This window comes from Blastococcus sp. URHD0036, assembly GCF_000701365.1.
Taxonomy (GTDB): domain Bacteria; phylum Actinomycetota; class Actinomycetes; order Mycobacteriales; family Geodermatophilaceae; genus Trujillonella.
The window spans coordinates 1-54864 of record NZ_JNIK01000017.1; the positions used below are offsets into that span (position 1 = coordinate 1).

At 75.0% G+C, this 54864-nt stretch carries 61 protein-coding genes and 2 riboswitches (1 of these 63 only partly in view); of the genes, 27 read left to right on the forward strand and 34 right to left on the reverse strand.

Annotation, left to right across the window (positions count from 1 at the left end):
* Positions 1–423: hypothetical protein (locus tag N555_RS0118420; RefSeq protein WP_029432969.1), on the reverse strand; the 423-nt coding region annotated here is incomplete at its 3' end.
* A gap of 139 nt (positions 424–562) precedes the next feature.
* Here N555_RS0118420 and N555_RS0118425 point away from each other — a divergent pair.
* Positions 563–1141, forward strand: a complete 579-nt coding sequence (locus tag N555_RS0118425) for a TetR/AcrR family transcriptional regulator (protein WP_029432970.1) — start codon at positions 563–565, stop codon at positions 1139–1141.
* A 16-nt stretch (positions 1142–1157) separates the two neighbouring features.
* Positions 1158–1316, forward strand: coding sequence for a hypothetical protein (locus N555_RS28425; RefSeq protein WP_197029105.1), 159 nt, complete (start codon positions 1158–1160; stop codon positions 1314–1316).
* Positions 1317–1337: 21 nt separating this feature from the next.
* Here N555_RS28425 and N555_RS0118435 read toward each other — a convergent pair whose 3' ends face one another.
* The gene (locus N555_RS0118435; RefSeq protein ID WP_231503006.1) at positions 1338–1784 is read right to left on the reverse strand and encodes a winged helix-turn-helix transcriptional regulator; all 447 of its coding nucleotides are present in this window, start codon (positions 1782–1784) and stop codon (positions 1338–1340) included.
* Positions 1785–1868: 84 nt separating this feature from the next.
* On the opposite strand from N555_RS0118435, the gene N555_RS26195 reads away from it, so the two are divergent.
* Entirely contained in the window at positions 1869–2378 is a 510-nt protein-coding gene (locus N555_RS26195) for a GNAT family N-acetyltransferase (protein WP_051684227.1), read from the forward strand.
* A 15-nt stretch (positions 2379–2393) separates the two neighbouring features.
* Positions 2394–2537, forward strand: coding sequence for a hypothetical protein (locus tag N555_RS27990; protein WP_156036422.1), 144 nt, complete (start codon positions 2394–2396; stop codon positions 2535–2537).
* 18 nt (positions 2538–2555) lie between these two features.
* On the opposite strand, the gene N555_RS0118450 is transcribed toward N555_RS27990, so the two are convergent.
* Positions 2556–3392: an ABC transporter permease gene (locus tag N555_RS0118450; RefSeq protein WP_029432973.1), complete on the reverse strand. Its 837-nt coding sequence runs from the start codon at positions 3390–3392 to the stop codon at positions 2556–2558.
* Positions 3389–4366, reverse strand: coding sequence for a daunorubicin resistance protein DrrA family ABC transporter ATP-binding protein (locus N555_RS0118455; RefSeq protein WP_029432974.1), 978 nt, complete (start codon positions 4364–4366; stop codon positions 3389–3391). Before N555_RS0118455 ends, N555_RS0118450 begins: the two co-directional genes overlap by 4 nt.
* A gap of 307 nt (positions 4367–4673) precedes the next feature.
* Between N555_RS0118455 and N555_RS0118460 the strand changes: the two genes are divergently transcribed.
* Positions 4674–6407 (forward strand): helicase-related protein, encoded by a 1734-nt coding sequence (locus N555_RS0118460; protein ID WP_231503007.1) that lies wholly within the window; start codon positions 4674–4676, stop codon positions 6405–6407.
* Here the strand turns inward: N555_RS0118460 and atzF are convergent, their stop codons facing one another.
* Genes atzF through N555_RS0118485 form a run of 5 tightly spaced genes read right to left on the reverse strand, consistent with a single transcriptional unit; the run spans position 6408 to position 12922 of the window.
* Positions 6408–8051, reverse strand: a complete 1644-nt coding sequence (gene atzF, locus N555_RS0118465) for an allophanate hydrolase (RefSeq protein WP_197029076.1) — start codon at positions 8049–8051, stop codon at positions 6408–6410.
* A complete protein-coding gene (locus N555_RS0118470) occupies positions 8048–10075 on the reverse strand; it encodes a 5-oxoprolinase/urea amidolyase family protein (protein ID WP_051684284.1) in 2028 nt (675 codons plus the stop codon). The genes atzF and N555_RS0118470 overlap by 4 nt, the downstream gene beginning before the upstream one ends.
* Positions 10072–10725: an urea amidolyase associated protein UAAP2 gene (locus N555_RS0118475; protein WP_034511463.1), complete on the reverse strand. Its 654-nt coding sequence runs from the start codon at positions 10723–10725 to the stop codon at positions 10072–10074. Before N555_RS0118475 ends, N555_RS0118470 begins: the two co-directional genes overlap by 4 nt.
* A complete protein-coding gene (locus tag N555_RS0118480) occupies positions 10722–11420 on the reverse strand; it encodes an urea amidolyase associated protein UAAP1 (RefSeq protein WP_029432979.1) in 699 nt (232 codons plus the stop codon). The genes N555_RS0118475 and N555_RS0118480 overlap by 4 nt, the downstream gene beginning before the upstream one ends.
* Positions 11417–12922 (reverse strand): amino acid permease, encoded by a 1506-nt coding sequence (locus N555_RS0118485; RefSeq protein ID WP_034511466.1) that lies wholly within the window; start codon positions 12920–12922, stop codon positions 11417–11419. The genes N555_RS0118480 and N555_RS0118485 overlap by 4 nt, the downstream gene beginning before the upstream one ends.
* Before the next feature lie 51 nt (positions 12923–12973).
* Positions 12974–13079: riboswitch (guanidine-I (ykkC/yxkD leader) on the reverse strand.
* A 289-nt stretch (positions 13080–13368) separates the two neighbouring features.
* Here N555_RS0118485 and N555_RS0118490 point away from each other — a divergent pair.
* The gene (locus N555_RS0118490) at positions 13369–14412 is read left to right on the forward strand and encodes a porin PorA family protein (RefSeq protein ID WP_029432981.1); all 1044 of its coding nucleotides are present in this window, start codon (positions 13369–13371) and stop codon (positions 14410–14412) included.
* A 48-nt stretch (positions 14413–14460) separates the two neighbouring features.
* Here N555_RS0118490 and N555_RS0118495 read toward each other — a convergent pair whose 3' ends face one another.
* Positions 14461–14679: a hypothetical protein gene (locus N555_RS0118495; RefSeq protein WP_029432982.1), complete on the reverse strand. Its 219-nt coding sequence runs from the start codon at positions 14677–14679 to the stop codon at positions 14461–14463.
* A 215-nt stretch (positions 14680–14894) separates the two neighbouring features.
* Between N555_RS0118495 and N555_RS0118500 the strand changes: the two genes are divergently transcribed.
* Positions 14895–15635 (forward strand): hypothetical protein, encoded by a 741-nt coding sequence (locus N555_RS0118500; protein ID WP_029432983.1) that lies wholly within the window; start codon positions 14895–14897, stop codon positions 15633–15635.
* A 308-nt stretch (positions 15636–15943) separates the two neighbouring features.
* Positions 15944–16210: a WhiB family transcriptional regulator gene (locus N555_RS26200; protein ID WP_051684285.1), complete on the forward strand. Its 267-nt coding sequence runs from the start codon at positions 15944–15946 to the stop codon at positions 16208–16210.
* A gap of 23 nt (positions 16211–16233) precedes the next feature.
* On the opposite strand, the gene N555_RS0118510 is transcribed toward N555_RS26200, so the two are convergent.
* The 5 genes from N555_RS0118510 to N555_RS0118530 all read right to left on the reverse strand — a co-directional run bounded on the left by N555_RS0118510 (position 16234) and on the right by N555_RS0118530 (position 20582).
* Positions 16234–17175, reverse strand: a complete 942-nt coding sequence (locus N555_RS0118510; protein ID WP_029432985.1) for an NAD(P)-dependent oxidoreductase — start codon at positions 17173–17175, stop codon at positions 16234–16236.
* A 13-nt stretch (positions 17176–17188) separates the two neighbouring features.
* Positions 17189–17974: a crotonase/enoyl-CoA hydratase family protein gene (locus N555_RS0118515; protein ID WP_029432986.1), complete on the reverse strand. Its 786-nt coding sequence runs from the start codon at positions 17972–17974 to the stop codon at positions 17189–17191.
* 45 nt (positions 17975–18019) lie between these two features.
* A complete protein-coding gene (locus tag N555_RS0118520) occupies positions 18020–19282 on the reverse strand; it encodes an RNA polymerase sigma factor (RefSeq protein WP_029432987.1) in 1263 nt (420 codons plus the stop codon).
* Between the two features lie 13 nt (positions 19283–19295).
* Positions 19296–19637, reverse strand: a complete 342-nt coding sequence (locus N555_RS0118525) for a YciI family protein (protein WP_029432988.1) — start codon at positions 19635–19637, stop codon at positions 19296–19298.
* 138 nt (positions 19638–19775) lie between these two features.
* Positions 19776–20582, reverse strand: coding sequence for a sulfite exporter TauE/SafE family protein (locus tag N555_RS0118530; protein ID WP_029432989.1), 807 nt, complete (start codon positions 20580–20582; stop codon positions 19776–19778).
* 176 nt (positions 20583–20758) lie between these two features.
* Here N555_RS0118530 and N555_RS26205 point away from each other — a divergent pair, with 176 nt between their 5' ends.
* Together N555_RS26205 and N555_RS29000 are read left to right on the forward strand one after the other, a co-directional pair.
* Complete coding sequence (locus N555_RS26205) at positions 20759–20971, forward strand: RGCVC family protein (RefSeq protein ID WP_034511470.1); 213 nt, start codon at positions 20759–20761, stop codon at positions 20969–20971.
* A gap of 91 nt (positions 20972–21062) precedes the next feature.
* Positions 21063–21197, forward strand: a complete 135-nt coding sequence (locus N555_RS29000; RefSeq protein ID WP_255347369.1) for a hypothetical protein — start codon at positions 21063–21065, stop codon at positions 21195–21197.
* A 42-nt stretch (positions 21198–21239) separates the two neighbouring features.
* Here N555_RS29000 and N555_RS29155 read toward each other — a convergent pair whose 3' ends face one another.
* Positions 21240–22214: a hypothetical protein gene (locus N555_RS29155; protein WP_304412924.1), complete on the reverse strand. Its 975-nt coding sequence runs from the start codon at positions 22212–22214 to the stop codon at positions 21240–21242.
* 11 nt (positions 22215–22225) lie between these two features.
* Positions 22226–22388, reverse strand: a riboswitch (cyclic di-AMP (ydaO/yuaA leader).
* A 406-nt stretch (positions 22389–22794) separates the two neighbouring features.
* Between N555_RS29155 and N555_RS0118555 the strand changes: the two genes are divergently transcribed.
* Positions 22795–24639, forward strand: coding sequence for a phosphoenolpyruvate carboxykinase (GTP) (locus tag N555_RS0118555; protein WP_034511473.1), 1845 nt, complete (start codon positions 22795–22797; stop codon positions 24637–24639).
* Between the two features lie 63 nt (positions 24640–24702).
* Here the strand turns inward: N555_RS0118555 and N555_RS0118560 are convergent, their stop codons facing one another.
* Positions 24703–26364, reverse strand: coding sequence for a bifunctional 3'-5' exonuclease/DNA polymerase (locus tag N555_RS0118560; protein WP_029432992.1), 1662 nt, complete (start codon positions 26362–26364; stop codon positions 24703–24705).
* Positions 26365–26479: 115 nt separating this feature from the next.
* On the opposite strand from N555_RS0118560, the gene N555_RS0118565 reads away from it, so the two are divergent.
* Both N555_RS0118565 and N555_RS0118570 read left to right on the forward strand, forming a co-directional pair.
* A complete protein-coding gene (locus N555_RS0118565; protein WP_029432993.1) occupies positions 26480–26716 on the forward strand; it encodes a hypothetical protein in 237 nt (78 codons plus the stop codon).
* A 219-nt stretch (positions 26717–26935) separates the two neighbouring features.
* Positions 26936–27139 (forward strand): cold-shock protein, encoded by a 204-nt coding sequence (locus tag N555_RS0118570; RefSeq protein ID WP_029432994.1) that lies wholly within the window; start codon positions 26936–26938, stop codon positions 27137–27139.
* 66 nt (positions 27140–27205) lie between these two features.
* Here the strand turns inward: N555_RS0118570 and N555_RS0118575 are convergent, their stop codons facing one another.
* Positions 27206–27499, reverse strand: a complete 294-nt coding sequence (locus N555_RS0118575; RefSeq protein WP_029432995.1) for a hypothetical protein — start codon at positions 27497–27499, stop codon at positions 27206–27208.
* Positions 27500–27599: 100 nt separating this feature from the next.
* Between N555_RS0118575 and N555_RS0118580 the strand changes: the two genes are divergently transcribed.
* Positions 27600–27959: an ArsC/Spx/MgsR family protein gene (locus N555_RS0118580; protein WP_029432996.1), complete on the forward strand. Its 360-nt coding sequence runs from the start codon at positions 27600–27602 to the stop codon at positions 27957–27959.
* Between the two features lie 45 nt (positions 27960–28004).
* On the opposite strand, the gene N555_RS0118585 is transcribed toward N555_RS0118580, so the two are convergent.
* Both N555_RS0118585 and N555_RS0118590 read right to left on the reverse strand, forming a co-directional pair.
* Complete coding sequence (locus N555_RS0118585; protein WP_197029077.1) at positions 28005–30764, reverse strand: MGH1-like glycoside hydrolase domain-containing protein; 2760 nt, start codon at positions 30762–30764, stop codon at positions 28005–28007.
* Positions 30765–30821: 57 nt separating this feature from the next.
* On the reverse strand, positions 30822–31943 hold the full coding sequence (locus N555_RS0118590; RefSeq protein ID WP_081866346.1) for an AraC family transcriptional regulator: 1122 nt from the start codon (positions 31941–31943) through the stop codon (positions 30822–30824).
* 195 nt (positions 31944–32138) lie between these two features.
* Between N555_RS0118590 and N555_RS0118595 the strand changes: the two genes are divergently transcribed.
* Positions 32139–32390, forward strand: coding sequence for a DUF4242 domain-containing protein (locus tag N555_RS0118595; protein ID WP_029432999.1), 252 nt, complete (start codon positions 32139–32141; stop codon positions 32388–32390).
* Positions 32391–32425: 35 nt separating this feature from the next.
* On the opposite strand, the gene N555_RS0118600 is transcribed toward N555_RS0118595, so the two are convergent.
* Positions 32426–33013: a hypothetical protein gene (locus N555_RS0118600; RefSeq protein WP_029433000.1), complete on the reverse strand. Its 588-nt coding sequence runs from the start codon at positions 33011–33013 to the stop codon at positions 32426–32428.
* A 132-nt stretch (positions 33014–33145) separates the two neighbouring features.
* On the opposite strand from N555_RS0118600, the gene N555_RS27010 reads away from it, so the two are divergent.
* Both N555_RS27010 and N555_RS0118610 read left to right on the forward strand, forming a co-directional pair.
* Entirely contained in the window at positions 33146–35203 is a 2058-nt protein-coding gene (locus N555_RS27010; protein ID WP_051684229.1) for a sensor histidine kinase, read from the forward strand.
* Positions 35200–35859 (forward strand): response regulator transcription factor, encoded by a 660-nt coding sequence (locus N555_RS0118610; RefSeq protein ID WP_156036423.1) that lies wholly within the window; start codon positions 35200–35202, stop codon positions 35857–35859. Before N555_RS27010 ends, N555_RS0118610 begins: the two co-directional genes overlap by 4 nt.
* Positions 35860–35863: 4 nt before the next feature.
* Here the strand turns inward: N555_RS0118610 and N555_RS0118615 are convergent, their stop codons facing one another.
* The gene (locus N555_RS0118615) at positions 35864–36640 is read right to left on the reverse strand and encodes a creatininase family protein (protein ID WP_029433003.1); all 777 of its coding nucleotides are present in this window, start codon (positions 36638–36640) and stop codon (positions 35864–35866) included.
* 94 nt (positions 36641–36734) lie between these two features.
* On the opposite strand from N555_RS0118615, the gene N555_RS0118620 reads away from it, so the two are divergent.
* Both N555_RS0118620 and N555_RS0118625 read left to right on the forward strand, forming a co-directional pair.
* Positions 36735–38057 (forward strand): amidohydrolase family protein, encoded by a 1323-nt coding sequence (locus tag N555_RS0118620; protein ID WP_051684230.1) that lies wholly within the window; start codon positions 36735–36737, stop codon positions 38055–38057.
* 19 nt (positions 38058–38076) lie between these two features.
* Positions 38077–39435, forward strand: a complete 1359-nt coding sequence (locus N555_RS0118625) for an amidohydrolase family protein (protein WP_156036424.1) — start codon at positions 38077–38079, stop codon at positions 39433–39435.
* A gap of 12 nt (positions 39436–39447) precedes the next feature.
* Here N555_RS0118625 and N555_RS0118630 read toward each other — a convergent pair whose 3' ends face one another.
* Positions 39448–40086 (reverse strand): PilZ domain-containing protein, encoded by a 639-nt coding sequence (locus N555_RS0118630; protein WP_029433006.1) that lies wholly within the window; start codon positions 40084–40086, stop codon positions 39448–39450.
* A 200-nt stretch (positions 40087–40286) separates the two neighbouring features.
* Between N555_RS0118630 and N555_RS0118635 the strand changes: the two genes are divergently transcribed.
* Together N555_RS0118635 and N555_RS28430 are read left to right on the forward strand one after the other, a co-directional pair.
* On the forward strand, positions 40287–40670 hold the full coding sequence (locus N555_RS0118635) for a VOC family protein (protein WP_231503040.1): 384 nt from the start codon (positions 40287–40289) through the stop codon (positions 40668–40670).
* A gap of 338 nt (positions 40671–41008) precedes the next feature.
* Positions 41009–41161 (forward strand): hypothetical protein, encoded by a 153-nt coding sequence (locus tag N555_RS28430; RefSeq protein WP_197029078.1) that lies wholly within the window; start codon positions 41009–41011, stop codon positions 41159–41161.
* A 24-nt stretch (positions 41162–41185) separates the two neighbouring features.
* On the opposite strand, the gene N555_RS0118645 is transcribed toward N555_RS28430, so the two are convergent.
* The 6 genes from N555_RS0118645 to N555_RS0118670 form a co-directional block, all read right to left on the reverse strand.
* On the reverse strand, positions 41186–41389 hold the full coding sequence (locus N555_RS0118645; protein ID WP_029433008.1) for a hypothetical protein: 204 nt from the start codon (positions 41387–41389) through the stop codon (positions 41186–41188).
* 174 nt (positions 41390–41563) lie between these two features.
* Positions 41564–42742 carry a hypothetical protein gene (locus N555_RS0118650; protein ID WP_029433009.1) on the reverse strand — a complete coding sequence of 393 codons (1179 nt, stop codon included), beginning with the start codon at positions 42740–42742 and terminating at the stop codon, positions 41564–41566.
* Positions 42743–42814: 72 nt separating this feature from the next.
* The gene (locus N555_RS0118655) at positions 42815–43714 is read right to left on the reverse strand and encodes an ABC transporter permease (protein WP_029433010.1); all 900 of its coding nucleotides are present in this window, start codon (positions 43712–43714) and stop codon (positions 42815–42817) included.
* Between the two features lie 53 nt (positions 43715–43767).
* Complete coding sequence (locus N555_RS0118660; RefSeq protein WP_029433011.1) at positions 43768–44541, reverse strand: ABC transporter ATP-binding protein; 774 nt, start codon at positions 44539–44541, stop codon at positions 43768–43770.
* A 115-nt stretch (positions 44542–44656) separates the two neighbouring features.
* Positions 44657–45904, reverse strand: a complete 1248-nt coding sequence (locus N555_RS0118665) for an amidohydrolase family protein (protein WP_034511477.1) — start codon at positions 45902–45904, stop codon at positions 44657–44659.
* Entirely contained in the window at positions 45901–46866 is a 966-nt protein-coding gene (locus tag N555_RS0118670) for a PDR/VanB family oxidoreductase (protein WP_029433013.1), read from the reverse strand. Before N555_RS0118670 ends, N555_RS0118665 begins: the two co-directional genes overlap by 4 nt.
* 83 nt (positions 46867–46949) lie before the next feature.
* On the opposite strand from N555_RS0118670, the gene N555_RS0118675 reads away from it, so the two are divergent.
* Positions 46950–48287 (forward strand): FAD-binding oxidoreductase, encoded by a 1338-nt coding sequence (locus N555_RS0118675; protein WP_029433014.1) that lies wholly within the window; start codon positions 46950–46952, stop codon positions 48285–48287.
* Entirely contained in the window at positions 48284–48877 is a 594-nt protein-coding gene (locus tag N555_RS0118680; RefSeq protein WP_029433015.1) for a pyridoxine/pyridoxamine 5'-phosphate oxidase, read from the forward strand. The genes N555_RS0118675 and N555_RS0118680 overlap by 4 nt, the downstream gene beginning before the upstream one ends.
* A 20-nt stretch (positions 48878–48897) precedes the next feature.
* Here the strand turns inward: N555_RS0118680 and N555_RS0118685 are convergent, their stop codons facing one another.
* A complete protein-coding gene (locus N555_RS0118685) occupies positions 48898–49872 on the reverse strand; it encodes an isopenicillin N synthase family dioxygenase (protein ID WP_029433016.1) in 975 nt (324 codons plus the stop codon).
* Between the two features lie 141 nt (positions 49873–50013).
* Between N555_RS0118685 and N555_RS0118690 the strand changes: the two genes are divergently transcribed.
* Positions 50014–50685 (forward strand): GntR family transcriptional regulator, encoded by a 672-nt coding sequence (locus N555_RS0118690; protein ID WP_034511480.1) that lies wholly within the window; start codon positions 50014–50016, stop codon positions 50683–50685.
* Between the two features lie 22 nt (positions 50686–50707).
* Here N555_RS0118690 and N555_RS0118695 read toward each other — a convergent pair whose 3' ends face one another.
* Complete coding sequence (locus N555_RS0118695) at positions 50708–51586, reverse strand: SGNH/GDSL hydrolase family protein (RefSeq protein ID WP_029433018.1); 879 nt, start codon at positions 51584–51586, stop codon at positions 50708–50710.
* A gap of 100 nt (positions 51587–51686) precedes the next feature.
* Positions 51687–52193 carry a DUF4234 domain-containing protein gene (locus tag N555_RS0118700; RefSeq protein WP_231503009.1) on the reverse strand — a complete coding sequence of 169 codons (507 nt, stop codon included), beginning with the start codon at positions 52191–52193 and terminating at the stop codon, positions 51687–51689.
* Between the two features lie 113 nt (positions 52194–52306).
* Between N555_RS0118700 and N555_RS0118705 the strand changes: the two genes are divergently transcribed.
* Positions 52307–52501 (forward strand): hypothetical protein, encoded by a 195-nt coding sequence (locus N555_RS0118705; protein WP_029433020.1) that lies wholly within the window; start codon positions 52307–52309, stop codon positions 52499–52501.
* Between the two features lies 1 nt (position 52502).
* On the opposite strand, the gene N555_RS0118710 is transcribed toward N555_RS0118705, so the two are convergent.
* Complete coding sequence (locus N555_RS0118710; protein WP_029433021.1) at positions 52503–52835, reverse strand: PspC domain-containing protein; 333 nt, start codon at positions 52833–52835, stop codon at positions 52503–52505.
* Positions 52836–52947: 112 nt separating this feature from the next.
* On the opposite strand from N555_RS0118710, the gene N555_RS0118715 reads away from it, so the two are divergent.
* Positions 52948–53322: a YchJ family protein gene (locus N555_RS0118715; protein ID WP_029433022.1), complete on the forward strand. Its 375-nt coding sequence runs from the start codon at positions 52948–52950 to the stop codon at positions 53320–53322.
* Here N555_RS0118715 and N555_RS0118720 read toward each other — a convergent pair.
* Positions 53295–54581, reverse strand: a complete 1287-nt coding sequence (locus N555_RS0118720) for an FAD-binding oxidoreductase (RefSeq protein ID WP_051684231.1) — start codon at positions 54579–54581, stop codon at positions 53295–53297. The two genes, N555_RS0118715 and N555_RS0118720, sit on opposite strands and share 28 nt — an antisense overlap.
* Positions 54582–54706: 125 nt before the next feature.
* Here N555_RS0118720 and N555_RS0118725 point away from each other — a divergent pair, with 125 nt between their 5' ends.
* Positions 54707–54864: the 5' portion of an AfsR/SARP family transcriptional regulator gene (locus N555_RS0118725; RefSeq protein ID WP_051684232.1), read on the forward strand. It continues 2698 nt past the right edge of the window; only the first 158 of its 2856 coding nucleotides appear in the window; its start codon is at positions 54707–54709; the stop codon falls past the right edge of the window.

Genomic DNA, 54864 nt, shown 5'->3' on the forward strand with positions numbered 1-54864 from the left:
GCACCACTCGTCGATGTGCCAGTCGTTGTAGGCCTTCAGCATGATCAGGGCGAGGTCCTTGTCCTTCGCCTCCTGGAAGTACCGCGCGCTGAAGCCGGCGAAGGACGGGAAGCACATCGAGGCGAGGATGCCGTTGCGGTTCATGTCCTCGATGCGCGAGTGGATGTCGTAGGCGCCCGGGCGCATCTCGGCGAACGTCGCGGGGTTCAGGCCCCACTCCTCGTTCGGCCAGCCGACGACGGCGTTGAGCCCGATGGTCCCCATCGAGTTGCCCTGGAACCACCACTTCTCGTAGCCGTTCTCGTCGGTGATCGACTTCGGCGCCTGGTCCCGCCAGCGGTCGGGGACGTGGTTGGCGAACATGTCCGGCGGCTCGACGACGTGGTCGTCGATGCTGATCATGATCATGTCCTCGACGTCCATGACGTCCCCTCTCCAGCGATGTAGTCACCCGACGACTTAGACGGTAGAGCCGAGCGCGGCGACAAGTCAACAGGTGACTACAAACCGGCACGGCGCAGTAGTGTCAGCGCGCCACAGCACGACGACGGGCGGAGGTCCGGTGACCGAGGACGACCAGGCAGGCCCCCGCCGCCGCGATGCGGCCGCCACGCGGGAGTCCCTGCTGACCGCGGCGCGCTCCCTCATCGCCCGGGACGGCGTCGCCGCGGTGAGCACCCGCGACGTCGCCACGGCCGCGGGCGCCAACCAGGCGCTCGTCTACCGGTACTTCGGTTCCAAGGAGGCCCTCCTCGTCGAGGCCCTCTCGCCGACCGAGCCGGACAGCACCATCGCCGACACCCCTCTCGACGCGCTCCCGCACACCCTGCTGCGCCGCGCACTGGACCCCGACGCCCCCGCCGAGATCCGGGCCAGCAGCATGTCCACGCTCGTCGCCGGCGCCGGCACGGAGCTCGTCCGCACCATCGCCCGCGAGCGGATCCACGCCGGCTTCACCACCCAGCTGGCCGGGCGCCTCGACGGACCCGACGCCGAACTGCGGGCGGAGCTGGTGGCGGCACTGCTCGCCGGCATCGCGTCACTGCGCGACCAGATCGGCACCCGCGCGATGGCGGGCGCCGACCTCGACGTGCTGGCCGGCTACGTCGACCGCATGGTGGCGCCACTGCTGGTTGACTGACCGCATGGTCGAGCCCGTGCCAGAGCCGGAACCGCTGATCGACCCGACCCAGCCGATCCCCGACGACCCCGGCGAGCTGCTCCCCGACGCGCCGGAGCCGCTCCCACCGCCGCCGATCGAGGCCACCCCGGACGACCCGGGCGGCGATCCCGGCGGGGTCCCCGAGCCCGCCTGATCCAGGCGGCCGGGGAGCAGGTCAGCCGCGACGGACCGAGGTCACGTCCCAGGCCCCGTCGACCGGGTGCCCGGCCTCGCAGCTGAGCGCCAGGTGCACCGGCGCCCCGCAGTCGCGGTGGTCCAGCTCCAGCGGACCGTCGCCGTCGGCGAGGTACCGGTCCCCCCACTCCATGAGGGCCACGAGCGTCGGGAACAGGTCGACCCCCTTGCGGGTCAGCCGGTACTCGGCCCGCTGCCGCTCGCCCTCGGCCTGGTAGGGCACCCGCCGGAGGATCCCCTGCTCGACCAGGCCGGCCAGCCGGTCGGTCAGCACGGCCTTGGGCGCGCCGAGGATCCGCTGGAAGTCGGCGAACCGGCGCACGCCGAGGAATGCCTCGCGCAGCACCAGCAGCGTCCACTTCTCCCCGACGACGGCCAGCGTCCCGGCGACCGAGCACCGGGTCCGGTCCAGCAGCAGCTCGCTCACGTCGATCAGCATAGACACGCTGGGTTCACTTGACGAACCGACCGCGGAGGAGCAAGGTTCAGGCAACGAACCCAGGAGGCTCCGATGCACCTGCCGGTGGCGACCCGCCCGATCGAGGACGACGACCTGGCGCGCCTGTTCCGCCTGTGGCCGCGGCTGTCGCCGGAGACCCGGTACCGCCGCTTCCACGCGCCGGTGCACTCCCTCCCCCTGCTCGCCGTCCGCCGGCTGGTGCACGTCGACCACGCCCTCCGCGAGGCCGTCGTCGCGGTGATCGGGGACGAGGTCGTCGGCGTCGCCCGCTACGACCGCTCCCCCGCCGACCCGGACTCGGCCGAGTTCGCCGTCGTCGTCGAGGACGACTGGCAGGGGCTCGGCCTCGGGCGCCAGCTGCTGGGCGAGGTCCTGGAGCTCGCCGTCGTCCGCGGCGTGCGCCGGGTGACCGCGACCGTCCAGGAGGACAACGTGCGGGCTCTGGGCCTGGTCCGCCGGCTGCTGCCGGCGGCGACCGTCGAGTCCGACGCCGACGGCTGCACCGTGTGCAGCCCGGTCGGCACCGCCCCATCCCCCGTGCCGGCCACCCTGGCCGGCTGACCGAGAGGAACTCCCATGACCGGCATCCGGATGAGCCTGCGCCGCGCCCGCGTCACCCGCGCCCACCTCCGCCAGGAGCGGGCACTGCTCCGCGCCCTCGCCGACGCACCCACCGTCGAGACGGCGCACGAGATCGCCGCGATCTCCGCCCGCCGCTGACCGGGCGGCGGACGGCGGTCAGCGGCTGCGGTACAGCCGCGTCGTCAGCGGGAGGAACACCGCGGCCAGCGCCGCGGCCACCGCCAGGGAGACGACGATCGCGCCGCCGTCCGGCTCCCCCGCCATCAGCGAGCGCGACGCCGTCGCCAGGATCGAGACGGGGTTGACGTCGACGAACGCCTCCAGCGGACCGGGCAGCGTCTCCGGGTCGACGAAGACGTTGGAGAGGAACGTCAGCGGGAAGATCGCCATGAACCCGGCGTTCATCACCGCGTTCGGCGTGCGCAGCAGCAGCCCGAGCACCGAGAAGACCCACGACAGCCCGAACGAGAAGACGACGACGAGCGCCAGGGCGGCGACCGCCCCGACGGCCCCGCCGTCGGGGCGGAAGCCCAGGGCCACACCGACCACGATGATCACCGTGCCGGCGATGACGTACCGGACGCTGTCGCCGAGCAGGGAGCCGAGCAGCGGCGCCGGGCGCCAGATCGGCAGCGACCGGAAGCGGTCGACCACGCCCTTGGTGAGGTCGGTGTTCAGCGAGACGCCCGAGTAGACGGTCGTGAAGAGCACCGACATGACCAGCAGGCCCGGGAGCGTGTAGTCCAGGTAGGCGCTGGTGGAGCCAGCGATGGCGCCCCCGAAGAGGTACGTGAACATCAGCAGGAACATCACCGGCGTCACGGTGACGTCGAGCAGCTGCTCCGGCACGTGCCGGACCTTGAGCATGCCGCGCCAGCCGAAGGTCAGCGCCGCCGACAGCGGACCCGGCCGCGGTGGCCGCGGGGTGGAGGAGATCGCCCGGCGGACGGCGGCGGTGTCCGCGGTGTCCGGCGTGCCCGACGTCGTGGTCATGACAGCTCCTGCAGGGTCGGGGAGGTCTCGTCCTCGGCGGCGCGGCCGGTGAGGGCGAGGAACACCTCGTCCAGGCTCGGCTGCTCGAGGGCGAAGTGCGCCAGCGGGATGCCTGCCCGGGCCAGCTCGGCGACGCCGATCGCCGCCCGCTCGGCGTCCGCGGCGGCCGACAGAGCGGCCGGCTCGGCGTCCAGCGTCACCGGCCCGACGGCGCGCTCGAGCAGCCGGGCCGCCTCCGCGCGGTGCGCCCCGTCGACCAGCCGCACCCGCAGGGCCCCGGCGCCCACCGACGCCTTGAGGTGCCCGGGCGTGCCCTCGGCGATGACCCGGCCGCGGTCGATCACGGCGATCCCGTCGGCGAGCTGGTCGGCCTCCTCGAGGTACTGCGTGCAGAGCAGGATCGTCGTCCCCTCGGCGACGAGCGCCCGGGCGATCTCCCACACCTGGTTGCGCGAGCGCGGGTCGAGCCCGGTGGTCGGCTCGTCGAGGAACATCAGCCGCGGGGTGACCACGATGCTGGCCGCGATGTCCAGCCGCCGGCGCATGCCGCCCGAGAAGAACTTCACGAGCTTGCCGCCGGCGTCGGCGATGTCGAACGCCTCCAGCAGCTCGTCCGCCCGGCTGCGCGCGGCCGGCCGGGAGTAGCCGAGGAGCCGGCCGAGCAGGACGAGGTTCTCCCGGCCGGTCAGCTCCTCGTCGACCGAGGCCAGCTGGCCGGTGAGGCTCACGAGCTCGCGGACCGTGTCGGCCTCGGACACGATGTCGTGCCCGAGCACGCGGGCGCTGCCGGCGTCCGGCGCGATCAGCGTCGCGAGCATGCGGATGGTGGTGGTCTTGCCCGCGCCGTTGGGGCCCAGGACCCCGTACACGGCGCCGGTCGGCACGGCGAGGTCCACGCCGTCCACCGCGCGGGTGGTGCCGTAGGACTTCCGCAGTCCGCTCGCCTCGATGGCGAGTGGGGTGGACGTGGTCATCGTGGTCCTCACCTCGGCGGGTCGACGGTCTCTGCGAGGTACGACGCACTGTGCGCCGTAGACTCACCGGCGGCCAGCGACTTTCTCCCCGACCTGGCCGGTGCCGGGCCAGCGTCGACCCTGCAGTCCGCTCGAGGTCAACCGCCGCCGGGCATGGACTGCGCGACCGCGGTGTTGTGCTGTGCAACCGAATCTCCCCGCGTGCGCGCGGATGCCCTTTCCGCTGAACCGAGGACTCCCCCTGTCTGCCAGCCACCCCCAGTCCCCCACCTCCCGCCGCCGGGAGCGCTCCGCCGCCGACCGCCCCGTGTCGCCCTCCCGCGCGGCCGCGCGCGAGGAGCGGCTGGCCCAGGAGAGCTGGGTCGAGGGCGCGGCGCCGACGCTGCCCGTCCGCGAGGTCCGGCCCGAGCACGTCGTCTTCCACCTCGGGCCGACCAACTCCGGCAAGACCTACGAGTCGCTGCAGGCCCTCGCGGCCGCCGGGTCGGGCGTCTACGCCGCGCCGCTGCGCCAGCTGGCCCACGAGGCCTACGAGAAGCTGTCGGCCCTCCTCCCGCCCGGCAGCGTCGGCCTCTCCACCGGTGAGGAGGAGATCGAGCCGTTCGCACCGATCGTCTGCTGCACGGTCGAGAAGGCGCCGATGCGCGGGCGGCTGCTGGTCCTCGACGAGTCGCACTGGATCGCCGATCCCGAGCGCGGCCACCACTGGGCCCGCCTGGTCCTCACCGGCGAGTACCAGGAGATGCACCTCATCGCCGCCGCCGAGGCCTACCTGCTGCTCAAGCCGCTGGTCGCCGACGCCGAGCAAGTCACCGTCGTCAACCACAAGCGGCTGTCCCGGCTCGACGTCCTGCGCGCCCCGGTGAAGCCGGAGACGGTGCGGCCGCAGACGCTGGTCGTCGCCTTCTCCCGCAAGAACGTCTACGCCGTCGCGGCCGAGCTCGACCAGCACCGGCCGGGCAAGGTCGGCGTCCTCTACGGCGCGCTGCCGCCGATGACCCGCCGCGAGGTGATCGAGCGCTTCACCACCGGGGAGTTCGAGGTCCTGGTGACCACCGACGTCATCGGTCACGGCATCAACGTGCCGGCCACCACGGTGCTGTTCGCCGAGACCACCAAGTTCGACGGCGAGCAGGTGCGCCCGCTGCGCAGCTGGGAGGCCGCGCAGATCGCCGGCCGCGCCGGGCGCTACGGGCTGACCGGGCACGGCTCGGTCGGCGTCCTCACCGGCGTGCAGGGGCTCAGGCCGAGCGTCGCCGTGCTGGAGACCGGCGCCGCGGTCGCCCGCGGTGACGCGATGAGCGACCTGCCCAAGCGCTCCCCGCGGCTGCGCCCCGAGCTCGAGGACCTCGGCGCGTTCGAGGCCGTCGACCTGCCCGAGGCGCTGACCCGCTGGATGGCGTGGGCGCGGGCCGCCACCCGCGACGAGGCGATGACCGCCGACGACGTCACCACGCTCGTCACCCGGGTGCACGCCCTGCTGCCGCTGCTGCGCGGCCCGCTGGGTGCCGTCGGCGACCTGGCCACCGTGTGGCGGCTGGTCAACCTCGCCATCGACTACAACCCGCCGCGCCGGACCCGCTGGCTGGTGCTGGCCAAGGCCGCGCTGCAGCACGCCGCCGGCCTCGAGGTCGACCCCGAGACGATCCTCCCCGACGTCCCCCGCGGCGGGTCCGTCGAGGACTTCGAGCAGGCCGCCGCGGCCGCCCGCGACGCGCAGACCCTGCTCCGCCAGTTCGACGGCGTCGCGGGCCTCTCCAGCGACGACGCCGCGTGGGTCGAGGAGGAGTGCGCCGAGATGATCAGCGAGCTCCTCCCCGACGCCATCGCTCTGGGCCGCTCGGGGAAGTGCACCTCGTGCGGCAGCGCGATCGCCCCCTGGTTCACCACCTGCCGCCCGTGCAGCGCCCCCGCCGGGCGCGGCGGCGGCGAGCGGGACCGCCGCCCCGGCGGCAGCGGCCGGCGGGTCGCCGGTCGCGCCGCCGGACGGGCGCTGGGTGGGCGGCAGGGCGGCCCGCGGGGCCGCACCCGCCGCGGCTGATCAGCCTCCCGCCCGGTAAGCCCGCCAGCCGCCCCAGGCGGTGATGTCGGACGCCGGGTCGACGCCGCCCGGGTCGGTGAGGAAGCCCGGGACGACGCCGCCGTCGTCCAGCTCCACCGGTCCGAGTGTCAGCGGAGCCGCGACCGTGGGCAGCAGCTCGCCGAGGCCCGCCGCGGGCAGGTCCCACACCTCGACCTCGAGACCGCCGGCCGGACCGCCGGCGTCCCGGACCAGCCCGGGCCGGGGCAGCGGCCCGGGCACCCGGTACATCCGGTACCCGCCCGCCGTACGCGCCCGGGCGTGCAGCCGGCCGCCGAGCGCGACCAGCTGCGGGTTCAGCGGCTCCCCCGTCAGGTGCGCCCCGGCCACGGCGACCAGGCTGCGCACCGGCACCTCGGCGACCGGCTCCCCGCACCAGCGCGCGGCGACGTCGAGCAGCGGCCCGTCGGCGAAGGCCGGCGCGAGCAGCTGGACGCCGAAGGGCAGGCCGTCGTCCCGCATCCCGGCCGGCACCGCGACGGCGCACAGGTCGAGCAGGTTGACCATGTTCGTGTACGTCCCGAGCCGCGCGTTGGCCCCGACCGGGTCGGCCGCCACCTCCGCCAGCGTGGGATGCCCCGGGGTGACCGGCAGCAGCAGCGCGTCGGCACCCACGAAGGTGCGCATCGCCTCCTGCCGGAGCTCGGCGAGCCGCTGCTGGCCGCGGTAGACGTCGGCCCCGCCGATGCCCCGGGCACCGAGGACGATCCGGCGCACGGTCGGGTCCAGGTGCGGGCCGTCGGGCTCCAGCTGGTCGCCGAACGCGGCCAGCCGCTCGGCGAGGAACGGCCCCCCGTAGAGCAGTCGTGCCGCCTCCAGGAACGCGCCGACGTCGACCGGCACCAGCCGGGCCACGGTCGCCGCGTGCGCCAGCGCCGCCTCCCACGCCGCCGCGTGCGGCGGATCGAGGTCCAGCGGCCCGTCCGGTACGGCGACCACGCGCATGGTGGCGGCCACCCCGGGCGGCAGCACCGGCGGCGCGGGCCGGGACCACGGATCCCCCGGGTCGGGCCCGGCGAGCACCCCCAGCGCGGCGCGGGCCAGCGCCACGGTGCGGGTGAAGGTGGTGACGCAGTCCAGCGACGGCGCCGCCGGCAGCACCCCGGTGGTGGGCACCAGGCCGCGGGTCGCCTTCATCCCGACCAGGCCGTTGAACGCCGCCGGCACCCGGCCGCTGCCGGCCGTGTCGGTGCCCAGCGCCAGCGGGACGACGCCCGCCGCCACGGCCACCGCGCTGCCGGAGCTGCTGCCGCCGCTGACGTGCGCGGCGGAGAACACGCTGCTGCACGCGCCGTACGGCGAGCGGGCGCCGACCAGGCCGGTGGCGAACTGGTCCATGTTCGTCTTGCCCACCGGCAGCGCCCCGGCGTCGAGCAGCCGCCGGACCGCGACCGCCGACCGGGCCGCCGGCTCGGTCCGCGCCGGGCACGCCGCCGTGGTCGGGACGCCGGCCACGTCGATGTTGTCCTTGACGGCGAACGACAGCCCCGCCAGCGGACCGTCGGCGGCCGGTTCGAGGGCGGCCACCTCCTCGGGCGTGAGGACGTGGATGAACGCGGGCTGGTCGAGATCGGCAGCCGCCGGCAGCGGGCGGACGGCGGTCACCTGCTCCCCCAGCGGGCGCGCTCGGCGTCGAACGCGGCGCGGCGCCGGGCCCGGACGGTGCTGATCTCCTCGGTGTGCGCGGCCTCCAGGCTGCGCACCTCGGCCAGCGAGAAGGTGGCGGGGCGGACCTGCAGCCCCTCCTCCCCCGCCTCGATCGCGGCCCGCCGCTGGGCCAGCTCGTCGGCGGTCACCGGGACGAACCGCAGCCGGTCGAACTGCCGCAGCAGCCACGGCTTCTCCGCCGAGCCGCTCACGTGCCGCCAGACGGGCACCGTGCGGCCGACCAGCTGGTAGCCGCCGGGCCCCTCCATCCCGTAGACGCAGAGGTAGATGCCGCCGATGCCGACGGCGTTCTGCGGGGTCCAGGTCCGGGCCGGGTCGTACTTGGTGGTGACAAGGCGGTGCCGCGGGTCGATCGGCACCGCGACCGGGGCGCCCAGGTAGACGTCGCCCAGCCCGACCACCAGGTAGGTCGCCGCGGTGACGACGTCGAACACGTCGGCCCGGTCGCCGAGGTCGTTGACCCGGCGGATGAACTCCACGTTGTCCGGGCACCAGGGCGCGTCCGGCCGCACCGACCGGGCGTAGCGGGCCATCGCCTCGTGCGCGGCCGGGTGGTCCAGCGCCAGCGGCAGGGTCACCTCGCGCACGTCGAGCGTCACCGACTCCGGGTCGGGCACCTCGGCGGCCAGCTGCACGAGCAGCTCGGCCAGCACCGGCAGCGGCAGCGACCGCTCGTCGACCTGCACGAGCATGGAGCGCACGCCCTCGACCAGCTCCCGGACGGCGGGCAGCGCCAGCCCCCGCAGCCGCTGGGCCAGCAGGTGCACCCAGACCCGGACGTGCAGGTCCAGCTCCGCGGGGCCGGCCTCCACGAGCAGGTGGGAGTCGCCGGCCGCGCGCACGGTGATCCGCGGCCGGGGGCCGTCGGCCGCCAGCTCGGCCAGCAGCGGCCGGTGCACGGGCCCCGCGACCGGAGCGACCGGGGCGGGCCGGCGGTCGGCCAGGGCCGCCTCCAGCCGTGCCGCGACCGCCGCGGCCGGGGCGGCGAGCAGGGCGGCCCGCTCGGCGTTGGCCGCGTCGGCGTCCGCCGGCGTCACCGGCACCAGGCGCACCGTGTCACCCGGGCGCAGCTGGGCCAGCTGCCACCGGTCGGCGCGGATCACCACGCAGGGGACGACGAACCCGCCGAGGCTGGGCCCGTCCGGCCCGACGATCACCGGGGTGTCGCCGGACAGCATGATCCCGCCGACGGGATAGGCGCTGTCGTGGATGTTCGACGGGTGCAGGCCCGCTTCGCCGCCGTCCTGCCGGGCCCACCCCGGGGCGGGGCCGACCAGCCGGACGCCGGTGCGGTCGGCACGGTGGTCGACCGTCCAGGTCGCGGCGAACAACGCCGCGACGCCGTCCTCGGTGAGGTGCTCGGGCGCCCCGTGCGGGCCGGGCAGGACCCGCAGGGTCCAGTCGGTGCCCAGCTGCGGGAGCAGCGGGGCGACGTCGACCGGCGCCTCGAGGTTCTCGGTGCGGCCCAGCGGCAGCCGGTCGCCGGCGGCCAGGGCGCGGCCGTCGAGCCCGCCGAACCCGCCGAGCAGGAAGGTCGCCCGGCTGCCCAGTTCGCGGGGCACCGCGATGCCGCCGGCGACCGCGAGGTAGCCGCGCAGCCCGGGCGCTCCGCAGGGGCCGAGGTCGAGCACTCCCCCGGCCGGCACCACGGTGACCACGCCGGGGCGGACCGGCCGCCCGTCGAGGGTGGCCGAGCCGACCGCGCCGGCGAGGCAGACCAGCGTCCGTTCGCCGAAGCGCAGCCGCGGCCCGGTCATGACCGCCTCCAGCCCGGCCGCGGTCGGCGGGTTGCCCACCGCGCGGTTGGCCAGGGCGAAGGAGAGGTCGTCCCAGGCACCCGAGGGCGGCACGCCGACGTCCCACAGGCCGGTGCGCCCGGCGAGGTCCTGCACGCTGGTCTGCACGCCCGGGGCCAGCACCTCGACGGTGCCGGTCAGGACACGGGACCCGAGGGCGGTCACGCGGTCCACCCCAGCAGCCGGATCGGCGTCGGGTCCCAGCCGTTGCACGGGTTGTTCAGCTGCGGGCAGTTGCTGATCAGCACCAGCACGTCCCGCTCGGCGCGCACCTCGACGTAGCGCCCGGGTGCCGACAACCCGTCGGCGAAGCTCAAGCCGCCGTCCGGCGTGAGCGGCACGTTCATGAAGAAGTTGACGTTGTGCCCGAGCTCGCGGGCACCGATGCCGGCCGGCGCGCCGTACCGGAGGAACGTCTCCCGGCAGGCGTGCTGGTGGCGGGTGTGCATGCCGTACCGCACGACGTTGGACTCCTGCGCGCACGCCCCGCCGAGGGTGTCGTGCCGGCCGCAGGTGTCGGCGGTGATCGTGACCAGCGGGTCGCCGTCCTGGGACAGCAGCCGCGAGCCGGCGGTCAGGTACGCCGCCCGCTGCTCGCGGATCGTGTCCATGGCGCTGTAGCGGTTGGTCACGTCGTCGGCGTCGTAGAACAAGGTGTCGGCGGCCTGGTTGCCGTGCAGGTCGACGATGCGGAACGAGCCGCCGGCCGGTACCCGGCCGAGGAAGCCGTCGCCGGCCGCCACCGTCACGTCGAGGACGGCGTCCTCGGCGCGCAGCGCGCTCTCGACGGTGGGCAGGGTCAGGGTCGCGGTCATGCCAGCACCGCCTGGGCGTTGGCGAGGGCGCGGGCGCTCTCGGGGCGGAACGTGACGGACGGGTCGTCGGGGCCGTAGGGCGCCCCCGCCTCGACCTCGGCGCGGACGGCGCCGGGAGCCCACGCCGTGCTCATCGGGTGCGGCGCCGTGGAGAGCACGACCAGCAGGTCCTGCTCGGCCCGCAGCGACACCCAGTCGCCGGCCCGGGCGTGGTCGGGCACGTGCGCCAGGTCGCCGTCGGCCCCGATGGCGACCTTGGCGAAGAAGTTCACGCAGGCGTGCAGGTCGGCCGGGCCGCGGCCGTGCTTGCGCAGCTCCGACAGCAGCCCGGAGCGGGCCGAGCGGCGCCAGTCGTTGCGGTCGGTGCCGTAGGACGTCGGGCCGAACTCCGCGACGTGCCCGTCGAGGGAGTGCCCGGTGAGGCAGTCGTGCCAGTCCAGGGAGGAACCGGTCACCGACGCGAGCGCAGCGCCCCGGTCGCTCATCAGGACCATCGGCGGCCGGATCCGGGCGCTCATCTGCGCCTTCAGCGTGTCCGGCACGTTCAGCCGGTCCACCGGGTCACCCGCCGCGAACAGCAGCGTGGAGCACACCGCGCCGTCGTCCAGGGCGGTCAGCCGCAGCACCCGGCCGGCGCGCAGCAGCAGCGACCAGTGCGCCCCGCCGGGGACGTCGTGCTCGAGCAGGGCGGTCACGCGGCCACCTCCGACACCGGAGCGGGGTCCAGGTCGGCCGCCGCGCGCCGGACCTGGCGCTTCTGCACCCGGTAGGCGAGTGCCCCCACGAGGAGGGCGCCGGCGAGCATCAGCTCGGGCAGGAACCGCAGGTACCACTCCGTGCCGAACACCTCGGCGCGCGGCCAGGCCAGGTTGACCGCCATCGCGGTGCCCCAGACCACGGCCGCGACGTTGACCGCCACGCCCCAGCGCCCGAGGGAGAACAGGCCGTCACCGCGGGCCCAGCCGCCGCGCAGCCGGCGGCGCAGCAGCGGGATCGTCACCATCAGGTAGGCGATGTAGAGCAGCATGATGCAGACGCTGGTCAGGGCCAGGAAGAGCGCCCCGTTGTGCACGTTCAGCACCAGCAGCGCGACGGCGAGGACGCCGACGACCACCGCGGGCAGGATCGGCGCACCGGTGCGGCCGTTGACCTTCGCCAGGGCCCCGGAGAACGGCAGCACCCGGTCGCGGGCCATCGAGAAGATCATCCGGGTGGTGGCGGTCTGGATGGCCAGGGTGCAGACCAGCACGGCGATCGCCACGACCACCAGGAAGGCGCGGCCGAGGCCGTCACCGAGCCGGCTGAGCAGCACCGACGGGAGCCCCTGGGCGGGGTCGCCGAGCGAGCCGTCGGTGACGCTGGGGGCGGCCATCAGGGTGGCGAGCAGCATGAGCGCACCACCGATGCCCGACACGACGAGCGCGCGGATGATCGTGCGCGGGGCGGTGCGCCGCGGGTCCCGGGTCTCCTCCGAGAGCTCGCCGGCGCTGTCGAAGCCGACCATCACGTAGGCGGCCATCAGCCCGGAGACGACGAACGCCCAGAAGTAGCCCGAACCGCCGGCGATGCCGGTGTCGAGCACGATGCCCGGTCCGCGCTCGGCCTTGGAGAACAGCGCGACGCACAGCAGCACCACGCCGACGAGCTCGCAGGTGACGCCGATGCTGTTGATCACCGACATCGCGCGGATGCCGACGGCGTTGATGAGCGTGGTGATCGCGAGGACGCAGCTGCCCAGCAGGACGGCGTTCGCGGTGGGGCTCTCCAGCACCTCGAACCCGCTCCAGATGGCCGGCAGCACGATCTGCATGGCGATGGCCGCGGCCGCCACGGTGACGACCTGGCCGACGAGCATCAGCCAGCCCGCCGTCCAGCCCCACAGCGTGCCGCCGAAGCGGGTGGCCCACTGGTAGATGCAGCCGGAGATCGGGTAGCGGGCGGCCAGCTCGGAGAAGCAGAGCGCGACCATCAGCTGGCCGGCGAACACGATCGGCCAGGTCCAGAAGAAGGCGGGGCCGCCGAAGCTGAAGCCGAAGGCGAAGAGCTGGAAGACCGTGGTGAGGATGGAGACGAACGAGAAGCCGGCGGCGAAGGACCCGAAGCTGCCGATGCTGCGGTGCAGTTGTGGCCGGTAGCCGAAACCGGCCAGGTCGCTGTCGTCGGAGACGGTGGGGGGTGGATCTGCGAGCGCGGTCATGCCGGCCCCTCCCGAACGGGCCAGGGCACAGCACGGCCCGGGCCTGGTGTGGCCTCCCGGGCTTTTCTCCCGCCGTGGGACAGGGGTGGCGCCCCTGCCTGCATCTCTCGGACCAGACCCGCCGGTGACCGGCGGCGGAACCCTAGACGCGCCCCGCAGCAGGTCTGCGGGTCGACGGCGAGTCAAGCGGCGGGCGGTGTCCCCTCCGGGTCACGTCCGTGAAGTTCTCGTGACCCGCGGGACCGCTCTGTTTCCCGGGCGTGAACGTCCGCGCACCGGCGTCCCGGCGCTCCGCTGAGCACCGGCCTGTCGCCCCCGTCACAGCCTGCCTGTGGGGCACGCCACACCGTCTTGCACCCAGTGCACCCGGTGGTCCCCGTCACCGGTTCGGCGCGCAGACTCAGGGTGTTTCCACTCGTCCGACCCCGGAGTTCCGCGCAGTGAGATTGACCCGTTCCTCCATCGTCCTGGCCGTGATCGGCGTGCTGCTGATCGTCGCCGCCGCCGTCGTCCGCTTCGTCGTCGTCCCCTCGGTGACCAAGCTGCCCGAGGACCTCGACGTCACCCTCCGGTTCGAGGGCACCTACAACGGCATCAACCCGGCCGCCCTCACCGGCGGCGGGGGCGACCTCCTCCTCTCCGACGTGCCGATCGAGGCCAGCCGGCGCGTGCAGGCCGAGTCGGTCGACGGCGACACCGAGATCGTGTCCCGCACCGACACCCGCACCGTCGGCGACAGCGAGCCCGCGGTCACCGAGGTGCGGTTCAACGTCGACCGCGAGACCGCCGAGGCCCGCCCCGCGCCCGACGGCGCCGACGACGTGACCTCGGCCGAGGGCCTGGTCTTCACCCTCCCCGTCGACCCCTCCACCGAGGAGGGCACCTACGAGTACTGGGACCAGTACACGATGCAGTCCGCCCCGGTGACCTTCGAGGGCGAGGAGACGTTCGGCGGCCGCGACGTGAACCGCTACCAGTCCGTGGCCGACGGCGAGCTCGCCGACCCGGACGCGCTCGGCCTGCCGGCCGCGCTGCCGAAGTCGCTGGCCCCGCTGGCACCCGGTCTCGCCGAGTCGGTCGACCCCGCGCTGACCGCTGACCTGGACGCCGTGCTGGCGGCGCTGCCCGACGAGGTCCCGATCGAGTGGACGTCGGAGACGACCACCTTCGTCGACGCCGACCGCGAGCTCGGGGCCACCATCGCCGGCGGCAGCACGCAGGTGATCACCGGGACCATGGACTTCGGCGGCTACCCCGTCGCCGTCCGGTTCGCCACGATCGACATCTACTCCACCGACGACTCGATCGACGAGCGCGGCAGCGACGTGGGCGACGACTCGAGCCTGCTCAACCTGGTCGGGACGGTCCTGCCGATCGTGGCCGTCGTCCTGGGGCTGCTGCTCCTGGTCGTCGCCGCACTCCTGGCCGTGCGGGCGGCCCGCCGGACGGCCGGTCCCTCGGCCGGCGGCCCCGCGCACGCGGCGGCCTGACGGTCCCGGCGGTCCCGGACACTGCCCGGGACCGCCGGCCCCGGTCGCTCAGCCGGCCGGCTCGGCCGGGTCCTGACGCCGGTTCGACCGCGCCTGCAGCAGCGCCTCCCACTCCGACCGGTCGGCCCGGCCCGCCCGCGCGGCGGCGAGGAGGGCGACGCCCACGAGCACGACGAGCACGAGCAGCAGCACGCCCGCGACCGTCTCCCAGCCGAACCAGGGCGGAACGGTCAGGTCTCCGGGGGACGGGGGCGGGACGTCGGCCATGCCCCGAGGGTGCCCGAGCACGCGGCTCCCGCCGAACCTCCGGCGGCGTTCCTCACCCGGCGGAGCGACGTCACGCAGCGCGACCGCCGACGGCCGGCGCACCCGAACGGGTGCGCCGGCACAACCTCCCGGGTGCCCCCTCCTCCAGGAGCGCGACGACCCCTCCGGCCGGCCGTAGCGTCGCCGGTCCGGACGGACTGCGGAGGGAGGCCGGGATGACCATCGAGCTCGAGACCACCGAGCGGCACCGCCCGAACGTGACGGGGGACCTGCCCACCGTCCTCGACGGGATCCCCGTGTTCGGCCGCGCCGTGGCCGGCTACGACCGGTTCCAGGTCGACACCTACGTCCGCTGGGCCGAGGACGAGCTCGCCACCGCCGACCGGGAGCGGGAGCACCTCACGGCCCTGTACCTGCGCACGCGGTCGGCCCTCGACGACGCCGAGCAGCGGCTGTCGCACTCCGCGGGCGGCGACGAACTGCTCCAGCTCTCCCGGCGGATCGGGGCGATGCTCGCCGCGGCGGCCGACGAGGCCGAGGGCATCCGGGCAGAGGCCCGGGCCGAGCGCGCCGCCACCGCCGCCGAGGGACGGCGGCTGCTCGCCTCCGCCGAGCGGGTGCTCGGCGACGCCGAGGCGACCGCCGCCCGGCTGGTGGACGACGCCACCGTGGCCGCCGCCGCCGTGACCGCCGACGCCGACCGCGTCCTGGCCGACGCGGAGGCGATCCGGCAGGCCGCCCGGGACGAGGCCGAGACCGGCCGTGCGGAGCTCGCGGTGCTGCGGCAGCAGGCGGCGCGGGACGCCGACGCCGTCCGCCGGCGGGCCGGGGACGACGCGGCCGCCGCCGTGCTCCGGGCGCGCTCCGAGGTCGTCGGCATGCTCGCCACCGCCCGGGAGCTCCGCCGGCGTGCCGACGACGAGGCCGCCGCGCTGCGGGAGCGCCGCGTCCCCTGACGGACACGCCCGCCGTGTGCAGAAGCCGACAACCGGACGGGCCCGTTTCGTGGGTTCTCGGCGATGCCCTGATGGTCTCGGATCCGTAACGTCACGGACAGCAGCCAGGGCGTACCCCTCCGTCACACGCGGGGGCGGCGCCACGCCACCTCCCCGAGGAGCTCCCCGTGCCTTCCTTCTCCCGCAACCACCTGAGCCTGATCACCACCGGTCAGCCCTACGACGCCGCGCCCGAGGCCGCCTGGACCTACGCCCCGGCCTACGAGGAGTACGCCACCGAGGCCTACACCCCGCTCGCGGTCGAGGAGATGCCTGCCTCCACGTGGGTCGACTCCGACGCCGGCGAGGAGCCCTGGCGGCTGGACGCCCTGTGTGCCGAGACCGACCCGGAGGCGTTCTTCCCGGAGAAGGGCGGCTCGACGCGCGAGGCCAAGCGCGTCTGCACCGGCTGCACCGTCCGGGCCGAGTGCCTGGAGTTCGCGCTCACCAACGACGAGCGCTTCGGGATCTGGGGCGGCCTGTCCGAGCGCGAGCGCCGTCGCCTGCGCCTGCAGCGCCGCGAGCTCACCGCCTGACGCCGGCGGCTCGGCGCCCGGCCTCAGCGGTCCACGAGGTTGCGCAGCCGATCCCCCGCGAGCAGCGCCGCGACGTTGGCGGCGACCAGTTCGTCCGCGCCGACCGGCCGGCCTCCGGCCGCGTGCGGCGTGAGCACCAGACCCGGCGCGTCCCACAGGGGTGAGTCCGGGGGCAGCGGCTCGGTCTCCGTGACGTCGAGCGCCGCGCCGGCCAGCCGGCCGGCGCCTAGCGCCGCGGCCAGCGCCGCCTCGTCCACGGTGGACCCGCGCCCCACGTTGACCACGTGGGCGTGCGCCGGGAGCGCGGCCAGCCGCCCGGCGGCCAGGGCGTGCCGCGTCGACAGGGTCGCCGGCAGGATCATCACCAGCACGTCGGTGTCCCCCAGCTCGTCGTCCAGCCGGTCCTCGGCGACGACGTCGAACCCGCCCCGCCGTCCCGCGGTGCGGGCCACGCCCCGGACCGAGGCGCCCAGCGCGTGCAGGACGGGCGCCAGCGTCTGGCCGATCGCGCCGAAGCCCCAGACCAGCACCCGGGCTCCCAGCAGCGTGGTCACCGCGCCCTCGGGACGCAGCGGCTGCACGCCGCCCAGCTCGCGGGCCCACCGGTGCTCGGCCTGGGCCCGTGCGGCTGCCGGGAGCCGCCGGACGAGCGCCAGCACCAGGGCCAGGGCGTGCTCGGTCACCGTCGCGTCGTGCAAACCGGCGCCCGAGGTCACCACCACGTCCGGCGGGAAGCCCGCCGCGAGGACGGCGTCCGGGCCGGCGGCGAGCGACTGCACCCACCGCAGCCGCGGCATCCGGCCGGCGACCGCGGCGAGGTCGGGCACGGAGTTGCCCCACACCACCATCGCCTCGGCGTCGAGGTGCTCGTCGGGCACCGGCGCCGTCGCCGCGTAGGTCACCGCGGTCACGCCGTCGGGCAGCCGGGGCGCCAGCGGCACCGAGTCCGGCAGCAGCAGCTTCACCGCCCGGTTCCGCTCACCGGCCCCGCCACACCGGCGGCCGTTTCTCGGCGAACGCGGTCGAGCCCTCCCGGGCGTCCTCGCTGGTGAAGACGGCGTCGGTCAGCTCCGCCTGGCGGTCCCAGCCCTCGTCCCAGCGCCAGTCGGCGGTCCCGCGGGCGACCGCCTTGGTCGCCGCGACCGCCAGCGGCGCGTTGGCGCCCACGACCGCGGCCAGCTCCAGCGCCGCCGCCAGCGCACCGCCGGACGGCGTGACGCGGTTGACCAGGCCCATCTCCGCGGCGCGGGCCGCGGACACCGGCTGCCCGGTCAGCAGCAGCTCCATGGCCAGGGCGTGCGGGATCCGCCGGGGCAGCCCCAGCGCCGCCCCGCCGATGGCCACCAGGGAACGGGTCACCTCCGGGACACCCATGCGGGCGTCCTCGGCCGCGACGACGAGGTCGCAGGCCAGCACCAGCTCGAAGCCGCCGGCCAGGGCCCAGCCCTCGACCGCGCCGATCAGCGGCTTGCGCGGCGGCGTCTTCGTGATGCCGCACAGGCCGCGGCCCTCGATGGTGGGGCGCTCGCCGCGGAGGAAGGCCTTGAGGTCCATGCCGGCCGAGAAGGTGCCCCCGGCGCCGGTGAGCACCCCGACCCGCAGGTCGTCGGAGGCGTCGAGCTCGTCGGCGGCCGCGGCCACCGCGCGGGCCACCCGGGCGTCCAGGGCGTTCTTCACCTCGGGCCGGTTGAGCGTGATCACCAGGACGCCGTCCCGCCGCTCCACCAAGACCACGTCGTCCTGCGCCACGTCGTCGTCGCTCATGCGTGCTCCTCCCCCACCGCCGGGTCCGCCGCGGCCCATCCTGGCTCAGGACCCGCCCAGCGCGCGCAGCCGGCCGGTCAGGAAGTCGCGCTCGACCGCGTTCTCGGTGAGCAGCAGAGCCTCGGTGTAGGCCTCGCGCGCCCCCGGAGCCCGGCCCAGCCGGCGCAGGAAGTCCGCGCGGGCCGCCGGCAGGTACCCGTAGCCGGCCAGCTGGGGTTCGGCGCCGAGCGCGTCCAGCTCGGCCAGCCCGGCCGCCGGCCCGGAGGCGAAGCCGACGGCGACGGCGCGGTTGAGGGCGACCACCGGCGACGGCCACAGCTGGGCGAGCACCTCGTAGAGGGCGACGATCTCGTCCCAGTCGGTGTCCTCCCACCTCGGTGACCCCGCGTGGACGGCGGCGATGGCGGCCTGGAGCGCGTACCGGGACGGCGGCCGGGCCCGCAGCGCCTCGCGCACCAGGGCGGTGCCTTCCTCGACGGCCGCCCGGTCCCATCGCGAGCGGTCCTGCTCCTCGAGCAGCAGCAGCCGGCCGTCCGGTCCGGTCCGGGTCTCCCGCCGCGCGTCGGTCAGCAGCAGCAGCGCCAGCAGACCGGCCACGGCGGGATCGGCGGGCAGCAGCCGGCGGAGCATGCGGGCGAGCTCGACCGAGCGCTCGACGAGGTCGCGCCGCACGAGCTCCTCGCCCGCCGGGACGGTGTGGCCGGTGGTGAAGAGCAGGTGCACGACCACGAGCACGGCGTCCACCCGCTCGGGCAGCTCCGCGGCCGGCGGCACCCGGTAGGGGATGCGGGCCAGCGCGATCTTCTTCTTGGCGCGGGTGATCCGCGCGGCCATGGTCGGCTCGCTGACCAGGAACGAGCGGGCCACCTGCGCCGTCGACAGGCCGCACAGCAGGCGGAGGGTGAGCGCCACCTGGGCCGGGCGGTCCAGGGCGGGATGGCAGCAGGTGACGACCAGGCGCAGGCGGTCGTCCGGCAGCTCCGCACCGGCGGGGTCGACGACCAGGTCGTCGGGCCCGGGCGTCTCCTCGTCGGCCACGAGCAGCGGCAGGGAGCGCTGCTCGACGCCCCGGTGGCGCAGGACGTTGAGCGCCCGGCGCCTCGCCGTCGTCGTCAGCCAGGCGCCGGGGCGCGCCGGGACGCCGTGCGCCCGCCAGTCGGTGAGCGCGGCTGCGAAGGCGTCCTGCGCGCACTCCTCGGCGGCGTCGAGGTCGCGGGTGACGCGCACCGTCGCGGCGAGCACGAGGGCCCACTCGCGACGGTGCGCATCGGCGACCGCGGCCTCGACGGCGGCACCGGGGTCGGTCACGGGGAGCAGGTGCTCAGTCGAAGGACATGACCGGCCGGACCTCGACGCCGCCGAACCGCGCCGGGCACAGCTTGGCGACCGCCAGCGCGGTGTCCAGGTCGGGCGCCTCGACGAGGTAGTAGCCGCCGAGCGCCTCCTTGGTCTCGGCGAAGGGGCCGTCGGTCACCTCGCCGCCGCGCACGCTCGTCGCGGTCGTGGTGGGCTGCAGCGCCGCACCGCCCAGCAGCTTGCCGCCGTGCTGCGGAACGGCCGCGGCGAACTCGTCGTGCGCGGCCATCACCTCGCGATAGAGCTCCTCGCCGCCGGTCGCGTACGCGGTCTCGTCCTCGTGGATCAGGATCAGGTACTGGGCCATCAGGTCCTCCGGGTGTCCGGGCCCGCCGTTTCGGGCCTCCACCTCTTCGACACGCGACTCCGGCCGGGATCGACAGCTGCCGCGGATCTCTTCCGCCCGTGCGGCGGGGAACCTACCGGCGCCGGGGCCTCCGCGAGCTCAGTCGAGCAGCGGCCGGACGTTCTCCGTCCACACGTCCGCGCCGACCCGGACCACCAGCACGGAGACCACGACGAGGAACGCGACGCGGATGAAGCGGCTCCCCCGGGCCGTCGCCGTCCGGGAACCCAGGTAGCCACCCAGCACGTTGGTCGCGCCCATCAGCAGGCCCAGCCCCCAGAAGACCGCCCCCTGCGGCGCGAAGACCAGCAGCGCCCCGACGTTGGTCGCGACGTTGACGATCTTGGCCTTCGCGCTGGCGTTCAGGAAGTCGTAGCCGAGCAGCGAGACCATGGCGAACACCAGGAAGGAGCCGGTCCCCGGGCCGAGGATGCCGTCGTAGAAGCCGATGCCGGCAGCGATCGCCAGCGCCGTCCCGTGGTGGCGCCGGCCGGTGTGCCGCAGCGCCGTCACCTCGCCCAGTTGCGGCCGCAGCAGCGTGAAGACGCCGATGCCGACCAGGGCCACCACGATCACCGGCTTGAACACCGCGGCCGGCAGCAGCGACGCCACCGAGGCGCCCGCCGCGCTGCTGACCAGCGCCACCCCCGCCATGGGCAGCGCGGTGCGCAGGTCCGGGTGCACCCGGCGGGCGTAGGTGACCGCGCTGGTCGTGGTCCCGAAGACCGACGACAGCTTGTTGGTGCCCAGCGCCTGCACCGGGCTCATGCCGGGGACCAGCAGCAGCGCCGGCAGCTGGAGCAGACCGCCCCCGCCGACCACGGCGTCGATCCAGCCCGCCGCGAACGCGGCGGCCAGCAGCAGCGCCAGGGTCGTCCCGGTCAGCCCCTCCGGGAGCGCCTCCATCACCGGTCCCCCGCCGGGGCGGTGCGGGTGCGGCAGCGGCGGGTCATCGAACTCCTCGGGACGGCACGGGGCGCGTAGCGTGGCCGGTGTCGATCCTCCTCGAGCGCAGCCTCCGCCGCGGCGCCGGATCCGACGATCGACCAGCCCGCCGCACCCGGCGGAGTCAGGGCGTCCCCATGGCCCACAGCACCTTCCCCACTTCCTACGTCAGCGACGGCGCGGCCTCCCCCACCCCCGAGGTGCGGACCGACCCGCAGGACGGCGGCGCCTGCCCGGCCTGCCCGCACGCCCTCGACGACCACGACCCGATCAGCCTGCGGTTCTGCCGGGCCGCCGCAACCGCGACCGCCGCCGGCGGGGCCGCCCGGGGCTGCATCTGCCGCTCCTGATCAGCGCCCGGCGCGGAGGGCTCTCGAGGCCTCCCGCCGCGCGTACGGTTCGCCCACGGAGCCGTCCAGGTTCCCGATCAGGGAGCTCCCCATGGCCGACAAGTCCCCTCGTCACTCGATGACGAAGAAGTCCGGCAAGTCGATCAAGGAGAAGCGGGTCGACCGCAAGGCCAAGGCCGACACCACCTCGCAGATGGAGCGGTTGGCCGGCGACAAGAAGCACTGACCGCCGGCGTCCGCGCCCGCGGCTCGCAGGCGCGGACACCGCTCAGCGGTAGTTCACGTGCACGTGGTCCATGTGGTTGGCCGTGGCGCTGCCCCGGTCGGCCATGGTCGACCACGAGCCGCCGGGCGACTGCAGGATCCGCTGCCGGTAGATGAGGTAGTCCACGCCCAGCTCGTCCCAGTGCGCCACGTGGTAGGCCACGATCGCGTTCCCCAGCGACTGGTCGGACAGGACCATGTAGTCCAGCGCGTTGCCCGACGGGTGCCCGGCGGGGTCGGCGGCGCTGGGGCGGGTGCCGCCGAGGGTGATCGAGCCGGCGCCGGGCACGTTGCTGACGACGGCGTTCGCCGCGGCCTGCACCCGTCCGGACACGGGACCGGAGCTGTTGCTGATCCGGGCGACGGCCCTGGCCGTGGTGCCGGCCGCCGCGGCGGCGCCACCGGCCTGCGGGGCGGATCCGGCGCTCGGGGCCGGGGCGGCGGCCCTGGGTGCGGGCGCCTGTGCCGCGGCGGCCTGCGCCGCGGCGGCCTCGGCGGCGGCCTGCGCGGCGGCGGCCTGCGCGGCGGCAGCGGCGGCCGCCTCGGCCTCGGCGCGCTGCCGGTCGAGCGTGGCCTGGTCGGCGGCGGCCTGGGCCTGCTGGGCCGAGACCTCCGCGGCCTCGCGGCTGCCGCGGCTGGCGGCGAGCCCCGACAGCGGCTCGAGGTCCGGCTCCGCCTGCTCGGGGCCGCCCTGCGCGGAGAGCCCGAGCGCCGCGGCGACGCTCACCGACTCGGTGACGCCGTCCTCGGCCTGGGCCGGCGGCTCGACACCCACCAGGACGTTGACCAGGACGGCGCCGGCGGCGGCCACCCCGAGGTACAGACCGGGCCGGCGGCGCAGGGCCGCCGGGGAACGACGGGCGGCGGACGGCGCAGGGGTCTCGAGGGAGGCGGTCTCGGGCGCGACGGGGAACGGAGCGGTCTCCGGGGCCGGGGCCCGGTGGGCAGGACGGTGCTGGGCGTCGGTGCGGTGGTGCATGAGGTGGGGTGGCTTCTTCCGTCGGCCGCCTACCGAGTTAGCTGACGGGTTCGGGCGGGAAGCAGCCCTACCGGCTCCGGAACAGGCGTCCGGAGCGGGATTCACCCCAGTACTGCGGTGGGTCCCCGGCTCGCCCACGAGGGATCTCGTGGAGCGACTCGGCGGCGTCCGCCGGGCTCCCCGGTTGGAGAGGTGAGGACCGGCCGGACGAGGCGACGGTAGACGCGTCATCGTTTCGTGACAACGCGTTGGGCCCGTTTCGGCAGGAGGTGCCCGGCGCGGCTCGCGGCCCACGGGCGGCTGACCGTGTAGGACGCCGGCGGCCTGTTGCGTCGACGTGGGGCCGGACGTGGCGGATCCCACACCGGAGGAGGCGACAGGGGCTCCCACCAGGGCTTGCAGACGTCCCAGACGACCGCTGGGCCCCGGAGAGGGCCGGAGAACGGTGCTGGAACGGGTGACTCCGGCCCCACTGCCGTCAGCAGCGGGGGTGGGGATCGGTAAGTTGCCGACCCAGCGGGCCGCAGCGCGCACGTCGGGTGGCGCGATGGAGAGGTGTCCGCGAGGGAGAGGTGCAGTCGTGGCAGCCATTGACGCCGTGCTCGACGAAGCAGGAGTGACGAACAGTCGCGTCCGCGACTTCGTCCGCCAGTGGGCCGAGCACACCGGTGCAGCCCGGGTGGAGGTCGTCAACGCCTCCGACGACGCCCGGCTGGTCCAGGAGGCGCTGGAGGCCGGCGAGCTGCTGCCTGCCGGGGAGGGCCGCTACTACTCCCGCAGTCACCCGAAGGACACCGCGCGCTCCGAGGAGCGCACCGTCGTCGCGACGAACAACGAGGGCGACAAGGGCGTCTACAACAACTGGAAGCCGGCCTCGGAGATGCGCCCGCTGCTGACCGAGCGCATGAAGGGCGCCTCGGCCGGCAAGACGATGTACGTCGTCCCCTACGTGATGGCGCCGCCCGGGTCGCCGCTGGAGTCCTTCGCGACCGGCGTCGAGCTGACCGACACGCGCACCGTCGTGCTGCACATGAACCGCATGGCCCGCGTCGGCGTCCAGTACGTCAACGACCTCGAGGACCAGGACAGCTTCGTCCGCGGCGTGCACGTCACCGGCGACCTGGACGACCTGGGCCACGGCACCCCGGACGACCAGCGCTACTTCGTCACCCTCGCCGACGAGCGGACGATCCTGCACTACGGCTCGTCCTACGGCGGCAACGCGCTGCTCGGCAAGATCGCCCACGGCCTGCGCCAGGCGACCTACGACGGCTGGGCCTCGGGCCGGTTCCTCGCCGAGCAGTTCCTGCTCCTCGGCATCACGGACAAGCAGACCGGCCGCACGTACCACATCTGCGGTGGCATGCCGAGCGCGTCGGGCAAGACGAACCTGGCCATGATCCTGGCGCCGGACGCCCTCGGCGACCGCTACCAGGTGCACTTCTACGGCGACGACATCGCCTGGCTCTGGGTGGACGACGAGGACGGCCGCGTCTACGCGATCAACCCCGAGTACGGGGCGTTCGGTGTCGCCAAGGACACCAACGAGGCCACCAACCCCACCGCCGTCGAGGCGATCGGCCCGGGCACCGGGACGATCTTCACCAACGTCGCCTACAACGAGCAGACGCAGGACGTCTGGTGGGAGGGCAAGAGCAAGACGCCGCCGGCCGACGTCACCGGGTGGCGCGACTGGCAGGGCAAGCTCATCAGCGAGCGGTCCGAGGCGGAGCAGGGCGCCCCTTGGGCCCACCCGAACAGCCGCTTCACCACCACGCTGGCCAACATCCCGAACATCGCGCCGGACTACGAGAACCCCAAGGGCGTGCCGGTCGACGCGATCATCTTCGGCGGGCGCACCCGGGACCGCGAGCCGCTGATCCGGGCGATCACCGACCTGCCCGAGGGCGTCTACGACGGCCTCACCCTGGGCGCGGAGGCGACCTTCGCCGCCGAGGGCACCGAGGGCGTCCTGCGCTACGACCCGATGTCGATGCGCCCGTTCATGGCCTACTCCGAGGGCGCCTACGCCGCGCACTGGCTGAAGATCATCGGCGCCGCGAAGGACCAGCCGATCTTCGCCCACGTGAACTGGTTCCAGCGGGGCGAGGACGGCCACTTCCTGTGGCCGGGGTACCGGGACAACCTCCGTCCGCTGCTGTGGCTCATGCAGCTGCGCAACGGCGAGGTCACCGGCCGGCAGACCCCGGTCGGCGTCGTGCCCCTCCAGGAGGAGCTCCAGCTCGACGGCATGGAGGTGGACCAGGCCGACCTGGACAAGCTCCTCACCATCGACACCGAGCGCTGGTGCCAGGAGATGGGCCACCGCGAGGAGCACCTGAAGCTCTTCCCGGGCATGCCCGAGGAGATCTGGGAGGCCCACCGCCGCGTCGCCGCCGCGCTGGAGGCCGAGCGGGGCAAGTAGCCCGCACGCACCGAGCACACCCCGGGACCCCCGCAGCCGCCCGGCTGCGGGGGTCCCGTGCGTCTACCCGGCGTCCGCCCAGGAGCGGACGACGGCGACGTCGAGCGGGAAGTCCACGCCGAAGGACCCGAAGAGCAGCCGGCCGGCCTCCGCCGCCGACGCGTGCACCGCCGTCACCACGGCCGGCGCCAGCTCCTCGGGGGTGTGCACCAGCACCTCGTCGTGCAGGAAGAAGACCAGGTGCGGCCGGTGCTCCAGCCGGCCCTCCCCCAGCTCCCAGAGCCGGTTCCGCAGGTCGGCCAGCCAGCACAGGGCCCACTCCGCGCCCGTCCCCTGGACGACGAAGTTGCGGGTGAACCGACCCCACGCGCGGCGGTCGCGGTCCCGGTCGGCCCGCGGAGCCGACTCCTCCGGCGCCTCCCCCAGGTCGACCGGCCGCTGCGCCCACGCGCCCGTCGGCGGGGGCGAGCCGCGGCCGAGCAGGGTGGTCACCACCTCCCCGCGCTCCCCCGCCCGCGCCGCCTCCTCGACCAGCCCGATGGCCCGCGGATAGCGCCGCGCCAGCCGGGGCAGCATCCGCCCGCTCTCGCCGCGGGTGCCGCCGTACATCGCGCCGAGGATGCCGAGCTTGGCCTCGGTGCGGGTGGCCACCGCCCCGCCGGCGACCATCCCCTCGTAGAGGTCGGCGGCCCGCGCGGCCTCGGCCATCGCGGTGTCCCCGCTCATGCCGGCGAGCACGCGGGGCTCGAGCTGGGCGACGTCGGCGACCACGAGCCGCCAGCCGTCGTCGGCGACCGCCGCCGGGCGGACGACGGTGGGCACCGACAGGGCGCCGCCACCGGAGGACGCCCACCGGCCGGTGACGACGCCCCCGGGCAGGAACGTGGGCCGGAACCGGCCGTCGCGGGCCCACGTGTCCAGCCAGGCCCAGCCGTTGGCCGCCAGCAGCCGGGCCAGCCGCTTGTACTCGAGGACGGCGGGGACGGCGGGGTGCTCGATCCGCTCCAGCGTCCACGAGCGGGTGTCCTCCACCGGGAGGCCGGCGTGCTGCAGCGCGCGCAGGAGTTCCACCGGCGAGTCCGGGTTGAGCCGGGGCGCCGCGAGGCCGGTGCGGATCTCGCCGGCGAGACGCTCCAGGACGGCGGGCCGCGCACCTCCCGCCGGCCGCGGGCCCAGCAGGTCGGTGAGCAGCCGGTCGTGCACGTCGGCCCGCCACGGCAGCCCGGCGGCGGTCATCTCGGCCGCGGTGAGCGCACCGGAGGACTCGGCGGCCAGCAGCAGCGCGAGGCGTCCGCGCTGCGGGGAGGCCGCCAGGGCCGCCTGCTGGCGCGCGTCCTCCGCGGCCGCGTCGAGGGCGTCGGCGGGATCGGCGAGCGGGAAGAGCGCGGCGTCGGCGTCCCCGGCGGGGGCCAGGGCGTCCCAGCCGGGGGTGTCGGTGCCCGCGAGGAGCGCCTGGTCGACGGCGGGCGACCGGCGCAGGACCGCGTGGCTCAGCCGCAGGTCGGTGCAGCGCTGCACGCGGACCCCGGCGGCGAGCAGGCCCGGGTACCAGCGGGTGGTGTCGTCCCAGACCCAGCGGACGGCGGCGCCCTCGTGGCCCCGGACGTGGTCGGGCAGTTCCTCGAGCGGGACCCGGGCGACGACGGCGGGCACCTCCTCCCCGGCCGACCGCTCCACGGCCTCGACCAGGCCGCCGGGGATCCGGCGGAGCAGGATCCGACGCACCCCGAGAGTGTCGCCCAGTCGCGGGCCCCGGGACTCGATACGGGGAAGATCCGCGGAGAACGCTCGGGGCGCCCGCCGGGCCGGGGTAGCGTCGAGCCAACGCAAGGAGGCTCGCATGTCCGAAAATCGCGGACGCTGCACGAACACCCATCTCGGCTGCACGTGCAAGGGCAACCAGGCGATCCACGAGGAGCGCGCCCAGCAGATCGACGAGGCCCGCACCCAGTCGGCCGAGGGCGTCGAGTGCCCGGAGTGCGGCGGCCCGACCACCCCGCTGTCGATCGTGACGTGGGGCAACTGCCGGGCCTGCCGGACCGCCCAGTCCCGCCAGACGCACCCGCTGCGCTGGTGACCTCGACCCCCCGCAGGAAGCAGTTCTGCGGTGGGACATCGACCTGGAGCGAGTGATCCCCTACAGTGGGCATCGGTCGCTGTCGTACCTCTGCTTCGTTCTCGGACGTCCGCAGTCGTCTCTGTGCCTGACGTTCCTCTCGGTCCTGCCGGTCGGTGCGGCGACCCCGCCCCGGTTCTCTGCCGGGTGCGGACACCTCCAGCACGGAATGAGAACAGCATGGCTACCGGAACTGTGAAGTGGTTCAACGCGGAGAAGGGCTTCGGCTTCATCGCCCAGGACGGCGGCGGCGCCGACGTCTTCTGCCACTACTCCGCCATCAGCGGCTCTGGCTACAAGTCCCTCGACGAGGGCCAGCAGGTCGAGTTCGACGTCACGCAGGGCCAGAAGGGCCCGCAGGCGGAGAACGTCCGCGCCGTCTGATCTGACGACGCAACAGAAGGGCCACGGCGCACTGCGCCGTGGCCCTTCTGGCGTTCTCGGGAGCTGTCAGCTCCCCACTAGCGAGCGGAGTCCCCGGGTGACGCAGCGGCCCAGGTGGACGCCGAGGAGCACGAGATCGCCCCACTCCGCCGGGCGGGGCCCGGTGGCCGGCGCGGCAGCCTCGGGTTGCTGCTCCCGGCTCTCCGGAACGGCCTCCGCGGCGGGCTCGTCGACGGGCTCGGGGAACAGCAGCAGGTCCATGGCGGACCGCCGCTGTGGCGAGCGCAGCGACGCGAAGGACGGGATGGGCGGCGACGCCGGGCCGTCGTCCCCGGGGGGACCTGGCTCCCGATCGCTCACGTGGCGGCTCCCCTCGTCGGGTCCGGGGGACCTCAGCAACAGACGGCGTCGACCCTAACCCCGGCCTGATCCGGCCGGTCCGGGCCCCTAGGCTCGGGGCGTGGAGGTCTGGTTCAACCCCTCGTGCTCGAAGTGCCGCACCGCCCGGTCCCAGCTGGACGAGGCCGGCGTCGACTACCGGTTGCGCCGCTACCTGGACGAGCCGCCGACCGAGGACGAGCTGCGTACCGCGCTGGCCGCCCTGGGGCTGCAGCCGTGGGACGTCACGCGGATGGCCGAGCCACGCGCGAAGGAGCTCGGGCTGAAGGACGCCCCCCGGGACGCCGACACCTGGATCCGGGTGCTCGTGGAGAACCCGAAGCTGATCCAGCGGCCGATCGTGCTGGGGGACGACGGCCGCGCCTGGGTCGCCCGCGACGACCAGACCCTCGCCGAGGTCGTGGCCGCCGCCCGCAGCTGATGCGGAGTGCGAGAGAGCAGGTTTCCTGCCCTCCCGCACTCCATCTCAGGTGAAGCGGGGGTCGGGGGGCAGCCGCGGGTTGAGGAGGTGCGCCACGAGCGCCGTCCACCCGGTCTGGTGGGAGGCGCCGAGGCCCTCGCCGGTGTCGCCGTCGAAGAACTCGCTGAACGTCGGGTGGTCCTGCCACAGCGGTGACTCGGTCGACTCGATCCGCTTGCCGTCGGCGGGCCGCTTGCCCTCGACCGGCCGGAAGAGCCCGGTCAGGCTCGAGTCGATGAGGTCCGCGGCCTCCACCAGCGTGCGGTGGTTGCCCGAGCCGGTCGGGATCTCGATGGTGAACGAGTCGCCGTAGAAGCGGCCCAGCGTGCGCAGCTTGTCGGCCAGCAGCACGTTCACGGGGAACCAGACCGGGCCGCGCCAGTTGGAGTTGCCGCCGAACAGCTTGGTTCGCGACTCCCCCGGCTCGTACTCGATGGAGACGTCGCGCCCGCCGACCTGCGCGACCACGTGCCCGGTCGCCTTGGACAGCGAGCGGATGCCGTAGGGCGACAGGAACTCCTCGGTGTCGAACATCCGGCGCAGGATCCGCTCCAGCCGCTCGCGGTCGACCAGCGAGAGGATCATCTTGCGGCCCTCGGGCGCCGACCGACTGCGCAGCGGACCGACCAGCTCGGGCCGGCGGCGCTGCAGCCAGCGCAGCTGGTTGGCGACGTCGGGGCACTCCGACTGGATCCACGAGGGCACCTCGGTGGCGCCCAGGATCGGCAGCAGCCCGACCATCGAGCGCACCCGCAGCGGCTCGGCGGTGCCGTCGGGGGCGACGAGGACGTCGTAGAAGAAGCCGTCCTCCTCGTTCCAGAGCGACTCCTCGTGGCTGCCGAAGTTGTTCATCGCCTGGGCGATGGACAGGAAGTGCTCGAGGAACTTCGTCGCCGTCGAGTCCCAGGCCTGGTCGAAGCGGGAGAGCTCCAGGGCGATCTTGAGCATCTGCTGGCAGTAGAAGGCCATCCAGCTGGTCGCGTCGGACTGCTCCAGCCGGTACCCGGGGGGCAGCGGAGCCGAGCGGTCGAACAGCGCGATGTTGTCCATGCCGAGGAAGCCGCCCTCGAACAGGCCGGACCCCGTGGCGTCCTTGCGGTTCACCCACCACGAGAAGTTGAGCAGCAACTTGGTGAAGACCCGGATGAGGAACTGCCGGTCGCGGTAGCCGTCGATCCGGTAGACGTGCCAGGCCGCCCAGGCGTGCACCGGCGGGTTCACGTCACCGAAGGCCCACTCGTAGGCCGGCAGCTGGCCGTTGGGGTGCATGGCCCACTCCCGGCACATGAGGACCAGCTGCTCCTTGGCGAAGTCCGGGTCCACGTGCGCGAGCGGGATGCAGTGGAAGGCGGTGTCCCACGCGGCGAACCACGGGTACTCCCACTCGTCCGGCATCGAGATGACGTCGGCCAGCGCCAGGTGCCGCCAGCCGGAGTTGCGCCGGCCGCGCTTGCGCCGGGACTCCGGCGCGGGCGACTCCGGGTCGCCGTCCAGCCACTGGGAGACGTCGAACCGGTACAGCTGCTTGGTCCACAGCAGGCCGGCATAGGCGCGGCGGGCCACGTGCCGGTCGTCGTCGGCCACACCCGGGTCGATGACGGTGCCGTAGAACTCGTCGGCCTCCGCCGCCCGCGTCGCGAGGACGGCGTCGAACTCCTCACCGAACACCGCGTCGTCCGGATCGGCCTGCCGCAGCCGCAGCCGCACGCTGACGGTCTCGCCGGGCGCGACGGAGTCCCACGAGTACCAGAACGCGGCCTTCGTGCCGGTGTCGGCGGGGTTGACCGCGGTGCGGTCGCCGTCCACGACGCGGCGGCCGATGCCGTCCTTGGGGTACTTCGTGGTGTTGCGCGCCGCGCCGAACAGGGCGACGGCGTTGGTCTCGTTCTCGCAGTGCAGGACGGTCGGCGAGCCCTCGGCGGCGAGCACGTAGCGGCCCAGGTAGCCGTGCTCGGCCTCGACCGCCTCCAGCCCGGAGACGGTGAGGGTGGGCGCCAGCAGCTGCGAGATCACGCCCTGGCGCTTGTCCCCGCCCCACGACCAGGTGTTGCGGAACCAGACCTGCGGCAGCAGGTGCAGCGGTGCGGCGTCGGGACCGTGGTTGGTCGCCGTGACGACGATGCAGACGTCCTCGGGGCCGGCCTTCGCGTAGGTCACCTGGACGTCGAAGAAGCGGTCCCCGTCGAGGACCCCGGTGTCGGCGAGCTCGTACTCGCGCTCGAGCTTCGAGCGGCGGGCGTTCTCCTCGCGGAGCTCGGCGTAGGGGTACTCCGCCTGCGGATAGCGGTACAGCCACTTCATCCAGGAGTGCGTGGGGGTGCCGTCGACGGCCCACCAGTACTCCTTGGCGTCCTCGCCGTGGTTGCCCTCCTCGTTGGTGAGGCCGAAAAGCCGCTCCTTGAGGATCGGGTCCTTGCCGTTCCACAGCGCGATCGAGAAGTTGAGGAAGCCGAACCGGTCGCAGATGCCGCCCAGCCCGTCCTCGCCCCACCGGTAGGCGCGGGCGTGCGCGTGGTCGAAGGGGAACGAGGCCCAGGCGTCGCCGTCCTCGGAGTAGTCCTCGCGCACGGTGCCCCACTGCCGGCCGGCGAGGTAGGGGCCCCACGTCCGCCAGGGCGCCGACATGCTGCCCGCCTCGGCGAGGCGGGCGTGCTCGGCGGTGCGCGGTGGTGCGTCGGCGGCGGTGTGGTCCGGTGCTGCGGCGTCCTGGGGACCGGGCACCGAGGTGCGCGGGCCGAGCGGGGCGCCGGGTGCTGCGGCGGTCACCAGGCCACAGTGCCACGGAGACGTTGCCGTCCCGTGACGCCCGAGGTGCCGCCCGTGTCACGTGGGATGCACGGGACCAGAGGGTCTGGACGTGACGGGTCCGTCCGTCCCGGACCGCGCCGAAGAGGCGGGAACCACCGGGGAACCGCCGTCCCCGCCTCCCGGCGGGAGCCCCGCCGGCCGGGCCCCGGCGCGCCCGGCCGACCGCCGGCGCCACGCCGCCGGGGCCGTGCCGTGGTGCCGGCTGAAGGCGCGGCTGAACGCCTCCTCGGAGGCGTAGCCGACGCGGTGCGCGACGGTCGCGACCCCGAGGTCGGTGGCCTCGAGGAACTCCCGGGCCAGGTGCATCCGCCAGGCGGAGAGATAGCGGATCGGCGGGAGGCCCAACACGTCGCGGAAGCGCGCGTCCAGCACCGAGGGCGAGACCACCGAGACGGCGGCCAGGTCCGCCACCGACCACTTGCGGCCCGGGTCGGCGTGGGCCGCGGCCATCGCCGGCGCGAGGACGGGGTCGTGCAGCGCGGTCAGCCAGCCGCGGTGGGCGGCCGGGGCACTGGCCAGGTGGATCTTGAGGATCTCGACCAGCAGCAGCCTCGGGACCTCGGTGGACACCTCGACGCGATCGGCCACCCGGGTGGTCTGCAGCATCGCGTAGTGGATGCTGGCCTGCACGAACTGCAACGCCGGGCCCACCGGCCGGACCACCATCACCCGCGGGAGGGCCCGCAGGCCCGGGTCGAACAGCGGGTCGTCGCTGGCCAGGTAGCCGCAGACGATGCTGGTCGTCTCGCGTCCGGCGCCACCGTGCCGGAGCAGGGGCACGTCGGGCCAGGGCATCGGGCCCAGGAGGGTGGTCGCCGCCACCACGACGGCGTCCTGGGCGCCACCCATCCGGTGGGTGTCGCCGTAGGGCAGGACGACGACGTCCCCGGCACGCGCCCAGTGCCGCTCGCCCCCGTCGACCTCGACCCAGCACCGGCCCGCCGCGATCACGTGGAAGTAGATGACGCGCTCGGCGGCGCCGGCGAACATCTGGGCCAGGAGGGTGCCGGAGAACGACTCCACCGCCCAGGGCGGCGAGTACTCGCCGCGGAGGAAGATCGCGCCCCGCAGGCGCAGGGCGCCCAGCGCGCGGTGGAGCTCGGAACCGACCGGTGCGGCGGGCACGGTCGCGGTCATGGCGGACTCCTGTCGCTGTCGTGGCAGCGGCGAGCCTCCACCTCGCCGTCCCGCGCCACCAGCGCCTTCCTGCCCGCCGCGCCCACTCGCGTGGTTCCGGACAGGTCCTGCGGGGTCGCGGTCATGGTCGGCCGCCGCGTCCGGCGGGACGCTCGACGAGCACGGGGACCACGAGGAGGACGAGGGGACACCGAGATGCCGCTCTACATGGACGTCCACGAGAAGGTGCCGGACGGGACCACCGCGCAGGACGTGGCCGGAGCCCACGCCGAGGACCTGAAGGTCCAGGGCCGCTACGGCGTGGACTACCGGAACTACTGGTTCGACGAGGCCAACGGCATGATCTTCTGCCTGGTGGAGGCCCCCAACCCCGAGGCCGCGTCGGCCGCCCACCGCGAGGCGCACGGCCTGGTCGCCGACCAGATCCACGAGGTCACCGCGGGGTGACCGCCGCCGGGCCCGGCGCCCGGCACCACCCGGGGTCAGGGGGTGGCGGCGGGCACCGGGTGCGGCGCCTGCTCGGCGTCCCGGAGGACGACGGGCAGGGCCGCCAGGCAGGCGAGCAGGACGACGTCCACGGCCACCGCCGGCCAGGCGAGGTTGGCGATCCGGGTCACCGGGAAGGCGACGGCGGCGACGGCGATGCCGAGGGCGACGCCGGAGGGCACCCGCCGGCCGCGCAGCAGCCCGATGCCGGCGAGGAGCAGCGCGAGCGGCCAGAACAGGCCGAGGGGCTTGAGCACGGCGGCCGCGCCGGACTTGTCGATCAGGTCCAGCCCGCCCAGGCCGACGGCGATCGTGTTGATGCCGTAGGCGACCACCCCGCACGCGCCGGCCAGGCCGAGCACCAGCACTGCCGCCGACAGCCAGGGCAGGTCGCGCAGGTACGTGACGAGCCGGACGACGGCGAGCGCGCCGAGCACCCCGCCGACGATCTGCAGCACGGCCGCCGCGCCGTCCTCCCAGCCGTTGACCGCGTACAGCAGCGACGACAGCAGCGTCAGTGCGGAGGAGACGGCCAGCGACGCGGTCAGGATCCGGTCGACGGGGGTCCCGGGGAGTGTGTCCATGGCCGGCGACGCTAGGGACGGCGCGCACGGCGGAGAACGCGGCGGACCCCCGACCTGACCTGCGGGGAACCGCACCCCGGACCGGTGGTCCACCCCCTCCCCCGCGGCCGCCCGCCGTGCCACCCTGCTCCCGTGCCGCGCCCGGGGGTCCTCGCCCTGCTGGTCGGCTGGGCCACCGCGGCCACCGCGGCGACGGCCGGCGGACTGGTCGCCGCCGGGGCGCTCGGCACCCTCGGCCCCTCGTGGTCGCTCTCGTTCGTGGTCGCCTGCGCGGTCGGCGCCTGGGCGTGCGTCGTGCAGCCGGACAACCGGGCGGCGGTGCGGCTGCTGGTGTCGGGGTGCGCCGCGCTGACCTGGCTCGCCGGCTCGGTGTGGCTGCTGGCTGCCGTGCAGGACGGCGCGGCCGGTGGGGGCTTCGTCGCGGCGAACCTGGGCGCGCAGGTGCTGGGCCTGGCCGCGGTGACCGCGCAGGCGGCCTCGCTCGTGCGCTACCCGGACGGCGTGCCGCACCTGGCCGCCGAGCGCCGGCTGGTCACCGTCCTCGCCGTGCTCGCCGTCGTCGTGCCGGTGGCGCTGCTGCTCGGCAGCGAGCGCGTCGTCCCGACCTGGGTGCTGGAGTGGAGCGCCAAGTCCGACGGGCTGGTGCTGCCGACGGTCGACAGCCCCGCGTACGTGCCGGCGCTGTCGTGGCTCGGCCCGGTCGCCGAGACGGTGCACGAGAGCGCCCTGGCGCTGGGCCCGCTGGCCGCCGCGATCGTGGCCGCGGTGCGGTACCGGCGGCTGGGGCCCGCCGACCGGCGGCGGATGGCCTGGCCGCTGGTGGCGCTGCTGGTCCTGCTGGTCGGGCTCGCGGTCAACGCGCTGGCCGACGCCGGCGCGCTGCCCGGGGTGGCCGCGGACTCGGTCGCCATCGCCTGCCACGTGCTGCTGCCCATCGCCCTCGGCATCGGGATCGCGGCGCCGACGGCCTTCGACGCCCTCGGCGCGGTCCGTGCCACGGTGCCGTTCGCCGTCCTCACCGCGCTCGTCCTGGGCGCGTACGTCGCCGGTGCCGGGTTGCTGGGCATAACGGTCGGTGGGTCGGACCTGCCCGTCGCCGTCGTCGTCTCGGTGCTGGCCGCGCTCGCCCTGGACCCGGTGCGCCGCAGCCTCGTGCGCCGGGCCGGCCGGCTGACCTTCGGCGAGGAGGTGACCCGCGACGAGCTGCTGCTGCGCCTGGGCGACACCCTGGAACACACCCTCGACCGGCAGGCGCTGGCCGAGTCCATCGCCGGCACCGCGATGGAGGGCCTGGGCACGCAGTGGCTGCGGCTGGAGGTCGCCGACGGGCCGGTGGTGCACGTCGGCCGGGAACCGCACGACGGCGAGCAACCGGTGCTGACGACCCGCCTGCCGCACGGGCACACCGACGTCGGCACCATCGCGGTCGGGCCCTCGATCACCGGCCGGGGCCGCGGCTACGCGCGGCTGCGGGTGGAGACCCTCGCCCGGCAGGTCGCGATGGCGCTGACCAACGCCCGGCTGGCCGGGGAGCTCGAGCAGCGCCTGGCCGAGGTGGCCGCCTCCCGCGAGCGGCTCGTGGCGGCCGAGGAGACGGCGCGGCGGCGGATCGAGCGGGACCTGCACGACGGTGCGCAGTCCGACCTCGCGGCCCTCATCGCCCGGATCGCGCTGGCCCGCAACCAGCTCGGCCGGGCCGACGTCGACCGGCTGGACGGCACCCTGCGGACGCTGCAGGGCGACGCCGCCGACGCGCTGCGCAACCTCCGGGCCCTGGCCTCGGGCATCCACGAGGCGACGCTGGCCGACCAGGGGCTGGTCGCCGCCGTGGAGAGCCGCACCGGCTCGCTGCCGATCGACGTCGAGGTTGCCTGCGGGCCCGGCGTGCGGGAGAGCCGGCTGGCCCCCTCGGTGGCCGGCGCGGCGTTCTTCACCGTGTGCGAGGCGCTGGCCAACACCCTGAAGCACGCCGACGCGCGGTGCGCCACGGTTCGCATGGAGCTCGAGGAGGACCGGTTGCGCATCGACGTCACCGACGACGGCCGGGGGTTCGACGCCGCCCGGGCGGAGGGGTCGGCCGGGCTCACCGGGCTGCGGGACCGGGTCGCGGCGGTCGGCGGATCGCTGCGGGTGTGGTCGACGCCGGGTGGCGGCACCACGCTCACCGCCGACGTCCCGCTGCTCGGATGACGCTGCGGGTGGTCCTGGCCGACGACCACTACCTGCTGCGGGAGGGCCTGCGCGCGCTCCTGGAGGACGGCGGCGTGACCGTCTGCGCCGCCGTCGGCAGCGCGCCGGAGCTGCTGGCCGCCGTGGACCGCGAGCGCCCGGACGCCGTGATCACCGACATCCGCATGCCCGAGGGCACCGAGGGCATCGAGGCCGCGCGCACGATCCGCGCCCGGTACCCGGGCACCGGGGTGGTCGTGCTCTCCCAGCACGCGGACGGCGCCTACGCCGACGCCCTGCTGGCCGGGGGCACCGACGGGATGGCGTACCTGCTCAAGGAGCGGGTCGGCGACCTGACCGAGCTGCTCCGCGCCCTCGGCGAGGTGTGCGCCGGCCGCACCGCGCTGGACAGCCGGGTCGTGGACGCCCTCGTCGCGCGGCGCCGGACCGGCCCGCGGGACGTGCTGGACACGCTCACCGACCGCGAGCGCGAGGTGCTGCACGAGATGGCCCGCGGGCTGGCCAACGGCGGCATCGCACAGGCGCTGCACCTGTCGGAGTCGGCCGTGGAGAAGCACATCGGGTCGATCTTCGCCAAGCTCGGCGGGGAGGAGCCGCACACCCACCGCCGGGTGGCGGCCGTGCTCACCTACCTGCGGGCCGCACCGCCGGGCTGAGCCCTCAGGGCGGGGTGGGGTCGAAGCGGGCCACCTCGGCCAGCGCCTCGCCGAGGTAGTCGACCGCCGCGGCGGCCCGTTCCGCGCCGGCCTCCGCCGTGGCCTCCCGCGCGTCGCCGATCACGCCGGCCGGGCCGAAGTCGTCCGACGTCCACCCGAAGCTCACCGAGCCGCCGAAGCGCACGTGCCGGTAGCCGGCCAGGTGCTCGGGCACCCAGCGGTCGGCCTGGCTCATGTCGACCAGGTCGGGCCGCAGGTGCAGCATCACCGACGTCTCCTCGAAGCCGCCGTGCACGCCCATGCCCAGCTCGCCCTCGGGGCTGGTGCCGCCCTGGTCGGCGGGCAGCCGCGGGTGCAGCGTGAAGGTCCGCAGGCCGGTCTCCACGCGGATGTCGCGGGCGACGACCTGCAGCAGCGCGGAGTTGCCGCCGTGGCCGTTGACGAACGCCAGCCGCCGCGCGGGGGTCGTCGCGACGCTGCGCGCGAGGTCCCGCAGCACCGCCGTCAGCGTCTCCGCCGACAGCCAGAACGTGCCGGCCGACCAGGCGTGCTCGTTGGACTTCGTGTACGCCAGCGGCGGCAGCAGCCAGAGGTCCAGCTCGTCGCCGAACCGCTTCACCGCGCGCTCGGCCAGCGACTGCGCGGTGATCAGGTCGGTCGCCACCGGCAGGTGCGGGCCGTGCTGCTCGATCGCCCCCGTGGGGAGCACCAGCACGCTGTCCGGGCCCAGAGCCGCGGTCAGCGCGGGGGCGGAGAGTTCGGTCAGGAGTCGGGTCGGCACCCCGCGCACGCTAGGTCGGCCGCGTTGCCACCGGATGTCGCGCGCGGACGTCGTCGTCACGTGACCGGAACACCCGGCTGCGAGGGTCGCCGGCGTGCTGATCGTGCGCGACGCCCTGGCCGTGTGGACCGCGACCGGCGAGGAGGTCCCCGGCGACGTCGTCTGCGGCGACGACGGCCTGATCGCCGCGGACGCGGGGACCGGTGAGGTGCTGGACGCCTCCGGCTGCGTCGTCACGCCGGGGCTGGTCAACGCCCACCACCACCTGCTCCAGACCGCGTTCCGGACGCTGCCGGGCACCCGCGGCGTCCCCATGGCGCAGTGGCTGCCGACCATGGCCGCCGCGTACGCGGCCGCCGGGGTGGACGAGGAGCTGGAGCACGCGGCGGCGTGGGCCGGGCTCGCGGAGGCGCTGCTCTGCGGCGTGACCACGGTCGCCGACCACCACCTGACCTGGCCCCGGGACCCGTTCCCGGCCGACGGCGGGGTGGGTCTCGCCCGGGCCGCGGCGCAGGCGGCCCGGGAGGTGGGCGCGCGGCTGGCGTTCGTGCGTGGGAGCGCCGGGGACGATCCCGGGGTCGCCGCCGCCTCCGCCGAGGCGGTCGCGGCCCTGGTCCCGCACGGCGGGGTGACCGACGACGGGATGCTGCAGGTCGCGGTCGGCCCGGCCGGGGTGCACAGCGACGGCCCGGAGACCTTCCGGCTGCTCGCCGAGGTGGCGGCCCGGCACGGGTTGCGCCGCCGCACGCAGGCCAACGAGCAGGTCGACGTCGTCCGGGCGCAGGAGCGGTACGGGCGCCGGCCGCTGGAGCTGCTCGACGAGTGGGGGTGGCTCGCGCCCGACGTGACCCTTGCGCACCTCTGCGACATCACCCCCGCCGAAGTGGCCACTCTGGCGTCGGCCGGGGTCACCGCCACGCACGCCCCGGGCTGCGACCTCCCGATGGGCTGGGGTGTCGCCCCGATGGCGGCGCTGGCCGACGCCGGGGTCCCGGTCGGCCTCGGCACCAGCGGCGGGGGCTCCAACGACGCCGGGCACCTGCTGGCCGACGCGCGGCTGGCCCTGCAGGTGGCCCCGCTGGCCGGCCGGCCGGTCGCGGCCCGCGAGGTGCTCACCTGGGCCACCCGCGGCTCGGCCGACGGGCTCGGGCGGACGGACCTCGGCCGGCTCGCGGTCGGCGCCCGCGCGGACCTCGTCTGCTGGGACGTCACCGGGGTCGCCGACGCGGGCGTGGCCGACCCGGTGGCCGGCCTGCTGTGGGCCTCCCCCGGCCGCCGTCCGCGGCACGTCGTCGTCGGGGGGCGGGTGGTGGTGCGCGACGGCGTCCTGCAGACGGTGCCCGAGGCCGACGTCGCCGCCCGGCTCCGGGACCTGCTGACCGCGCGGGAACGTCGTCGTCACCGCGCGGCAACGTGAGCCGGTCAGGGTCGGCGGCGTGACCCTGCTCCTCGTGCGCGACGCCGTCCTGCTGACCATGGACCCCGACCGTCCTGATCCGTTCCGCGGCTGGTTCACCGTCGACGGTGACGGCCGGATCTCCGCGATCGAGCCGGGCGACCCGCCGGCCGACGTGGTCGCGGACGAGGTGCTCGACGCCGGCGGGAAGCTCGTCGGCCCGGGGTTCGTGTCAGCGCACAGCCACCTGTTCACGTCGGCGTCGCGCGGGCTGGGCATGGACCAGTCGCTGTACGGGTGGATCCAGGCGATGACCCGCTACACCGACGCGGCCGACGCCGAGGACGTCTACTGGCTGACCCGGCACGGCGCGCAGGACTTCCTCCGCAACGGCATCACCAGCGCCTACGACTTCACCTCCGCCGGACTGCCGTTCACCGCCGGGGACGCCCGGTACGAGGCCGCCCTGCCCGACACCGCGTTCACCCACGCGCAACTGCGCGGCAAGGCCGACGCCGGCCTGCGGCACGTGCACAGCGTGATGCTCGGCCAGGGCGGGGTCTCCCCCGCCGACGCGCTGGCGCAGCTCGACGAGGTGGTCGACGCCGCCAGGGACGTCGACCCGTCGCTGCACCTCGGTGTGGCGCTGAGCGGCACCGTGCAGTGGGCCGACGACCCGGCCGCGGCCGACGTCGAGGTGGCCGCGATGCGCCGGCACGGGCTGCTCAACCAGCCGCACTTCCTGGAGACCGCGCAGGACGTGGAGCTGCAGCAGTCAAAGTTCGCCTGGTACGCCGACGCCGGCGCGCTCGGCCCGGACCTGGTGTTCGGCCACTTCATCCAGACCTCCGACGAGATCATCGCGGCCGCCGCGGCGGCCGGCTGCGGGATGAGCTGGCAGCCGATGAGCAACGGCCGGCTGGCGTCGGGCGTCGCCCGGATCCCGGAGATCCGGGCGGCCGGCATGCGGGTGGGCATGGGCCTGGACGACCAGTCGTGCACGGACGTCAGCGACCCGTTCTCCAACATGCGGACGGCGCTGGCGCTGGTGCGCGCCACGTACCGGGACCCGTCCGCGCTGCCGGTCCGCGACGTCCTGGACCTGCACACCCGGGGCTCCGCGGAGGTGCTGGGTGTCGACGACCGGGTGGGCACGCTGCGGGTCGGCCGGTACGCCGACTTCCTCGTCGTCGACCCGCGCGATCCCGACACCGGCCCGGTGTGGGACGCCTATGGCACGTACGTCCTGGCCTGCTCGCTGCGGAACCTGCACCAGGTGTGGGTCGGCGGGCGGCTGGCCGCCGACGGCACCCGGCTCTGCGACCCGGACGCGTCGACCGTGGTGGACCAGGTCCACGACCGCCTCGCCCGGCTGGTGGCCCAGGTCGACGGCGGCTGACCGGCCGGCGGGTCAGTCGTCGGCGGTCTCGGCGGCCCGCTGTTCGCGCAGCGCGCCGAAGACCGACCGGCGCACGCGGTCGGCGTCGCGCTCCGGGAGGTCGACGAACTCCACCGACACCGTCCACGTGCCCCCGTGGTCCTGCAGCCGCACCACCCTGCCGCGCGCGGTCACGAGGTCGTCCGCCGTGAGGCTGATCCCGAGGCCCAGCTCCGTCCCGGGCTCCGGGGGGAGACCCCAGCCGTCCAGCCGGGCGCGCAGCCCCGCCTCGCTGAGGTCCTCGGTCACGCCGGTCAGCTGCCCGCCGGCCCACGGGATGGTCACCGGCAGGACCGCCGCGGCACGCACGGCCTTGCGGCGCCGGCTGCGCGTGCTCGGACCGGTCACGGTCAGCCGCCAGAGGGGCGACCCGTTGCTCTCCACCTCGGCGATCCGCGCCGGCAGCGAGCGTTCCTCGTCGGTGCCGGCCCAGTAGACCTCCACCAGGTCCCCGGGACCGACCGTCAGCCCGGACACGAGCCCCTCGGGGCGGACCACCAGCACCTCGGAGCCGGCCGACTCCACGCTCGCCGCCACCGTCACCGCCCGGGTGATCAGCGCGACGTCGGCCGTCGCGCTCGACTCGGGCCTGTCGCCGTCCGGCTCGCTCATCGTCACTGTCCTGCCCCCCGTGGGTCCATCGGCTCTGCCGCACGTCCGCCGGCTGCGGCGCCGGCCGAGGATGCCACGCCGCGCACGGCACGGCAGCGCGGCACACAGTGGCGCAGCACATTTCCGGATCGCCGGGCTCACCAGGGCGTATCGGCCAGGATGGGACCGATCCGAACCGCTGACGAGGAGTTCCCGTGGACATGAAGCTCGAGCTGGTGCCGCTGCCGGTGGCCGACGTCGACCGCGCGAAGGCGTTCTACGAGTCGTTGGGGTTCGTGGCCGACGTGGACGTCACCCCGGCGCCCGGGGTGCGGGTGGTGCAGCTGACCCCGCCCGGCTCGGCGTGCTCCATCGGCATCGGCTCGGGGCTGCCCGTGTACGAGGCCCCTCCCGGCTCGGTGCGGGGGCTGCACCTCGTCGTCGGCGACATCGAGGCGGCCCGGGCGGACCTGGTGGGGCGCGGCATCGACGTCGGCGAGGTCCAGGACGTCGGCGGTGGCGTGAAGTACGCCGGGTTCGCCGATCCCGACGGCAACTCGCTCACCCTGCAGGAGATGCCCTGGCGCACCGGCGACGCCTTCTGAGCGCCACCCGGCGATGACGAGGCCCGGCGACAACAACCGACCTGATCCCCCGGTCGACTGGTTGCTGCTCGTGCTGGGCGCGGGTGGCACCGTGGGCGCGGTCGTCGCGTGGACCCTCGGCGAATGGCTCTGGGCGTCCATCGTCTTCGGAGGGTCGATCCTGGCGGAGTTGCTCGTGGCCGGGGCGAGGCGACGGCGGGCACGACGTGGTCAGTCCTCGTGACCACGTGCTGGCCCACGCTCCCTGACCGGTTCCGTCACGTGTTCGCGCTGGTCGTGCGCGGGTAGGTGCGACGCTCCGGCCGTCCGGAACCGGGCGGTCCCAGCGAGGAGGCAGCGTGGCCGAGAAGAGCGGCAAGGGCAGCACGACAGCGAAGAAGGCCAACGCCAAGGCGAAGAAGGAGGGGAAGAAGAACCCGCGGAAGAGCTCGGCCGCCCAGAGCGAGCTGGGGAAGAAGGGCGGCAAGAAGGGCGGGAAGAAGAAGTCCTGACGCCGGCCTCGCAACGCGGGGTGGCTAGCGGGAGTTCTGCTGACGCCTCGCGATGATCACGAGGACGCCGATCACCAGCGCGATGGGCGCCCACGGCGGCAGCGAGAACGGCCCGAGGAGCAGCGCGGCGACGAAGAGCAGCAGCTGGAACCCGAGCCAGAACCCGACCAGCAGGACGACCCAGAACAGCACCGGCTTCTCGTACTGCAGGCGCTTCAGGTAGTCCATCGGTTCTCCTCGGTCGGCCGCCCGGCGCACCGTCGGGGCACCGCGTCCCATTGAACGCCCGGCGCGCCTCGCGGCGTTCCCCGCAGCGCCGGTAGCTCGCCAGATGGGGTCAGGACGCGACCGCGCCGGCAACCCCGAGGGGCTGCCGGCGCGGCCGGAGGGTCGGGACGACGATCAGGTGTCGGCGCCGATCGACGTGTCGATGAACTGGTTGGTCGCGAAGTCCTCCGGCGTGAGGCCGTCGGCCACCGGCGTCCCCTGCTCGGCGAAGATCGGCGTCGTCTGCTCGATGAGCGTCTGCAGCCGGTCCATGTCGAAGTCGCCGTGCGTCTCGTTGTCGCCGTTGCCCGAGATGCCGAGCTCCTGCATGGTCTCCGCCGAGTACTCGGCCACGCCGGTGCTGTACTGCCAGCCGGTGTCGTACTCCTCGACCAGCTGGACGATCAGGTCGTTCACGGCCGACGCGTCGGCGAGGTAGTCGAGGTCGGCCTGCTGCATGAGCGGGACGAGCTCGGTCAGGCAACCGCTCAGCGGCTCGAGCTGGTCGGCACGCACCGACACCGACGAGGCGTAGACCTGGAAGCCGGCGTCGTGCACGAGCTGGTACTCGACCGGCTTGCCCCAGGCGTCCACCTCGTTCTCGTAGATGTAGGGCTCGGCGCTGGCGTAGCCCTGCTGGGCGTCGGCGCCGGCGGAGGCGACGAACGCCGCCGGGGTGCCGTCGTAGCTGCCGTCCAGCTGGTCCTCGCGGAGGATGCCCGCGCCGGTCAGGTAGTCCATGTAGGCCGAGCCCTCGAAGTACCGCACCGTGGCGTCGGTGTCGGCGAGGTCGGCGATCTCGTCGACGTCGGGGTAGGTCTCCGGGTCCCACATGATCATCTGCGGCGACTTCTCGAGCTGGGCGAGGACGCCGACCGTCGGCTGCTCCGCCGAGAGCTGGATCGCCTCGTCGGTGTCGACGTAGCCGAGGGTGATGGAGTCGTCGGAGTACATCTGCGCGCTGACCGCCTGGAAGCCGATCGCCGGGCCACCCGAGCGCACCTCGACCATCACGCCGGTGCTGTCGCCGTTGCTGTCCACGAGCGTGGCGCGCACCGACTTGGCCCCGGCGTCGATCTCGGTGTCGTCGCCGAGCAGCTGGTAGACGCCGCCGTGCTCGGCCTCCGGGTTCCAGTCGGTCTGGATGACGACGGTCTCGGGACAGCCGGCGGCGGCCAGGTCGGTGCTGCCGATCTCCCCGCTGGGCCCGGCGGACTCCGACGAGGAGCTGTCGTCGTCGTCGCCGCAGGCGGAGAGGACGAGGGCGAGGCTCGCGGCAGCGGCGAGGCCGATCGAGGTACGGGTCCGGCGCACGGGTCTCCTTGAGGGGTGGGGTGGGACGGCGTCCCCGGAACCGGGGCGCCGTACGAGAGGGGGTGGGAGTGGCTAGGCCGCGTCGCGGCTGGTGTCGTACCAGCGGCCGACGGCGAGCTTCCCGAGCCAGCCGAAGACGATGAACGTGACGATGCCGAGCAGCGCGGCGACGATGATCGTGGCGAACAGCTCCGGGCCCTGGAGCCGCGAGCGGAAGTTGTCGAGCAGGATGCCCAGGCCCGCCTCGCCCTGCCGGAAGAAGACGTCACCGACGATCGCGCCCACGACCGACAGCCCCGCCGAGATGCGGAAGCCGGCGAAGATCGCCGGCATCGCAGCCGGGAACTGCAGCTTCGTGAGCCGGGTGAGCCGGCCGGCGCCGTGCAGCGTGAACAGCTCGTGCTGGCTGCGGTCCACCGACTGCAGCCCGAACAGCGTGTTCGACACGATGGGGAACAGCGAGATGAGCACGCAGACGATGACGCGGGCCGGGAAGTCGTAGCCGAACCAGAAGCCGATGAGCGGCACCAGCGCCAGGATCGGGATGCACTGCAGCGCGACCGCGTAGGGGAACAGCGAGCGCTCGGCCACCTTCGTCTGGCTCATCACCACGGCCCACGAGATGCCGATCACCATCGCGATCGCCAGGCCGGTGAAGGTCACCTGGATGGTGTTCCAGAGCGCCTCGCCGATCTTCTCCATCGTCGGCCCGTCGAGGAACGCCTCGGTGATGACGTCCTGCGGCGGCGGCATGAGGAACCGGCGGCCGGGGTCGAGGAGCAGGTAGGTGACGGCGTACCAGAGCCCGATCAGGCCGGCGAAGACCGCCAGCGGCGCGGCGATGTCCATCAGCTTCCCGCCGCGGCGGCGCTTCCGGCGGACCAGCGGCGCCGTGCCCCCGGCGATCAGCTCCGGCGGGGCCGCCACGGCGGCCTCGGTCCCCTGCTCGGTCCCCGTTACGACGTCGGTCACGACGTTCCCCTCGACAGTGGGCGTGCTGGTCGGTCGGTGGGTCCGCACGGTCGTCACGAGTGCCCCTCCCGCAGTGCGTGCGAGACCTCGCCGGCCAGCGCCGCGAACTCGGGGGTGAACCGGAGCTCGGGCGTGCGGTCGGTCCCGAACGGGACGTCGAAGGAGCCCACGATGTGCCCGGGGCGGCCGCTCATCACCAGCACGCGGGTGGACATGTAGACGGCCTCGCTCACCGAGTGGGTGATGAACAGCGCACCGAACCGCTTGGCCCGGAACATGCTCAGCAGCTCGTCGTTCAGCCGCTCACGGGTGATCTCGTCGAGCGCGCCGAACGGCTCGTCGAAGAGGAACAGGTCCGGGTCGAGGGTCAGCGACCGCGCCAGCGAGGCGCGCATCCGCATGCCGCCCGACAGCTCGCGGGGCAGCTTCTTCTCGTGGCCGGTCAGCCCGACGAGGTCGATGGCGTCGCGGGAGGCCTGGTTCAGCGACTGCTTGCCCATGTGGTGCAGCTCGCCGAGCAGCTGGACGTTCTTGAGCACCGACCGCCAGGGCAGCAGCGTGGCGTCCTGGAAGACGTAGCCGATCCGCTTCGCGTCCATCTGGACCTCGCCCGACGTCGCCGGGGACAGGTCGGAGGCGATCCGCAGCAGGGTGCTCTTGCCGCAACCGGAGGGGCCGACGACGGTGACGAACTCGCCGCGGCGGATGTCGAGGTCGACGCCCTCGAGCGCGACGGTGCCGTCGGGGAACGTCTTGGCGACGTCCCGGAAGTGCAGCACCCGGGTGTCGGTGGCAGCTGCCGGCCGGGTCGTGGCAGGTGCGCTCACGGGCGGCTCCGGAGGTCGGGGACCGGGCGGACCGGTCCGGGATGCGGGACGCCCTCACCATCCGTGGCGCCTGTTTCGTCGGTGTGTTCCGGCCGTGAACGCCGCTCGTGGAACGTCACGACCTGGACACGGCGGCCGCCGGTGCGATCGGCGTCACCGACCGCTGCACCGCGGAGGTGGCCAGGACGCGCTCGCCGGAGAGCACCACCCGGGCGGTTCCGGCGCCGGCGACCGCGGCATCCAGGCTCTCCGCGGCGATCGCGACGAACTCCGCCGCGGCGCCCTCGGTGACGGCGGGGACGGGCAGGCCCATGCACCGCCGCGCGCCGGCGCTGACGGCCAGCCACGCCTCGCGGGTCGACAGGTGCCCGGCGGTGACCAGCAGCGAGGCGGCCTCGCAGGCGTCGGCGCGACCCATGGGGTTGAACGGGTCGCGCAGGTTGTCCCCGCCGCCGCCGACGGTCGCCCCGGCGTCGAGCAGCGCGCGGACGGCGGTCAGGCCGCGCGGCGGCGCCACCCCGGCGTCGCGGCCCTGCAGGAAGAGGTTGGTCTGCGGCAGCGCGACGACGCCGATGCCGGCCCGGGCCACCTCGCGCGCCGTCGACCGGGCCACCTCCAGCGGGTGGACGCCGAGGCTGACGCAGTGGCCCGCCGTGACGCCGCGGTCGAAGCCGGTGGACGTGACCCGCCGGGCCAGGTCGAGCAGCCCCTGCGCCGTCGGGTCGAGCGTCTCGTCGGTGTGCAGGTCCAGCGGCAGCCCGGCCCGCACGGCGGCGTCGAAAGACAGCGTCTGGCCGGCGTCCCGGTCGGCCCACAGGTGCGGCGCGCCGCCGACGACGTCGGTACCCAGCCGGATGGCCTCGGCCAGGAGGCGCGGTGCCGCCTCGGCCTCCGCCGCGCTGAACGGCGCCGAGATCAGCGCCACCACCTGGATGCGGACCAGCCCGGCCAGCGCGTCGCGCACCTGGATCAGCGCGCGCAGGTGCCGGGTGCCGGCGTGCACCCCGACGTCGGCGTGCGTGCGGATGGCCGTCGTCCCGTTGGCCAGGTACTCGCCTACGGCGCGGGTGGCCCGCTCGACGAGATCCTCGTGCGTGAAGTCGGCGGCGATGGCGCGGATCGCCTCGATCGCGCCGGCCAGGTCGCCGGTGCGGTTGGGCACCCGGTGACTGGTGAGCGCCTTGTCCAGGTGTGCGTGCGGCTCGGCCGGCGCCGGGAGCAGCCAGTGCCCGGTGAGGTCGAGGACCTCCTCCCCCGGTTCGGCTGCCAGCGACGGCGCCACCGCGGCCACCCGTGCTCCATCGACCCGGACGTCGACCCGGCGCCCGTCCAGGTCCGTCGCGCCGCTCAGCAGGAGGGTCACAGGTCGAGCACCAGCCGCGGCCCGGCGGCGCGGGAGACGCACACCATCATGACGGCGCTGTCGGCCTGCTCGGCCGGGGTGAGGACGGAGTCGCGGTGCTCCACCTCCCCCTCCAGGACCGGCGTCTCGCAGGTCCCGCAGGTGCCCACCCGGCACGAGGAGAGGACGACGACACCGGCGCCGGTCACCGCGTCCAACACCGACTCGCCCGGCGCGACGGTCACGGTGGTGCCCGACAACGCCAGCTCGACGTCGAACGGGTCCGGCCACACGGGGTCGCCGAACTCCTTGGCCTCGAAGCGCTCCAGGTGCAGCGCGTTCGGCGGCCAGCCGGCCATGGCGTCGGTGACGGCGTCGATCAGCCGGCCCGGGCCGCAGACGTACACCGCGGTGTCGTGCCGCGGCGGGCCGACCAGGGCGGCGACGTCCAGGCGGGCGCCCTCGTCGGCGGCGTGCACGCGGACCCGGTCGGGGGAGGCCGTCTGCAGCTCCGCGGCGAACGCCAGGGTGGCGCGGGAGCGGCCGGCGAGGTCGAGGGTCCAGTCAGCGCCGGCCGCGGCGGCGTCGGCGACCATCGCGCGCAGCGGGGTGATGCCGATCCCGCCCGCGACGAACCGGTAGCGGGTGCCCGGGGTGACCTCGAAGGCGAAGTGGTTGCGCGGCCCGCGGACCCGCAGCGTCTGCCCGACCGCGACCTCGTCGTGCAGCGCGACCGACCCGCCGCCGCCCTTGTCCTCCCGGAGGACGGCGATCCGCCAGCGCGAGCGGTCGGCGCGGTCCCCGCAGAGCGAGTACTGGCGCTCCAGGCCGGGCCGGAGGACCACGTCGATGTGCGATCCCGGCGTCCAGGCGGGCAGGTCGCGGCCGTTGTGGCCGACCAGGTCCAGGGCGACGACGCCGTCGGCCAGTTCGGTGCGGGCGTCGACGACGAGATCCCGTTCGACGTCGGAGAAGAAGCTCACGCAGAGGATGGCAACAGGCGCGCGTGCCGAACGTGTCCCACGGAGGTGACACGGACGTAACTCGGGCCGGTTGCACTGAGCCGGTGACCGTCGCGACCGCACCGCCCACCGCCCTCGCCGCCCTCGAGGCGGAGCTCGTCGACCTGCTCGGCGCCCGCAACGTGACGAGCGACCTGCGCGCCCGGGAGCGGGCGTCGGTGGACGGCGCCCGGATGAGCCCGATCATCACCGAGCTGCTCCCGCTGGGCGTGGCCGACCTGGTCGCCTGGCCGACGACCGCCGAGGACGTCGGACGGGTGGTCGCGGCGGCGGTGCGGCACGGCGTCCCGGTCACGCCGCGCGGCAAGGGCACCGGCAACTACGGGCAGGCCATCCCGATGAGCGGCGGCCTGGTGCTGGACCTCTCCCGCGCGCGGGCGGTGGTCGAGGTCGGCGACGGGTTCGTCACCGCCGAGGCCGGGACGCCGATGGTGACCCTGGAGCGGGCCGCCGCCGAGACCGGCCAGCAGCTGTGGATGTACCCCTCGACCGCGCAGTCCTCCCTCGGGGGCTTCCTCGGCGGCGGGTCCGGCGGCACCGGGACGATCGCGCACGGCTCCAACGACATGGGGTTCGTGCTGGCCCTCGACGTCGTCCACGCGACCGGCTCGCCGGAACTGGTGCACGTCGAGGGCGCCGAGGCGCAGCGGTTCGTGCACAACTACGGCACCGCCGGGATCATCGCGCGGGCCACCGTGCGGCTGGAGCCCCTGCAGGAGTGGCGCGGGCTCTTCGCCAGCTTCCCCGACTTCCCCGGCGCGCTGTCGGTCCTGCGCGAGCTCGGCCGGCTGGAGCCGCTCCCCCGCCTGGTCTCCGCCGACACCCCGGAGATCACCGCCACCCTGCCCGCGGACCCGGCGTTCCCGGCGGGCCGCGCCAGCCTGCGCATGATCGCCGACGAGCGCAGCGTCCCGGCGGCCACCGCCGTGATCGAGGCCGCCGGCGGGCGGGTGGAGGACGTCCGTGACGGCGCCCAGGTCGTGCTCACCCTCAGCATGCTCAGCTACAACCACCCCATCGAATGGCTGCAGAAGTCCCAACCGGGGGTCTGGTTCCACGTCGAGGTCTCCGGCGACGCGCTGGTCGAGCGGATCGACGAGGTGCACGCGGTCTACGAGGGCGGGCTGCTGCACATCGAGGCCGGGCACACGGTGCCGATCGGGATGCTCGCCGGGGTCTACCGCAGCCCCGAGCAGGTGCGCGACGGCATCCGGGCGCTCAACGCCCTCGGCGTGGGCGTGCACGACCCGCACCAGTGGAACGTGGACTTCGAGCTGGGCCGCACGATCGAGACCGCCCGCGTCACCGATCCGCGGGGTCTGCTCAACCCGGGCAAGCTCAACCCGGACTACGACGGCCCCACCAAGGGCGCCATCCGGTGACGGCCCCCGGCTGGGAGGTCCACGCCGACACCGCTCCCCCGGCGGACCCCCTCGAGCTGGCCCGCGCCTGGCTGCCCGCCGACGACGACCCCGAGCGGCCGCGGGTCACGCTGTCGACGGTCGGCGAGGACGGCTACCCGGACGCCCGGACGGTGCTGCTCAGCGCCTTCGACGACACCGGGTTCGCCTTCCACACCGCCCGGACCAGCCGCAAGGTCGCGGAGCTCGCCGCCCTGCCCCGGGCCAGCATCGTCGTCCTCTGGCCCGACTTCGGCCGCCAGCTGGTGGTCCGCGGCGACGTCGTCCCGGACGGGGACGACCAGGCCGCATCGGCCTGGTCGGCCCGGCCGGAGTACCTGCGCCGGCTGGCGTACCTGAACACCGAGGAGCACGCCGCGCTGCCGCAGGGCGAGCGGATCGCCCGATGGGCCGCGTTCGCAGGCCCGGTCGGCACCGCCGCGTCCTGGGTGGGCTACCGGCTGCGGCCGCGGGAGCTGACGTTCTGGGCCGCCGCGCCCGACACGGCCAGCCGCCGGCTGCAGTACCTGCGCACCGCCGGCGGCTGGTCGTGCCGCGCGCTCCCCGGCTGAGTTCCTGCCCCGCCCGCCCGTCAGCCGCCGTAGTTGGCGCGGATCCGCTCGAGGAGGAAGTCGCCGGCGGTGATCGGCGGGTAGGCGGCACTCTCGATCAGCACCTCGCGGTTGGCCTGGGCGAAGAAGGCGATGCTGTACCGAGGGCCGAGGTCGTCGCCGGGGCCGGGCGCCTTGACCCGGTGGAAGTTGGACGGCAGCACGTCATCGCTCCAGCGGGTCAGCATGTCGCCGATGTTGCAGGTGATCGCGTCGTCCGAGGGCTCGATCGGCGTCCAGGCCTGGCCGTCGGCCTCGGCGCCCGGGAGCACCTGCAGCCCGCCCTGGCCGGCCCGCTGGAAGAGCAGGGTGAGGCAGTCGAAGTCCGTGTGCGCCCCGGCCCGCCACAGGTCGGTGCGGGCCGCGGCCTCCGGGGCGACGGCGAAGTAGTGCAGCAGCCGCAGGGTGCTGCGGTAGTCCGGCTCCGCCGGGTCGTGCGCGCGGGCGAAGAAGTCGGGGTCGAAGCCCAGCCGCAGCGCGAAGCAGGAGAGCACGTCCATCGCGACCTGCCAGCAGCGCGCCTCGAAGGCCAGCATGGTGTCGCGGAAACCGGCCAGCTCCTCGTCGGTGGGCCAGCGGCCGTCCATGAACGGCCGGGTCAGCTGGAAGGACTCCTTCTCGTCGGGCGTCCCGATCGACGGGCGCACCTGCGACTTGGACTCCCAGCCGGCGTTGAGCGCCTTGTCCAGCGGACGGCGCGCCTTGACCTCGTCGGGCAGGGCGAAGAACGCGGCGGCCGCGGCGAAGGCGCCGTCGATCTCGCCCTGCGCGATGCCGTGGTCGACGATCTGGAAGAAGCCGATGTCGGTCGCCGCGGCCCACAGCTCGTCGGCGATCTCGGCGCGGCGGGCCGGGAGGTCGGCGAGGCTGATCCGGCGCACCTCGCGGGTCCCGGTCTCGGTGCCGAGACCACCCATGCGGGCCTCGCGGTCGAGCTCGGTCAGGGGGCTGCTCATGGGGTCCTCCGGGAGTGGTCGGCGATACCCCTGCATGTAACCAGCCCGTCGTTACGGCGTGATGACCGTTCCTGCACATGCAGATACCCGCGGGCATGACGCTCCTGTCGGCGGGCGCCCGGGCGTGCTACATGTATCGCCATGGCCACCCCGATCCCGTCCGAGGACGTCCCCGGCGACCTGCTGGCCGAGTCGGTGCACCGCCGGCTGCAGGAGGAGATCCTGTCCGGGGCGCTGGGGCCGGGGACCCCGCTGAGCGTGCCGGCGCTCGCCGCCCGGCTCGCGGTCTCGCGCAGCCCGGTCCGCGAGGCGGTGCTGCGGCTCATGCACGAGGGGCTCGCCGTGCACACGCCGCGGGTGGGGGCACGGGTGGCGACGCTGGACGAGGAGACGGTGTGCGCCGTCCTGGAGGTCCGCGAGGTCCTCGACGGGCTGGCGGCCCGGCGAGCGGCGACCGCCGCGACGGTCGCCGACCTCGACCTGCTCCGCGCGATGGTCGGCGAGCAGGAGCGCCTGCTGGCCGAGGCGGCCGACGAGCGCCGCGACACCCGGCTGGACGTGGAGTTCCACACGGCGGTCCGGGCGCTCGCGGGCAACGCCCCGCTGGCGGGAGCGCTGCAGCGGCTGGACACCCAGGCGCACCTGTACCGGTCCGACATCTGGTCCGACGACCGCAACCGCCGGCTGGCCGCCGCGGAGCACCGGCGCATCGTGGACGCGCTGGAGGCCGGCGACGAGCGCGGGGCCGAGGACGCGGCCCGGGCGCACGTCGCCGGCCTCCGGGTGCGGATGACCCGCCGGGAAGGGCGCTGACGCCGTCCCTCCCGGCGGGAGGTCAGCCGAGGCGCAGCGTGCGGGTGACCGCGGCGGCCATCGCCTGCTCGCCCAGCGCGTTCGGGTGCACGATCACCGGGTTGGTGCCGGTGAGCACCGGCTCGACCCAGCGCACACCGAGCGGCTGGCAGGCGTCGTGACCCTGCGACGGCCCCGTCATGTCGACGAAGGTCACGTGGGTCTGCCGGGCGGCGTCGGCGATGACCTGGTTGAGCGTCGTCTGCAGGCTGTACAGGTAGGGGACGTCGCCGACGGCGACCGGCATGACCGGGAAGCAGCCGCCGGTGGGCGGCAGGATCGACGGGTAGCCGAGGATCGCGATGCGGGCGTTGGGCGCCGCCTGCCTGACCGCGGTCAGCGCCGCCACCAGCGAGGGGCCGGTCACGGTGCGCACCGTGTCCTCGAACGACGTGCCGTACTGCTGCTGGCAGGGGTTGCCCTGGCCCAGCGTGGTGAGCCCGGCGGCGCCGCAGCGCAGGATCGAGTTGATGAAGACGCCGCTGTCGTTGCCGCCGATCGTCATGGTGACCAGGTCGGTGTCGGGGCTCAGGGCGGCCAGCTGCGGAGCCACCCCCGGATACTGCGCGGTGGCGAAGTGGGTGGTGTCGGCGCCCCCGCAGGTGACGTCGGTGAAGGAGCGGGCACCCAGCTGGGCGGCCAGCACGTGCGGGTAGTTCCGCGTCGAGCGCAGGCACTGCGGTGCGGCGGTCGGGTCGGGCGGCAGGACGCCGGACGCGGCGCTGTAGGAGTCACCCAGGGCGACGTAGTCCAGGGGCGCGGGCGGGCGGGCGCCCTGGTCGCCGGGCGTCGCCGAGGCGGGGACGGCGAGACCGAGGACGACCGCGACGGCGGCGAGGGCGGTGAGGACGAGACGGCGCACGGGCTACTCCGATGGAGCCGGGGGCATGTCCCCCACTCCAACGAGCCGACGCCCGGGAGGTGACGGCCGTCCCGGAGCGGCCGGGGTGCGGCGCAGGCGATCAGCGGGCGCCCAGGCCCGCCCAGTACTCGTTGAGGGCGCGGTTGGTCCGGACGAACCAGATGAACGGCCCCACGATGATCAGCATCCCGGGGAAGAACCAGAGCGCGGTCAGCACGGTCACCGGCGGCGTGCGGCCGCTGCGCTCGTACAGCTGGCCCACCTCGGCGCTGAGCAGGTAGGGGTTGACGATGCCGAAGAGGATCGCGATCACCAGCGCGATCGGCCCGCCCAGGCCCTCGCCGCTGTGCCGCTTCATCTCGTCGTGGGTCTGGTAGTAGTACACGAGCGACCAGATCCCGAGGGTCACGAAGAACAGCAGCATCGTCAGGCCGGTCGACCGGATCTGCCCCACCGGCCCGAGCGGCCGGGCGTAGCGGTCGCCGGCGGGTGGCACGGGCATCGGCGCGCCGTACCCGGGCGGCGGCGGCGCGTCGCCGGTCCACGGCGGGACGGGAGCCGCGGGCCCGGGGGCCGGCGGGGGGTACGGGTTCTCGGACGAGCTCATGACGCGCCTCCTGGGCGACGGCCGCCGGCGTCGATCCGCGGCGCGGCAGACGCTAGACCCGCCGGCCGCCTCCCGGGCGGGTACGCGGTGCCCCATCGGGTAGGGGCTCCCCCATGGACGCGATCTCCTTCGGCAAGGCCGGTCTCCAGGGGTGGCGGGCGAAGGTGGCCGACGCCGTCGCCGCTCCCGTCGCCCGCCGCTCCCCGCTGGACGACGACCAGGTCCGCGCCGTGGTGGGCGGCCTGTTCTTCGTGCTGTCGGTCGTCTACGTCGTCCAGACGGTGCGGCAGGTCGCCGCCCGCAGCTGACTCAGCCCCGGCCGCCGGACAGCGCGCCGTTCAGGCCGTCGTGCAGCCGCTCGACCATCGGGTCCAGCGGCGCGGGGGACGCACCCTCCGGCAGCGGGCCGGCGGGGAGCACCACCCACAGCAGCGGGTAAAGGAGGAAGCCGGCACCGGTGAGGGCGAGGGCGAGGAAGCCCACGCGCCACAGCACCACGTCGATGCCGGTCGCGTCGGCCAGCCCGCGGCACACACCGCCGAGCATCGTGCCGGTGCGGCCGCGCTGGATCGGGGGCCGGCCGGGAGCGAGGGGCTGGTCGGCCGGGGGCGGGACGGTCTGCGAGGTCTGCGTCGAGGTCATGGGAGGAGCCTGTCCCGCGGCGGGTCCCGTGCCCATCGGGGAACGCCCGGACCCGACCCTGGTTCCCGCGGTCGGGGCATCCCCTGTCCCGCGGGCCGGGGAGACTGTCCACGTGACTCCCCGACGCTGCCCCTGCGGCACCGGACTGCCGTACGCCGAGTGCTGCGGCCGGCTGCACGACGGGACGGCGTCGGCGGCGACCGCCGAGCAGCTGATGCGCTCCCGGTACAGCGCCTTCGCCGTCGGCGACCCCGCGTACCTGCTCGCCACCTGGCACCCGCGCACCCGGCCGGCCGCCCTCGACCTGGACCCGGACGTGCGCTGGACCGGCCTGGAGGTGCTCGCCACGACGGGCGGCTCGATGCTCGCGGCCGAGGGCACCGTGGAGTTCCGCGCCTCGTACCGCGGCGGCGCGCAGCACGAGGACAGCCGGTTCCTGCGCGAGGGCGGCCGCTGGTTCTACCTGGACGGCGTCTCGCTGCCCTGAGCCGGGACCGCGCCGGCCAGGATGCGGTGCGGGTCGGTGGCCGCGGCCAAGGCGTCCAGCCGGGCCCGGGTGGCGGCCCCGTGGTCGCGGGCGAGGACGTCGGGGTCCGCCGTCCGGCCGTGCACGGCCCGCCGTCCGCCGGCCGCGCCGCCCAGGGCCGCGCGGAGGTCCTCGGCACACGCCCGGGTGGCCGCGACCGCCTCGGCGTCGGGGCCGCCGATCACGCGCACGGCCAGCGCGGCGTCCCGGGACGCGACGGCGCCGGAGACCTGCGGTGCCCACCGGACCGCACCGCCGAGCAGGCGCAGTTCCACCCAGCGGGGCAGTCCCGCGCCGAGCGCGCCCAGCACCGCCGCGCAGCCGTCGGCGGGCAGGGCGTCCAGCAGCAGCGAGGACTCCCGCGCCGACGGCGAGCCGACCGCGGCCGGGCGGAGGTCGCCGAGGATCCGGGTCAGGACGGACCCGGCGTGCGGCCGTACCGCGCCGTACACCGGGGCGAGGAGGGCCTCGCCGTCCTCGGGATCGCTGGTCCAGGTGGCGGTGACCGTGACCGTCGCTCCCCCGGCGGGTGGCCGGGCCAGCACGAGCGAGGTCCCGGCGGACGGCGGCAGCGCGGTCGCCCACTCCCGCCACACCGGGAGCACCCGCGCAGCCTGGTCGCCCGGCCAGCGGAGGACGGCGGACCCGACCGGGGCGCCCGGCAGCAGGTCCAGCTCGACGGCCGTCAGCACGCCGAGGCCCGCGCCGCCGCCGCGGACGCCCCAGAAGAGCTCCGGCTCCTCGGTCGGCGTGGCCCGTCGCAGCACGCCGTCCCCGGTCACCAGCTCGACGGCGCGGACCCGGTCGGAGGCCAGTCCGTAGGTGCGGGCCAGCGGGCCGACGCCGGCACCGGTCACCGAGTCGACCACCCGGCCCGCGACCGAGGGCCCGGTCACCGCGACCAGCCCCTGGGCGGCCGCGGCGTCGAGCAGCTCGCCCCACCGGACGCCGGCGCCGACCCGCGCCCACCCGGCCGGGGAGACGGTCGTCGCGTCGAGCGCCCCGGAGTCGACGACGAGCGCCCGCGCGGAGCCGGCCGGGGCCGTCCCCTCCCGGACGGCGACGCCGTGCCGGCCGGCCAGCCGCAGCACCGCGACGACGTCCTCGGGCGTGGCGACCCGGACGACGCAGCCGTCGGCGACGGTCGCGCCCGGCGAGAGCCGCTCGCCCAGGCGGGCGGTCAGCTCGGGGGGCAGGTCGGGCGGGCCGGTCGGGTGCACGGACGCTCCACGGGTGGTGCGGGCGGGTCGGTCCGAGCCTCGGCGCACCCGCTTGGCCGGTCCTTGCCGAACGCTTGCGCGGCAGGTCACCGCGCCGTGACCTGCCGCCCCTAGGCTGCGCGCCGATGAGCACGACCTCCTTCCGGGTGCTGGGTCCCGTCGAGATCCGGCGCGACGACCGGCTGCTGCCCGGCCAGACCGCCCGGCACCGCGCCACCCTGGCCGCCCTGCTGGTGGACGCCGGCCGCACCGTCCCGGTCGACGTGCTGGCCGACCGCGTGTG

Excerpts from the sequence above, each read along its gene's own strand:
- N555_RS29155 (WP_304412924.1), bottom strand. The coding sequence starts at position 22,214 with ATGCACCACCGCACCGACGCCCAGCACCGTCCTGCCCACCGGGCCCCG.
- N555_RS0118475 (WP_034511463.1), bottom strand. The coding sequence starts at position 10,725 with ATGACCGCGACCCTGACCCTGCCCACCGTCGAGAGCGCGCTGCGCGCC.
- N555_RS0118590 (WP_081866346.1), bottom strand. The coding sequence starts at position 31,943 with ATGACCGCGACCGTGCCCGCCGCACCGGTCGGTTCCGAGCTCCACCGC.
- N555_RS26200 (WP_051684285.1), top strand. The coding sequence starts at position 15,944 with ATGCCTGCCTCCACGTGGGTCGACTCCGACGCCGGCGAGGAGCCCTGG.
- N555_RS0118630 (WP_029433006.1), bottom strand. The coding sequence starts at position 40,086 with ATGAGCGAGCCGGACGGCGACAGGCCCGAGTCGAGCGCGACGGCCGAC.
- N555_RS0118530 (WP_029432989.1), bottom strand. The coding sequence starts at position 20,582 with ATGGAGGCGCTCCCGGAGGGGCTGACCGGGACGACCCTGGCGCTGCTG.
- N555_RS0118500 (WP_029432983.1), top strand. The coding sequence starts at position 14,895 with ATGACCATCGAGCTCGAGACCACCGAGCGGCACCGCCCGAACGTGACG.
- N555_RS26195 (WP_051684227.1), top strand. The coding sequence starts at position 1,869 with ATGCACCTGCCGGTGGCGACCCGCCCGATCGAGGACGACGACCTGGCG.
- N555_RS29000 (WP_255347369.1), top strand. The coding sequence starts at position 21,063 with ATGGCCGACAAGTCCCCTCGTCACTCGATGACGAAGAAGTCCGGCAAG.
- N555_RS26205 (WP_034511470.1), top strand. The coding sequence starts at position 20,759 with ATGGCCCACAGCACCTTCCCCACTTCCTACGTCAGCGACGGCGCGGCC.
- N555_RS0118450 (WP_029432973.1), bottom strand. The coding sequence starts at position 3,392 with ATGACCACGACGTCGGGCACGCCGGACACCGCGGACACCGCCGCCGTC.
- N555_RS0118700 (WP_231503009.1), bottom strand. The coding sequence starts at position 52,193 with ATGAGCTCGTCCGAGAACCCGTACCCCCCGCCGGCCCCCGGGCCCGCG.
- N555_RS0118485 (WP_034511466.1), bottom strand. The coding sequence starts at position 12,922 with ATGACCGCGCTCGCAGATCCACCCCCCACCGTCTCCGACGACAGCGAC.
- N555_RS0118690 (WP_034511480.1), top strand. The coding sequence starts at position 50,014 with ATGGCCACCCCGATCCCGTCCGAGGACGTCCCCGGCGACCTGCTGGCC.
- N555_RS0118525 (WP_029432988.1), bottom strand. The coding sequence starts at position 19,637 with ATGGCCCAGTACCTGATCCTGATCCACGAGGACGAGACCGCGTACGCG.
- N555_RS0118685 (WP_029433016.1), bottom strand. The coding sequence starts at position 49,872 with ATGAGCAGCCCCCTGACCGAGCTCGACCGCGAGGCCCGCATGGGTGGT.
- N555_RS27990 (WP_156036422.1), top strand. The coding sequence starts at position 2,394 with ATGACCGGCATCCGGATGAGCCTGCGCCGCGCCCGCGTCACCCGCGCC.
- N555_RS0118710 (WP_029433021.1), bottom strand. The coding sequence starts at position 52,835 with ATGACCTCGACGCAGACCTCGCAGACCGTCCCGCCCCCGGCCGACCAG.
- N555_RS0118645 (WP_029433008.1), bottom strand. The coding sequence starts at position 41,389 with ATGGACTACCTGAAGCGCCTGCAGTACGAGAAGCCGGTGCTGTTCTGG.
- N555_RS0118455 (WP_029432974.1), bottom strand. The coding sequence starts at position 4,366 with ATGACCACGTCCACCCCACTCGCCATCGAGGCGAGCGGACTGCGGAAG.
- N555_RS0118600 (WP_029433000.1), bottom strand. The coding sequence starts at position 33,013 with ATGGACACACTCCCCGGGACCCCCGTCGACCGGATCCTGACCGCGTCG.
- N555_RS0118595 (WP_029432999.1), top strand. The coding sequence starts at position 32,139 with ATGCCGCTCTACATGGACGTCCACGAGAAGGTGCCGGACGGGACCACC.
- N555_RS0118515 (WP_029432986.1), bottom strand. The coding sequence starts at position 17,974 with ATGAGCGACGACGACGTGGCGCAGGACGACGTGGTCTTGGTGGAGCGG.
- N555_RS0118635 (WP_231503040.1), top strand. The coding sequence starts at position 40,287 with ATGAAGCTCGAGCTGGTGCCGCTGCCGGTGGCCGACGTCGACCGCGCG.
- N555_RS0118570 (WP_029432994.1), top strand. The coding sequence starts at position 26,936 with ATGGCTACCGGAACTGTGAAGTGGTTCAACGCGGAGAAGGGCTTCGGC.
- N555_RS0118705 (WP_029433020.1), top strand. The coding sequence starts at position 52,307 with ATGGACGCGATCTCCTTCGGCAAGGCCGGTCTCCAGGGGTGGCGGGCG.
- N555_RS0118610 (WP_156036423.1), top strand. The coding sequence starts at position 35,200 with ATGACGCTGCGGGTGGTCCTGGCCGACGACCACTACCTGCTGCGGGAG.
- N555_RS0118565 (WP_029432993.1), top strand. The coding sequence starts at position 26,480 with ATGTCCGAAAATCGCGGACGCTGCACGAACACCCATCTCGGCTGCACG.
- N555_RS0118495 (WP_029432982.1), bottom strand. The coding sequence starts at position 14,679 with ATGGCCGACGTCCCGCCCCCGTCCCCCGGAGACCTGACCGTTCCGCCC.